Origin of the sequence: Mesorhizobium sp. M6A.T.Ce.TU.016.01.1.1, assembly GCF_003997065.1 — a bacterium.
GTDB lineage: Bacteria > Pseudomonadota > Alphaproteobacteria > Rhizobiales > Rhizobiaceae > Mesorhizobium > Mesorhizobium mediterraneum.
Map to the genome: position 1 here is coordinate 1 of NZ_RZTJ01000027.1, position 54,367 is coordinate 54,367.

Genomic DNA, 54,367 nt, shown 5'->3' on the forward strand with positions numbered 1-54,367 from the left:
CTACTCCCCTACTCCCCTATTCCCCTATCGTACCACCCTCATCACCGTCCGGTCCGACAGCAGCGGCAACAGCCGGGCCATCGTGCGTGCTGTCACCGCGACGCAGCCTTGCGTCGGCGTGAAGCCGGGGCGCGCCAGGTGGAAGAAGATCGCGCTGCCGCGCCCGCGGCGGCGCGGCGCAATGTTCCAGTCCAGCACCAGGCAGGCGTCATAAAGCCGGTCGGCGCGCAGCATCCGCTCGTGGCTGGCGCCATAGGGAATCCTGACCGGGCGGTTATAGTTGCGGTCCTCAGGCACCTCGCACCAGCCGAGATCTGGGCCGATCGGCGCCATCGCCAGCCGGGTTTTGCGGCCCTCGGAAAAATGATCGTTACGGAAATATCCCGACAGGATCCGCATCGAGCCAAGTGGCGTGGCGCCGTCGCCTTCGCGCTTGCCGGCCGATATGCCGCCGCGTCCCAGCGCACATAAAAACACCAGTTTGCCAGCCTGCAGGAACCCCTGGCTGGCGTGGCCGGGCCTGGCGCGCACCGTGAGAACACGGAGCCCTTTTCGCAAAAATGCGCTCGCCTCATTGCACGCGCGTTTTTTCTTGTATGATCGTGCCACGGAACAAATCACTGTGATCGGCTGTTGTGCCGGTCAGCTTCCGCATAAACAGGCAGCGGTCAACTGAATTTTCTTTTCAAAACAACGGATTGATCCATGACTTCACGCACCATTCTGATCGTCGATGACGATGACGACCTGCGCGGCACGCTCGTCGAGCAATTGTCTCTCTATGAGGAATTCGACGTCCTGCAGGAATCAACCGCCGCCAAAGGCGTCGCCACGGCCCGCGGCGGCCTCATCGATCTGCTCATCATGGATGTCGGCCTGCCCGACATGGATGGCCGGGAGGCGGTGAAGATACTGCGCAAGGGCGGCTACAAGTCGCCCATCATCATGCTGACTGGACACGACACCGATTCCGACACGATTCTCGGCCTCGAAGCCGGCGCCAACGACTATGTGACCAAGCCGTTCCGCTTCGCGGTTCTCTTAGCCCGCATCCGTGCGCAACTTCGCCAGCATGAGCAGAGCGAAGACGCCACCTTTTCGGTCGGCCCGTACACGTTCAAGCCCAGCCAGAAGCTTTTGATCGACCAGCGCGGCGCCAAGGTGCGGCTGACCGAAAAGGAGGCCTCGATCATCAAGTATCTCTACCGCGCCGACCAGAAGGTGGTGACGCGCGACGTGCTGCTCGAGGAAGTGTGGGGCTACAATTCCGGCGTCACCACGCACACGCTGGAAACCCATGTCTATCGGCTGCGCCAGAAGATCGAGCGCGATCCTTCCAATGCGGAAATTCTTGTGACAGAAAGCGGCGGCTACAAGCTGGTTCCTTAAACATTTAATTATCCAATGAGCGGTCGGGGCGGGGCCGCTTTCGGGCACGATCCTGAGACTGGAGGTGGTTCTGGATCGGACTCGCTGATGCATCGGCCCAAAAATCGGAATCGATTTTTTGGAAAGCACGGTGCGTCGATTTCAAGCGTTTAGAGCGTCCTTTGCGCATCCAAAGGGACGCTCGGCGCTCTAAGGGAGGGATTGGACTGACCGTTCGGGGACATAGCTAGATGGCGTTGGATGACGACATCCGCATCCTGTCCACCGTGAGGCTCTTCGAGGGCTTCACGGACGAACAGTTGCGTCTGCTCGCCTTTGGCGCGGAAACCACAAGGCTGCAGGCCGACCACAAGCTTTACCGCGAGGACGACGAGGCCGATTGCGCGTATATCGTGGTCAGCGGGCGCATCGTGCTGTATCGCGAGCAGAATGGCGACCGCGTCCCGATAGGCACGGCCGGCCCCGGCACGACGCTCAGCGAACTGGCGCTGATCGCCGACACCAACCGGCTGACCAGCGCATCCGCCGAGATCGATTCGGAAGTGCTGCGGCTCAGCCGCAAGATGTTCCGCCGCATCCTGGAGGAATATCCCGATATCGCGGTCCATCTGCACCAGCGCATTTCCGAGGATTTTCAGGCAATGATCCGCCGCATCGAAGAGCTGGCGTCGCGCTTCGACAGTTGAGCGGGCAACGGTAGTGCGGAACTTCTGAAACGCCGGCGGGACAGAAGGGGACGCGCTACAGGCGGCAGTCCGCACTACTCTAAATCGAACCGGGCGATCACCGGCACATGGTCCGACGGCCGTTCCCAGCCGCGCGCCAGCCGCAGGATCTCATAGCCGGCAAAGCTCGGCACCAGATTAGGCGACGACCAGATATGGTCGAGCCGCCGGCCGCGATTCGACGCTTCCCAGTCCTGTGCGCGATAGCTCCACCAGGTGTAGAGCTTCTGCTCATAAGGCACGTTGAGCCGCATCAGGTCGACCCAGTCGCCGGCGAGCCGCATTGCCTCGAAATTTTCCGTCTCGACCGGCGTATGGCTGACCACTTTCAAGAGCTGCTTGTGCGACCAGACATCGTGCTCAAGCGGCGCGATGTTGAGGTCGCCGACCAGGATCGAGCCGGAGACCTCGTCATGCTCAGCGCGGATAGCGTTCATTTCGGCGACGAAATCCAGCTTGTGCCTGAATTTGCGGTTGATCTCCGGGTCGGGCTCGTCGCCGCCTGCCGGAACGTAGAAATTGTGCAGCAGGATCGCCTTGCCGCCGGCCCGCACGGTGACCGACAGATGCCGGCAATCCTCGATCTCGCAGAACCGACGCTTTTCGACGATCTCGATCGGCCGCCGGGCCACCGTCGCCACGCCGTGATAGCCCTTCTGGCCGTGGAAGGCGATATGCTCGTAGCCGAGCTTGCGGAACGCCTTCTCGGGAAACAGCTCGTCCGGAACTTTGGTTTCCTGCAGGCAGAGCACATCCGGCGCCTGTTCCCTAAGCAGGCGTTCGACGATCGGCATGCGCAGGCGGACGGAATTGATGTTCCAGGTGGCGATGGAAAAGGACATGCACAGGATCCGGGGACAGCGCATGGCCGCCAGAGGCAAACGCCTTTGGCGAGTCATGCGCCCATGAGAGAGTCGGGCCAGAACCTGCCAGCCGCGAGCCTCAAAAACAAGCCGGGCCGCGCTCGAAGCGCTGCCCGGGCTGGCACCAGGGTTTGCTGAGATTCAGGTCAGGCCGAGTCGAGAATGGCGGATTCCGAGAACCGGAGCGGAGCGTACTTAAAGTACGTGAGCACCGGAAGCGCAGGAAACCGCCGTTCGCAGGCCGGCCTCACCTGAATAAAAGCGGACCCTACCGCGACTTGGTGTTCAGTTCCCGGTTAGCCGTATAGTCGATGGCAAAAGTGTCGGGGGCAAAACTTACGCCTTCCCTGACGTTGAAGATCATCACCGTCGTGTCCTTGCCTTGCGCGTCGGTGATCGTCCACTGGCGCAATTCGTAGGATTTCGGATCGAACATCATGGTGATCTTCGAGCTGCCGAACACGGATTTGTCGGCAAGCTGGATGGTGGTGACGTCGTTCTCTTCCTTGACGCTTTTGACGCGGCCGCCGGAGAGGTCGATCTTGGTGTCGAGGAGCAGCTTGAGCGGCGTCTTCGACAACGGGTAGAGATCGGACGTTTTCAGCCGCTTGTTGAGGATGACCACCGACCTGCCGTCGGAAATCACCCTGAAATTCGACGTCCCGTCATAGTTGAAGCGGATCTTGCCCGGCCGTTCCAGAAAGAACTTGCCGCCGGTCTGCTCGCCCTTGGGTCCGAACTGCACGAACTCGCCGGCCATCGATTTGACCGAGGAAAAATGGTCGGCGATCTTCTGCGCGGTGGGTGGCACCGCCGCTTGCGCCGACGCCAGCAACTGGACCCCGGGCACGACATTGATGGCCGCAGCACCTGCCAGGACCAGGCCGAGGCCAAGCAACTGGCGGCGGGTCGGGGCAAAATCGCTGATCGTGGCGAAAGAAGAGTTTTTCATGCCGGTCACTCTCGTCTGGTTTATCTGTTGTCGCAGTGTTTGGCCCCCCAGTTGGGCTTAAGTTTGGCGGGCGAACAGCGCTTGGTCGTTGCAACGCGCCAAAAGGTTCAAGGTTGCTGCCCGTCAAGGTTGTGGCGGGCAGGTCTGCCGGTTGTCGCCGGCCTGATCAGAACTTGTCGTCCTCCGTCGGCACCAGAATCTCGCGTTTTCCGGCATGGTTGGCCGGGCCGACAATGCCTTCCTTCTCCATCTTCTCGATGATCGAGGCGGCGCGGTTGTAGCCGATGCCGAGCCTGCGCTGGATGTAGCTGGTCGAGGCCTTGCCGTCGCGCAGCACCACCGAAACCGCCTGATCGTAGGGATCGTCGGAATCCTCGAAATTGCCGCTGCCACCGCCGCCGGAGCTACCTTTGCCCGACGGCTCGTCTTCCTCGTCGTCATCCTCGGTGATGGCGTCGAGATATTCCGGCACGCCCTGCAGCTTCAGATGCGCGACGATCTTCTCGACCTCGTCATCGGAAACGAAGGGACCGTGGACGCGCTGGATGCGGCCGCCGCCGGCCATGTAAAGCATGTCGCCCATGCCAAGCAGCTGTTCGGCGCCTTGCTCGCCCAGGATGGTGCGGCTGTCGATCTTCGACGTCACCTGGAAGGAAATGCGGGTCGGGAAGTTGGCTTTGATCGTGCCGGTGATGACGTCGACCGACGGCCGCTGTGTCGCCATGATGACGTGGATGCCGGCGGCACGCGCCATCTGCGCCAGGCGCTGCACTGCGCCTTCGATGTCCTTGCCGGCGACCATCATCAGGTCGGCCATCTCATCGATGATGACGACGATGTAGGGCATCGGCTCGAGATCGAGGTTTTCCGTCTCATAAATGGCTTCGCCGGTCTGCCGGTCGAAACCGGTCTGCACGGTGCGCGAGATCTTCTCGCCTTTCTTCTCCGCCTGCTGCACCCGCGCATTGAAACCGTCGATGTTGCGGACGCCGACCTTCGACATCTTGCGGTAGCGGTCCTCCATCTCGCGCACGGTCCATTTCAGCGCCACCACCGCCTTCTTCGGGTCGGTGACGACAGGCGTCAAAAGATGCGGGATGCCGTCATAGACCGAGAGCTCCAGCATTTTCGGATCGATCATGATCAGTCGGCAGTCCTGAGGCGTCAGCCGGTAGAGCAGCGACAGGATCATGGTGTTGATGGCGACCGACTTGCCCGAACCGGTGGTGCCGGCGACCAGCACGTGCGGCATCTTGGCGATGTCGACGATGACCGCTTCGCCATTGATGGTCTTGCCGAGCGCCAGTGCCAGCTTGGCTTTGGTGGTCTCGAAATCGCGGCTGGCCATGATCTCCCTGAGATAGACGGTCTCGCGCTTGGCGTTCGGCAACTCGATGCCGATGGCGTTGCGGCCGGGCACCACGGCGACGCGGCAGGCGATCGCGCTCATCGAGCGGGCGATATCGTCGGACAGGCCGATGACCCGCGACGATTTGATGCCGGGCGCCGGCTCCAGCTCATAAAGCGTGACGACCGGGCCGGGACGGACATGGATGATCTCGCCCTTGACGCCGAAATCCTCCAGCACGCCCTCGAGCAGGCGGGCATTCTGCTCCAGCGCGTCCTTGGACAGGCTGGCGTCGCGCACGACGTTCTTCGGCTCGGACAGGAAATGCAGCGACGGCATTTCGAATGTTTCGGAGCCGATCAGCGACGTCTGCGCTTCGCGCTGGACACGAGCGCCCGGAACGGGCCGGGGCGCCGGCGCCTCGACCCGTGTGGCCGCATCGGAGCGGAACGGCTGCACCTTCACATTGGGCGCGGCGCGGCGCTGGCCCGCGGGCTCCGGCGCAAAATCCATGTCGTCGTCCTCATCGAAGACATCGGCGTCGTCGGGATCGAGCGAGGCACTGCGGTCGTTGACCAGGGCGGCGAAGAATTCCGGCTCGACGCGGGCGCGGCCATCCGGGCTCATCCGCGCTTCGGCGAACTCGGCCGATTCGACCCTCTCGGCAGCGCGGCGCCAGGCGCTTGCACGCGGTTCCATCTCCGGTTCGAAATCGTCGCGTTCCCGGCGGCGAGCGGCGCGGCGGCGGAGATAGGCGCGCAACGACAGCCACCAATGGGTGATCGCGCCAAGCGCCAGAATGCCCTCGTCGCCTTCATCCTCGTCATTGTCGAAAAGCAGGTCGTCCTGATCCCGGGAATCAGGTGCGGCCTGTTGCTCGAGGACGGCGAAACCGTTCTTGCGTGCAATCAGCGCCGAGCCATAGGCAAACAGCCACAGTGCCGGCGCCGCCAGAAGCACCGCGAGCACGCTGGCGATGAGACCGGTCGGGTAGCCGCCGACGAAGAAACCGGGAATGTTGAGCACCATGTCGCCGAACACGCCGCCGAGACCGGTCGGCAGCGGCCAGGTCTTGGGCGGCACCACGCAGCCGGCCATGGCCGCGGCAAGCACCGCGTAGCCGAACCAGGCGAGCCCGCGCTTCGGCAGCCTGTCGACGCCGCGCGCCGAAAACAGCAGAAATCCCCAGACCACCGCCGGCACCAGCGCCGCGACGGCGGCGAGGCCAAAGAACTGCATGGCGAGGTCGGAGAAGACAGCGCCCACATAGCCCATGGCGTTGGTGACGATGTTATCGGTGGCGTGGGAGAAGCTTGGGTCGGCGACGTTCCAGGTGGCGAGGCTGGCGATACCGAAGGCGACCAGCGCAAACAGGCCGGCGCCGACCAGCCGGCCGACCTGACGCCGTGCGAATGCCCCGATGCCGTGCCCCGTGTCGGCCAGCGCGAGCGGTGCTGAAGCCCCTGAACGCATGCTCTTCCCCGTCTGTAATTGCCCGGCCGGACGCGTGCGCGCAGCTCGGCAGATTCGGGCACCAGACTATCGGCGGGAAGGTTAAGGCAGCATTAACTATAAGGGATTGGGGGAAGTATCTTGCGGCGGGTATCTGGCACGGCATCTGCGCGCAAAAAAGAGGCCCGGAAACGTTCCGGGCCTCAATGCGTGAGCCCTTCTGGAGCGTCACGACGGGATGGGAGGATGCGGGGCGGCCAAGGCCGCCCTAGACAAGGCTTACGGGTGATAGGCCGCTTCGCCGTGCGAGGTGAGGTCGAGCCCTTCACGTTCTGCATCGGCTGTCGGACGCAGGCCCACGATCATATCGACGATCTTGTAGAGGATCGCGCTGCCGATGCCCGACCACAGGACGGTTACCAGGACACCCTTGAACTGCGACCACAGCTGGGTGGCCGTGCCGGCATAGCCGGCGGCGAAGTCGGCTGTCGAATAATCGACGACGCCGGCGCCGCCAAGGGCGGGATTGACCAGGATGCCGGTGCCGAGCGCGCCGATGATGCCGCCGATGCAGTGGATGCCGAAGACATCAAGGCTATCGTCGTAGCCGAACTTGTTCTTCACCACCGAGACGAAGAAGTAGCAGACGCAGGTGGCGACGATGCCGAGCACGATGACGCCCATAGGTCCGGCAAAGCCGGCAGCGGGCGTGACGGCGACAAGGCCGGTAACAGCGCCAGAAACCGCGCCGAGCATGGACGCTTTGCCGCGGAGCAGCGTTTCAAGCACGATCCAGGTCACTGCCGCCGCCGCTGTGGCGACGAAGGTGTTGACCATCGCCAGCACCGCGTAGGCGTTGGCTTCGAGGTTCGAACCGGCGTTGAAACCGAACCAGCCGACCCACAGCAGCGAAGCGCCGACCATGGTCAACGTCATCGAGTGCGGCGCCATGACGTCCTTGTTGTAGCCGATGCGCTTGCCGACCATCAGCGCGCCGACAAGGCCGGCGATGCCCGCATTGATGTGAACGACGGTGCCGCCGGCGAAGTCGATGGCGCCGAAGCTGAAGATGAGCCCTGACGGGTCGCTATACGCGCTCGGGCCACCCCAGAACCAGACCATATGCGCGATCGGGAAGTAGACGAACGTGACCCAGAGGATGGTGAAAAGGATCACGGCGGAGAACTTGATGCGTTCGGCGAAGGCGCCGACGATCAGGGCGGGGGTGATGCAGGCGAAGCTCATCTGGAAGATGACGAACACCAGCTCAGGAATGGCGACGCCCTTGGTGAAGGTTTCCGACAGCGTCGTCACGTCGACGCCGGCGAGAAACATCTTGGAAAGGCCGCCGATGAAGGCATTGCCGGGGGTGAAGGCAAGGCTGTAGCCGTAGAAAACCCAGACGATCATGACCACGCTGGTGATGGTGAAAACCTGCATCAGCACCGACAGCATATTCTTGGCGCGAACCAGGCCGCCGTAGAAAAGGGCAAGGCCGGGAATGGTCATCAACAGCACCAGAATGGTGGAAATCATCATCCAAGTCGTGTCGCCCTTGTCGACGGTAAAGGCCGGCACCGCTGGCGCTGCCGGTGCGGCCGGAGCTGCTTCCTGCGCAAATGCGGCAATCGTGCCTAAGGCTCCAAGTGTGAACGCGCCCAGCAGCGCGGTGCGCGCCGCGGACTTCAAAGTAGAAGGAATATTCATTGAACTCTCCATTGGAATACGTGTCCGCAGCTCAAAGCGCGTCGGTGTCTGTTTCGCCGGTGCGAATGCGCACCGCCTGGTCGATGCCGAAAACGAAGATCTTGCCGTCGCCGATCTGTCCGGTCTTGGCCGCCGCTGTGATGGCTTCGACGGCCTTGTCGACCATGTCCACGCCGACCGCGACTTCGATCTTGATCTTCGGCAGGAAGCTGACCGCGTATTCCGCCCCGCGATAGATTTCCGTATGTCCCTTCTGACGCCCGTAGCCTTTGACTTCGGTGACGGTCAGGCCCTGGATGCCGACTGCGGTGAGCGCTTCGCGCACCTCGTCGAGCTTGAACGGCTTGATGATTGCCATCACGATTTTCATAAGGTTTCACCCTTTGCTGTTGCGGGTCCCCCGCGTTTATACGACTTCGCCGATCCCCATGAGAGCCGGAGAGTGCCCGCTAGGATTCAAGCTCCGTGCCAATTGCCGAAGCAGGGTGTTAACCTGTTGTTAAATAAGGAATTGAGGAAGGTTTGTCGGCTGACTGTTCATAGTCGCGGCAGCGCAGCTGATTAAAAAGTAGGCAATTTTGGAAATTTGCCTATTCGGCAGGCGGCCGCTTCAGCCTGATGAGGCCTTCCTGCGCAACCGAGGCGATCAACGTGCCGTCGCGGGCAAACAGCGACCCGCGGGTGAATCCCCGCGACCCTTGCGTCGACGGGCTGTCCTGCGTGTAGAGCATCCAGTCGTCGAGCGGATGGCTGCGGTGGAACCACATGGCGTGATCGAGGCTCGCCGCCTGGATGTCGCTGTCGAAAATGGCGCGGCCATGCGCAAAGGTCGAGGTGTCGAGCAGCGTCATATCGGAAAGATAGGCAAGCACGGCCGCCTGCGTGGCGCGATCGGCCGGAACCGGACCGGTCGTGCGGATCCAGATGTTCTGCTTCGGCTCCAGCTTTTCCCGGCTGGTGTAATGCTCCAGCATCACCGGTTTCATCTCGATCGGCCGGTCACGCTCCCAGTAGCGCCTGATACCGTCTGGCACGGCCTCGCCGAACTTGCCGATCAATTCGCGCTGCGACAGCAATGTGTCGGGCGCCGGCACGTCCTGCGGCATCGGCACCTGATGCTCGAGCCCGACTTCGTCCTGCTGGAACGAGGCTTCCAGCGAAAAGATCGCCTGGCCGTGCTGGACCGCCACAACACGCCGCGTGGTGAAAGAGCCGCCATCGCGGATGCGGTCGACCTGGTAGATGATCGGCACCTTGGTGTCGCCGGGCCGCATGAAATAGCCATGCAGCGAATGCACGTGGCGTTCGGGCTCCACCGTTCGCTGGGCGGCGACCAGCGCCTGGGCGATGGTCTGGCCGCCGAAGATACGCTGCCAGTCGAGCTTGGGGCTGCGACCACGGTACAGGTTGTGTTCCAGCTGCTCGAGGTCGAGAATGCTGAGAAGCTCGTCCATGGCCGCCGTCATGTTTCGCGCCCTGTCGTTTTGATTTTCGAACTTCGCCTCACCGCAGAAGTGGTATTGCGGTTTCCGACAGGAATGACGGGCAGTCAAGGCCGGAAAAGAAATTTGGCCGGAAAGGAATTTGCCATGGTGGACCGCAAGGCGGATGCAAAAAACCGAACTTCGCTCGACATTCTGGTCGCCGGCGCCGGCTACGTCGGCCTTGCCGCCGCCGTGTCGTTGAAACAGGCGCGGCCGAGCCTCGCCGTCGCTGTCGTCGACGCCGCGCCCGCCGGCGTCTGGCAAAAGGACGGCCGCGCCTCGGCCATCGCCGCTGCCGCTTGCCGCATGCTCGACCAGCTCGGCGTCTGGGCCGAAATCGCGCCGGAGGCGCAGGCGATCACCGAAATGATCGTCACCGATTCGCGCACTTCCGATCCGGTGCGCCCGGTGTTTCTCACCTTCGATGGCGAAGTCGCACCCGGCGAAGCCTTTGCACATATGGTCGCCAATAGGGATTTGAACGGCGCCTTGCGCCGGCGCGCTGAAAAACTCGGCATCGACATCATCGAAGGCGTCGCAGTCAGTGCCTTCGACGTCAACGGCGCCGGCATCACCGTGCATCTTGCCGACGGTGCGACGCTGAAGGCGCGGCTGCTGATCGCTGCCGACGGCGTCAACTCGAAGCTGCGCGACATGGCCGGCATCAAGACGGTGAAATGGGAGTATGGCCAGTCCGGCATCGTCTGCACCGTCGCGCATGAACGGCCCCACAATGGCCGCGCCGAGGAGCACTTCTTGCCGGCCGGCCCCTTCGCCACGCTGCCGCTCAAGCCGGACAAGGACGGGACCAACCGCTCGTCGATCGTCTGGGTCGAGTGCTCGGAAGATGCCGAAAAACTGGTCGCCGGCGACGACCTCGTCTTCGAGCATGAGCTGGAACAGCGCTTTGGCCTGAAGCTCGGCGAAATCCATGTCGCCGACAAGCCACGCGCTTGGCCGCTCGGCCTGACGCTTGCCCGCGCCTTCGTCGCGCCGCGTATCGCGCTCGCCGGCGACGCCGCCCATGGCATCCATCCAATCGCCGGCCAGGGCCTCAATCTCGGCTTCAAGGACGTGGCGGCACTGGCTGAAGTGGTGGTCGAGGCCGACCGGCTCGGCCAGGATATTGGCGCGCTCGACGTTCTCGAACGCTACCAGCAGTGGCGGCGCTTCGACACGCTGCAAATGGGCATCACCACCGATGTCCTGAACCGGCTGTTTTCCAATGACATCGGCCCGCTGCGCGCCGTCCGCGACGTCGGCCTCGGCCTCGTCGAACGCATGCCGCGGCTGAAGGATTTCTTTATTCGCCAGGCGTCCGGACTGTCCGGCGACACACCGAAACTGCTCAAGGGCGAGGCGATCTAGCGCCCGGAAGGGGCGGCAAACCATATTGAGCATCAGGCAATTTCGTTCAGTTGACTTCGAAGCCCAGCTTCTGGCGCAGCCGCAGCATCCGCTGATCGGATATCTGCAGGGGCTGCTCACCAGCCTGCGCTGCGCGGTTCATCATCTGCAGCAAATCGTTTCGCTCAGTCACATCCAGGCGCTCGCGCAGAAATGGCGCCAGCTTGTCGATGACGATCGTGGCATCGTCGATCTGTGACGCCGCCCATTTGGCATAGACCACAGCCTCATCGGTCTTCTTCTCGTCCGCAATCTCCGAAATCACCGATCGAATGGCAGCTTCGCGCTGCGGCAGGACAGGGCCGTTCTCGGAGACGATGGCAGTGATCAGCGTCGCGGCGGCCACGACCGGATCGTCGATCGCCGTCAGCGGCGAGAGCGCCGCCTGGTTACGCAGTCTCTTGCGCCGAATGTTCCCTTGCACACGCCCGACGACGTCCGCGACCTCGCGCGCCGCATCGTTCATAGCCTTCATCCGGTACCACCAGAATGCTGCCGCGCCCAACACGCCAAGGATAGCAATCAAGAACGGCATGCAGAAATCCCCCAACCGCAGCGACGATAGGAGAAGTGCCGTCCCGCTTCAACACGCAAAAGTTGCGCCCGCAGAAGAATCCGGGTCAGGGCGGCACCGCCGGGAGCAGATGGTTGTCTAGGACCCCGGCACCTCGTAGATCGCCCTGACCTCGATCGTGCCGATTTCCGCCAGCGGAATGCCGCCGGCAATCTCCAGCGCCTCGTCGATGTCCCCGGCCTCGATCATGACGAAGCCGAGCAATTGCTCCTTGGTCTCGGCGAAAGGGCCATCGGTGATCAGCCGCTTGCCCTTGCGCCGGCGCACGGTCTTTGAGGTCTTCACCGATTGCAGCGCCTGCGCGATGATCAGCTTGCCTTGCTGATCCAATGACCTGTCATAGGCCAGCGAATCGGCGTCGAGCTTTGCCGATCCCTCCGGAGTGAGCGCGTAGAGGTCTTTTTCCTCACCGTAGACCAGCAGGACATATTTCATTTCCAGCTCCCTTGTGGTGACGAACCATAGGATGCGGCCACGGCGTCAGCGGCGCCTTTGCGTGCCGCCATGTGATCGAGAACGCTTGCCGCGACCCCGATGATGGCAACCGCCGCCAGAAGCCGGCCGAAACCGGAAGGCGGCGGATGTAGCCCGTAATCTTCCCGTCGTTTGGGCTTGCGGCCCGAGCCCTTCCACAGTGCAAAAAACAAGCCATCCATGTGAACCTCCATCCGGCCGCGAAATCCGTGACCGCCCGCAGGACGGTCGAGGCCGATGGAAGTCGACATTCTTGCACGTGTTTTTTTTCAAGAAAAATTCAGCCGCCGCCGCCAATTTTGCGCGACTGCGCAAAGAGCGCGGTGGTCTTCGCCCGCGCCCGCGCTATAGTCTTGAAGAACGCTGGCGCCGGGCCGGCGCAATCCGGACAATCAAGGAGAATTTCATGGACCGCACCGCAAACGCCGTCTGGAAAGGCAATCTGAAGGAGGGCAAGGGCACGCTCGACACCCAGAGCGGGACCCTGAAGGGCACGCCCTATTCGTTCAAGGCACGCTTCGAGGACGAGAGCGGCAAGTCCGGCACCAATCCGGAGGAGCTGATCGCGGCGGCGCATGCCGGCTGCTTCGCCATGCAGTTCTCTCACTTCCTGGCCGAGAACGGCACCCCCGCCGACGAACTCGACGCCAAGGCAGTGGTGACGCTGATTCCTGGCACGGGGATCACAGGCAGCGCTCTCACGGTGGTCGGCAAGGTGCCGGGCATCGATGCGGCGAAATTCCAAGAGCTGGCCGAACAGGCCAAGGCCGGGTGTCCGGTTTCGAAGGCGCTCGGCGCCATAAACGTGTCGCTCGACGCCAAGCTCGGCTGAGCGGCCGCTTCCCACATGTGACCGTCTCCTCCAGCTTGGGTTGGAGACCATCAATTGTTGACGTCGGCTCCGCCCCTCATTGTCCTACCGGGCATTCCTCCCGTTTAGTGACGGGGAGAAAGAGGCGGGCCGCAGCCGCGGCGCCCTTCTTGCAACGCTGACTATGTGGCGAAACCGTCGATCAGAGCGTCCCTCTCCCCGTCACTATACGAGGAGAGGTCGCCGGCAGGCGGGTGAGGGGCAGCGCCAACGCCTCGAAGGTAAGCGTGAGGGCAAATTCAATCTGGAAACACAATTGAGCCTACTGCGCTACTGTCCTTCGCCAGTCAGCGCGTCGATGCGTGCGCGCAGCGTCGCGACCTCCTCCTCGAGAGCTTGCACTCGCGCCTCGAGATCGGAGGCTGATGAGGTGGCTGATTGCGCCGGACGTGAGGCGACGGCTGCAATCTGCGGCACTCCGCTCAAGAGATGCACATAGCGGTCCTCACGCTGGCCGGGTCCACGATCGATCTGCTGAACGAGCGGCGGCTTGCGGCCGATCAACAGGTCGAGATTGCTGCGAAGCTCGTCGATGGAGGGTAACCGCACCATGCGCTCAGCTCGCGCCAGCAATTCATGAGCGGTCTGCGGACCGCGCAGCAACAGCAGGCCAAGCAGCGCGATCTGCGCCGAGGTCAGCGAAAAGCGCTGCGCGACGATATGTTCGTAGCGCTCGACGCGCGAGGCGAAGACCTGCCTGACCAGACCCTTCTGCTCAAGCTGGCTCAGCGCCCGCCTGACCTCGACCAGCTCGACCGACATCACCGGCTCGCGCGCCGTCTTCTGGTTGGCAGCGGCAAGTGCTGCATTGAGCGTCAGCGGGTAGATATCAGGTGTCAGCTCCTTCTTTTCGATCAGACAACCGAGCACGCGCGCTTCGACGGGAGAAAGGATGGGAAAGTCAGAGTCAGTCATAGATCGGCTATCCTTTTGAAGCTGGCGGGACAGCGCCCCCCTCTGTCCTGCCGGACATCTCCCCCACTTGCGGGGAGATTGACAGCTTCAGCGCTCTGCTCACTTCTGCAACGCTGATGCGTGACGGCCGATCTCCCCCCTCGTGGGGGAGATGTCCGGCAGGACAGAGGGGGGCGCGAAGGATCGCTACAGACGACACGATCTCGACGGCACCCGTCCGTCTACACCCTTCTCTCCACCATCATCTTCTTGATCTCGGCGATCGCCTTGGCCGGGTTGAGCCCCTTGGGGCAGGTCTGGGCGCAGTTCATGATGGTGTGGCAGCGATAGAGCCGGAACGGGTCTTCGAGATTGTCGAGCCGTTCGCCCGTGGCCTCGTCCCGGGAATCGATCAGCCAGCGATAGGCCTGAAGCAGTGTCGCCGGCCCGAGATAGCGGTCGCCGTTCCACCAGTAGCTCGGACAGGAGGTCGAGCAGCAGGCGCAAAGGATGCACTCGTAGAGCCCGTCGAGCTTTTCGCGGTCCTCATGGCTCTGCAGCCATTCCTTGGCCGGCTCGGGCGACACAGTTTTCAGCCACGGTTCGATCGAGGCGTGCTGGGCGTAGAAATTGGTGAGGTCGGGCACCAGATCCTTGACCACCTGCATATGCGGCAGCGGATAGACCTTGATCGCGCCGGAAATGTCGTCGCAGCCCTTGGTGCAGGCGAGCGTGTTGGAGCCGTCGATGTTCATGGCGCAGGAGCCGCAAATGCCTTCGCGGCAGGAGCGGCGCAAGGTCAGCGTCGGGTCGATCTTGTTCTTGATCCAGAGCAGCGCGTCGAGCACCATCGGACCGCAATCGTCCATATCGACGAAATAGGTGTCCATGCGCGGGTTTTCGTCATCGTCCGGCGACCAGCGGTAGATGCGGTATTCGCGCAGATTGGTGGCGCCCTCCGGCTTCGGCCAGGTTTTTCCAGCCTTGATCTTCGAGTTTTTCGGAAGCGTCAGTTCGACCATTACCGCAGGTCCTTTCGGATGACGAGCTTCAGCCCGGACCAGATATCGTTCACGACGGCGACCTTGACGTCGACAAGGTCGAGCTTCAGCGCAGCGGCGCGGATGACGTCCTCGGTGACGTCGGTCGGCACTTTCGACGCCTTCTTCGGCCAGGAGACCCAAACCATGCCGTCGCGCTTGATCGCCACCTCGACATCGCTCCGGCAACCCTCGATCTCGGCGCGCTGCCGGGTGAAGGCATGGATGGCATCGTATTTCTGGGCACCTGAAATCTTCGACCAGTCCGGCAGCCGGTCGACGTGGGCGAAGTCGACGGCTTCGGCCAGATCGTCGAGTTCCGCCGGCAGCGCGATAAAGGCGGCTGTCATCCCGTCCTTTAGGCCGAGCTTGGCCGGAAGGGGCGTGCCGGAATATCCTGAGACCGCCAGCGCCATCGTCAATACACCCTGGCCTTCGGCGCGATCTTGGCCGGGTTGATGCCGCCGTCTGCTTCCTTGAGCAGCGTATCAGTGTGCACCGGCCGGTAGGTGAGCGTCACCTTGCCGGCCTCGCTGAGCCGGGCCAGCGTATGCTTGCGCCAGTTCGCGTCGTCGCGCGCCGAAAAGTCCTCCCGCGCGTGCGCGCCACGGCTCTCCTTGCGCGCTTCGGCGCCGTAGACAGTGGTGATGGCGTTGGCCATCAGGTTTTCCAGCTCCAGCGTCTCGACCAGGTCCGAGTTCCAGATCATCGAGCGGTCGAATACTTTTACGTCCTTAAGCTCGCCCCAGATCTGCGAAATGCGCTTGCAGCCGCTTTCCAGCGATTCCTGCGTGCGGAACACCGCCGCGTCGTCCTGCATCGCCTTCTGCATTTTTTCGCGCAGGACCGCCGTCGGCGTCGAGCCGTCGGCATGACGCAGCCGGTCGAAGCGATCCATGATCTTTTCGACCGAGGCTTCGTTGGGCGACGGGATCGCCGCGTTGCGGTCGATAACCTGGCCGGCCCGGATCGCCGCCGCGCGGCCGAACACCACCAGATCGATCAGCGAGTTCGAGCCCAGCCGGTTGGCGCCATGGACGGAGGCGCAGCCGGCCTCGCCGACCGCCATCAGCCCGGGCGACACCTGGTCCGGGTTCAAGGCAGTGGGGTTGAGCACCTCGCCCCAGTAATTGGTCGGCACGCCGCCCATATTGTAGTGCACCGTCGGCAGCACCGGGATCGGCTCCTTGGTCAGGTCGACGCCGGCAAAGATTTTTGCCGATTCCGAAATACCCGGAAGTCTCTCATGCAAAACGGCCGGATCAAGGTGGTCGAGATGGAGAAAAATATGGTCCTTCTTCGGTCCAACGCCGCGGCCTTCGCGGATCTCCAGCGTCATGCAGCGCGAGACGACGTCGCGCGAGGCAAGGTCCTTGGCCGATGGCGCATAGCGCTCCATGAAGCGCTCACCCTCGGAGTTGACGAGATAGCCGCCCTCGCCGCGCGCGCCTTCGGTGATCAGGCAGCCGGCGCCGTAGATGCCGGTCGGATGGAACTGCACGAACTCCATGTCCTGCAGCGCCAGCCCGGCCCGCGCTGCCATGCCGCCGCCGTCGCCGGTGCAGGTATGCGCCGAGGTCGCCGAGAAATAGGCGCGGCCATAGCCGCCGGTCGCCAGCACCACCATTTTTGCCGAAAACCGATGGATGGTGCCGTCGTCGAGGTTCCAGGCAACGACGCCGGTGCAGGTGCCGTCCGGCTCCATGATCAGGTCGAGCGCGAAATACTCGATGAAGAACTGCGCGTTGTGCTTCAGCGACTGGCCGTAGAGCGTGTGCAGCATGGCGTGGCCGGTGCGGTCGGCGGCGGCACAGGTGCGCTGCACCGGCGGCCCCTCGCCGAAATTCATCATCATGCCGCCAAACGGCCGCTGGTAGATTTTCCCGTCCTCCGTGCGGCTGAAGGGGACGCCGTAATGCTCAAGCTCGTAGACCGCCGCCGGCGCCTCGCGCACCATGTATTCCTGTGCGTCGGTGTCACCGAGCCAATCCGAACCCTTGACCGTATCGAAGAGATGCCACTGCCAGTTGTCGGAGCCCATATTCGCGAGCGAGGCGGCGATGCCGCCCTGCGCTGCCACCGTATGCGATCGCGTCGGGAACACCTTGGTGATGCAGGCGGTGCGCAGGCCCTGTTCGGCCATGCCGAGCGTGGCGCGCAGGCCGGCGCCGCCGGCGCCGACGACCACCACGTCGAACTTGTGGTCGACATAGGTATAGGCGGACGCCGTGTTGGCGTTTTTCGCGTCCTTGGCCAAAATTTCAGCCTCCAAATGCCAGTTTGAGCAGGGCGAAGATCGAGGCGACGCCGACCACCACGGGAAAGAATGTGTTGAGCGCGAGCAGCGCCAGCCTCATGCCCTCGCCATGGACATAGTCCTCGATGATCGCCTGCATGCCGAGCCGCATATGATAAAGCCCGGACAAGAGCACCAGGGCCAGGACCAGCGCCACGAACGGGTTGGCAAGTGCGGCGCGCACCTCCACATAGCCGGCGCCATTCAACGCGATCAGGAAGCCTACGAAGAACAGGATCAGCGGGATGTTGGCGATCGCCGTCAGGCGCTGGCGCCAGAAATGCTCCGTGCCCTCGCGGGCGGAGCCGAGGCCGCGGACCTTCGCCAGCGGCGTGCGCATGTCGGTGTTGTGGTGGCTCACGATCAGGCTCCCCGCGCCATATAGCCGGCGACCCAGATCAGCAGCGTCAGCACGATCGAGCCGGCCAGCGTCGCCCAGGCGATCCTGGAGGCGGTGTCCTTTTCAAGACCTGCCCCGGTGTCCCAGATCAGATGGCGCACGCCGCCCAGCATGTGGTGCATCAGCGCCCAGGTATAGCCGAACAGCACCAGCCGCCCCAGCCACGAGCCGAAGGCCCAGTTGACGGCATCGAAGGTGGATTGCGAGCTCGCCGCCGCCATCAGCCACAGGGCGACCAGCAGCGTGCCGAAATAGAGCGCCCCGCCGGTGATGCGATGGATGATCGACATCGTCATCGTGATCGGCGGCCGATAGACGGTCAGATGCGGCGAAAGCGGCCGTTCACGTCTGGCAAATTCGCGGGTGGCTGGTGATTTGCTCATGGCTCCCCCAGTTCGGCGTCTCTGGAGCCCCAGGTGGAAATGCGGCGTTACCGCTTCCGGTTGCGACTTCGGACAGCCGGTTTCTAATGCTCTTTTTGCACCGCGTCAAAGCCAGAAAACCGTTTCGAAAACGTAATTTAGTCTGACAAAAGGGGCGGTCTTTGCTTCAATCGATTAGGGCGCGACCCAAAGCCGGCGCTATGTTCGCTGCAGTGCGGTAAACTGATTAACGCTTACAGGTCAGCGGCGTCTTACCGCCCTTCATCACCAGCGCATCGCGCCCGTCGATCACGATTGCGTCATGCGCCTCGCCGAAGCGGCTGCTTTGATTGGCCGGCGAGGCCGGCAGTTCCTCGCTGGCGCCGTCTGGGCCAAGCACGCGCACCGATGTGCCGAGGTTTTCGATAGTGATCCTGGTGCCATCGGCGCAATTGTAGGTCGCGGTGCGCGGCTGCGGCGCCGTCAAATCGGTCGTGCCGGCCCTCGGCGCATTGGTCTGCGACACGCAGGCAGCAGTGATCAGCAATGAAAAAAGGGCAAGCGTCACCCGAAACGTCCGGCGTAACGCCATATGCTGTCTCCCTACGCATCAAACCAGCCGCGATGCTTGCCAAGATCACCCGACACCGGGCGCGATGGTGCGGGCAAGCATGGCCGAAAGATGACCGCGGCCGCCCAGGCGCCGGATATTAACCATGTTTGCCGAGACCTGACGGCCAGCAGGGCTAGCCTCTTAACAAAGGTTAATAAAAGGTTAATTTCCGAGTCAGAGGAAGTTCGCCTCTGACAAATGGAGGACGCCATGCGTTCGAACTCAGGCAGATCGCGCCTTTCGGCGCTCATCTTGATGGCGGTGGCCATCGGCTTCGCAGCACCGGCACTCGCCGGGACGCGCGACCGCGTCTACGCCGATTCCTTCGGAAATCTGGTCATCGAGAGCGCCGCCGGCTACAAGCGCATCCTCGTTGGCGAGGGCAACCTGGCCAAGGAACTGTCGGACTACACCGGCGCCGGTCAGCCCAAAATCTATGAAAACGAAGCGGATGACGTCAGCAGTCGCGACTGCTACAGGCCCCCGGTTTTCGTGAAGGGCCGCAGTTACATGTACGGCCTTTCAGACGGCGAGATGCCCGAACTCAGCCCCTGCCGCTGATTCTGTCAGGCGTCGCCACTGGGGTCTGCAGGGCTGGCTCTAACGCAATACGCACGCGATCGCGCCCGCCGCGCTTGGCTTGGTAAAGCGCTTCGTCCGCGCGCCGCATGAGATCGGCGAAACCCTCGCCCGGTTGAAGCTCGGCAACGCCGAAGCTGGCGGTGCAGCGATGGTCCGCCGGCAGGCAGTCGATCGGCAAGGCACCGAAAGCGCTGCGTGTCCCTTCGGCAAGGAGCCGCGCCGCGGCGAGGTTGGTCCCCGGCAGTATGATCGCGAACTCTTCTCCGCCGATGCGGCCGGCGACGTGATGGTCGGCGGCGGCGTCACGCAGGAAGCCAGCAAAGGTCCCGATGACCCGGTCACCGGACGCATGGCCGAAACTATCGTTGACGCTCTTGAAATGATCGAGGTCGGCGATGACCAGGGCGACCGGAACGCCTTTGCGCACGGCATCGCGCATCGCGAGTTCCGCGTGACGTTCGAAGCCGCCCCGGTTGAACAACCTTGAAAGCGTGTCCGTCTCCGACTTCGACGTCGCCTCGGCGAGCACATCGCGGACCAGGATGATCAGAACAAGAAGCGCGATTGCCATGGCGAACACAGTGCCAAGCGATTGCGACACCAGAGCGTAGTCGCTCCGCATATAGGCCTGCGGATTGACGCCCCAGCCACCCAGAGCGTGGGCGATGAAAGGCTTGCTCACGAATTGCAGGGCACTGGCCGCCAGCACAGCCATGAGCACACGGTCGAGCCGGTCGCGTTTTTGCCTGGACGACCCGACGATGCCGAGGCCGACGAACTGCATGGCCGCATAGGGGAGCTGGTAGGCCATCATGCGGGCAAGCGACTGACGTGGCAGATCCTGCACGAAGTACACTGCGACGGTGGCCGCAACCAGAAAGACAAGCATCGGATGCCAGGGCGTCGCCACGCCGTATTTATGGGCGAGCCCAGCATTGAAGACGATGGTGGCGCCGAGGAAAACGGCGAAAGCCGTGACGACCGCAGGTCGCGCATTGTCGAAGACCGGAATGCTGAATTCGACGATGTAATAGCCCACGCCGAGCAGGTAGCCGAGGGCCAGCCAGCGTGCCGACACGCGCCCTACATCGTAGAACGCGATCGTCATGAAGGCTGCGGCCAGCAGGCCGGCAACGAACAGGTTGATTGCAAGGATGAAGCCTGCGCCGCCCATGTGATTTTCGCACTCCCTGCGAAAGCAAATCACGGACGGGCGAAAAAGACGTTAATGCGAACCCAAGCGCGTATGATCAGCCGGCTTTGAGCGGTTCCACGACGGATACCGATTCCGGCTGTTCATAGGCCGACCGTTCATAAGATAGCCGCACGCTGTCGCGACCATTCCCTTTGGCTTTGTAGAGCGCCTCGTCGGCGCGGCGCATCAGCGGCTCAAGTCCTTCGTCGCCGGTGCGGGCCGTCACGCCGAAGCTCGCGGTCACTCTTGTGCCGGGCGGAAGCCCGTCGACGCTGCCCGCCGAATAGAGCGTGCGAATGGCTTCGGCAAACAGCCTTGCCGCGCCGAGGTCGCTCAGCGGCAAAAGCACGGCGAACTCCTCGCCACCGATGCGGCCGGCGACGCCGCGCGTGCCGGCAGCCGATAGAAGCTTGGCGGCGAAGTCGGCGATCACGCGATCGCCCGCCGCATGCCCGTGAAGGTCGTTGAGCGCCTTGAAATGATCGAGGTCGGCGAGCACCAGCGCGACCGGCATTTTGGCGGTGGCGCAGTGAAGCAGGAGAAGCCTGGCGCGCTCCTCGAAGCCGCGGCGGTTGAGCAGGCCCGACAGCGGATCGGTATACGCCTCGGCCTTCAGCGCCTTCATCACATCGAGCGCCGCCGCGCAGAACAGGCAAAGCGCGATGAGCAGCGACAGCAGCGCATGCGACAGCAACGCCGTCGTCCAGTAGGACGAGGCGTAAAAGCCGTCATAGCTTGTGAAGGGTCCGTGCGCGATGATGACGGCCAGTGTCCGCACGAAGAAATTCAGGCCGGAAAGCAGCGACAGCACGAACAGGATCATTTCGGTCGGACCCCTGCCGCGCACCGGGCGCAGTTCGGCCGCCACAAGCAGGCTGAGGCCGCCGAAGCCGAAATTCATCGCCAGGATCCGCCAAGTGAGGTCTGGCTGAACGAACAGGAACCAGCAGAATGCGGTCAGGCCACCGCCCGCCAGAACGCCGATCCCGACATAGGGCACGCGCCGCCCATAGCGCGCCACGATCGCGCTGCAGAGGCAGCAGGCGGCAAAGGTGAAGCATGTATTGGAGAGCAGCTTGGTCGGCGCCATGCCGACGGGCAGGGTGAAGTGCTGCAACAGGAACCCGGCCGCCGAGAGCGAGTAGCTGGCGGCGAGCACGGCCAGATAGGGGCGGTGGCGCTGGTAGAACCACAGCACGAGAAACACCGCGCCGAGCGCAAGCGCGATCGTCGGATTGAGCAACGCTACCAGCAAACCGGTGTCCAAAGGACCGTGACCCCCACGCTTCCGTGAGGGAAGACCCTAGAGCGGAAGCCCCAACAAGCGGTTAAGCAGTCGAATATGCGCGGGGTCGTCCATGAAACTGCGCGGAACTTGAAACCGCGATCGGCGTTTTCCAGCAGCAATCGATGGAGACGCTTTCATGGCCGATACGATCATGCTGACCGATCACGAGGCAATTCGCTCATGGGTCGCGGCGCGCGCCGGATTTCCGGCAATTGTCGACGTGTCGCCCGAAACGGGAACGCAAGCCATGCTGAGGCTGGTCTTCGGCCAGCACGCTTATCAGGACCAGGATCAGGGCGAACGTCCGGTCAATGCGGGCGGCTACGAACTGGTCGAATGGGACGAATGGTTCAAGCTCTTCGACGAACGTCAGCTTGCGCTGGTGGTCGCCGCGGAAGAACCCGGCCGGCGTGAGCAATTCCATGAATTCGTGAGGCGCCCGGCGTGAAGAGAGCCCGAACCGTATCGGGTTCGGGCTCTGGCATGCACTCATACACGGACTGTGGCAGCCCTGCGTTATTTCCACTCACGCCTGAAATCTATTTCCACTCACGAATGTCGACGAAGTGGCCGGCGATCGCCGCCGCCGCCGCCATAGCCGGCGACACGAGATGGGTGCGGCCCTTGAAGCCCTGACGGCCCTCAAAATTGCGGTTCGAGGTCGAGGCGCAGCGCTCATGCGGCTTGAGGCGGTCGTCATTCATGGCAAGGCACATCGAGCAGCCCGGCTCGCGCCAATCGAAGCCGGCCGCGACAAAGATCTTGTCGAGACCCTCGGCCTCCGCCTGCTCCTTGACCAGGCCGGACCCCGGCACGATCATCGCATCGACATGCGGGCTGACTTTTTTGCCCTCGACCACCTTGGCGACGGCGCGCAGATCCTCGATGCGGCCGTTGGTGCAGGAGCCGATGAAGACGCGATCGAGCGCGATATCGGTGATCTTGGTGCCCGGCTTCAGGCCCATATAGTCGAGCGCGCGCTGCTTGGAGGTGCGCTTGTTCTCATCAGTGATATCGTCGGGGTTCGGCACGATGCCCTGGACCGAGACGACGTCCTCGGGCGAAGAGCCCCAGGAGACGATCGGCGGCAATTTCGCCGCGTCGAGCACGACCACCTTGTCGAAATGCGCGCCTTCGTCGGACTGCAGCGTCTTCCAGTAGGCAAGCGCGGCGTCCCACGCCTCGCCCTTGGGAGCGCGCGGCTTGTCTTTGACATAGGCGAAGGTCGTCTCGTCGGGCGCGATCAGGCCGGCCCGGGCGCCGCCCTCGATCGACATGTTGCAGATGGTCATGCGGCCTTCCATGGACAGCGCCCGGATCGCCTCGCCGGCATATTCGATGACATAGCCGGTGCCGCCGGCAGTGCCGATCTCGCCGATGATCGCCAAAATGATGTCCTTGGCGGTGACGCCTTCCGGCAGCACGCCGTCGACGCGCACCAGCATGTTCTTGGCCTTGCGCTGGATCAGCGTCTGCGTGGCCAGCACATGCTCGACTTCCGAGGTGCCGATGCCATGCGCCAAAGCACCGAAAGCGCCGTGCGTCGAGGTGTGGCTGTCGCCGCAGACGATGGTCATGCCGGGCAAAGTAAAGCCCTGCTCGGGGCCGATGATGTGGACGATGCCCTGGCGGATGTCCTTTTCGGAATAATATTCGACGCCAAAATCCTTGGCATTCTTGGCCAGCGCCTCGACCTGGATGCGGCTTTCCTCGTTCTTGATGCCGAACTTGCGCTCGGGCGAGGTCGACACATTGTGGTCGACCACGGCCAGCGTCTTTTCAGGATGGCGGACCTTTCTGCCGGTCATGCGCAGGCCTTCGAAGGCTTGCGGGCTGGTCACTTCATGGACGAGGTGGCGGTCGATATAGAGCAGGCAGGTGCCGTCGTCCTGGCGGTCGACGACATGGTCGTCGAATATCTTGTCGTAGAGGGTGCGCGGTGCGCTCATGTGCGTAAATCCGTCGATATGAAAATGGGAAGGACAAGCGCCGGCTAGCCGGCGAACACGGCCTAGCGAAGTCGGCTGGTCAGAGCGCCGGAAACGCGCGCGGAGAATCGCGACGGCAGGCGTTTTCTATCCTGCAGCACGAAGCCCTTGTAGGCCGGATCGCCAAAAAGCTGTTCCATGGCGTGGCTCATATCAATGTTTTGGCTTTTCGGCAATTGGTAGGGATGTGACGCGGCTTCCCCTTCTCCCCTTGTGGGAGAAGGTGGATCGGCGCGTAGCGCCGAGACGAGGGGTGCTGGCCGGAGCGCGGTTGGTGCCAGCCTGGAACACCCCTCATCCGACCGAGCTTCGCTCGGCCACCTTCTCCCACAGGGGAGAAGGGAAAGTGCCGCCCCTCAAAGCACCTCAAACACGAATGTCTTCACCAGCGCCTCGGGTTCGGCGATGGCATAGCAGCGGAACCATGGGCTTTCTTTGACCGGCCGCCATTTCTTCGCCTGCTCCAGCTCATTGAACACCGCCTGAAATCCGCCGCTCTCGAACACCTGGTCGCGAACGGTGAAGATGGCATGGCCGCCCTTCTTGGTGATGCGCACCAGTTCATGCAGGCCGGAAGCCGGCGCGTGGCTGATGGTGAACACGCCGGTCGAGAAGAAGGCGCGGAAATACCCGTCGGGCCAAGGCAGGGGACCGCCAAGCATCGCCTGTTTCAGCTCGCTGTAGGCCTGCCGACTGCCGGCGATTTTCAGCATGTCCTCCGACAGGTCGAGCCCGGCAATGTCCCGATAGCCGAGCGCCTTAAGCGACGGTCCCGACAGGCCGGTGCCGCATCCGGCGTCGAGCAGCGGGCCCTCGCCTGCCGGCACATGGCGCGCCACCCAGGCGGCGATCAGGAACGGCAGGAGATAGCCGAGCGAGGCGGTTTCGCTGTCATAGGTCGCAGCCCATGCGGCATAAGCTTGCGCCAGCGCTTCCGGTGTATCCGCCGTATAGACGGACTCCAGCGCCGCATTGGCTTTGTCGATGTTCATGGATCAATTCCTCCGCAACCGGGCAGGTCAATCGTAGCGCCGTCTTCGCCTGCCTTCTATTCCTCATGCTGGCGGCGCAACCGCTTCTCCAGCGCCCGCAAGGCCAGCGACAGGCCAACCGTCAGGATGAGATAGATATAGGCGACGATCGAATAGGTTTCGAAGAAGCGAAACGAGCCGGCGGCGTAGATCTTGCCCATCTGGGTGATGTCGGCGACGCCGAGCACCGAGACCAGCGACGAATCCTTGACCATGGCGACGAAATCATTGCCGAGCGGCGGCAAGATGGTGCGGATCGCCTGCGGAAAGACGATCAGCCGGAAACGCTGCGTGCGCGTCAGCCCCAGCGCCTTCGCCGCCTCGATTTGGCCCTTCTCGACCGCCTGGATGCCGGCGCGGAAGACCTCCGAGATGAAGGCCGAGTAGCCGATGGTCAGCGCCATGATGGCGCGCCACAGCAGCGACACGTCTCGCACCAGCAGCTCGCCGAAGACGCCGGCGCTTTGCAGCGGCGCGGTCAGCGCGTTCCATGCCGCGACGAAAGCTGGCGCGCCGGCAAACGCGATCCAGAACAACAGCACCAGGATTGGCACGCCGCGGATGATCTCGACATAGAAGCGGGCGATCTGACGCAACCAGCGCGACCCTGACAGCCCCATCAGCGCGATGCCGAGCCCGATGGCGGAAGCCAGGGCAAAGGCGACAATTGTGACGAAGACAGTGATGCCGATGCCCTTGGCGACGGTCGCGAAAACCTGGGCGTAGAGGTCGCTTGCGGCGATGAAGATGGCGGCGGCCACGGCGAGCGCGATCGCCGCGGCAAGCCACCAGGGAAAGTCGGTTTTGGAGGTGGAAGACGCGGGCGTTGCCATCAGGCGACGCCGGTGAAGCAGACATCGCGAAGGCATGGTGCCAAGGCACCCCCCTCTGTCCTGCCGGACATCTCCCCCTCAAGGGGGGAGATTGGCTGTTCATTCTGCTTTCGCCAATCTCCAACGTTAGAGAAAAAGCGCGGCCAGCGAAGCTGCCAATCTCCCCCCTTGAGGGGGAGATGTCCGGCAGGACAGAGGGGGGTGGACGAGCGCGGAGTCAGCGCGAGTTCCTGCGCATCACCCAACGTGCGCAACAATGGAAGCTACTGCCCCATCTTGTAATCAAGGAACCATTTCTTGTTGAGCGCATCGAGCGTGCCGTCGGCCTTGAGCGCGGCGATCGCCGCATTGACTGGCTTCACCAGATCCGAGCCTTTCGGGAAAATAAAGCCGAAATCCTCGGTGCCGAGCGGTCCGCCGATCAGCTTCAGCCCGCCATTGGACGCCTCGACGTAGCCCTTGCCGGCAGTGCCGTCGGTCAAAACGACATCGACGTCGCCGGTCTTCAGCGCCTGCACCGTCGCGCCGAACGTCTCGAACAGTTTGATGCGCGGGTTCTGCTCATTGCCGTCGAGCACGCTGTAGACGGCGGTGTAGAAGGGCGTGGTGCCGGCCTGCGCGCCGATCAGCCCGTCCTTGAAGGCGCCGAACGTCTTGGCGTCGGTGAAGCGCTTCTCGTCGCCGCGCACCAGCATGAACTGTTCCGAGCGCATATAGGGGTCGGAGAAATCGACCTTCTGCTTGCGGTCGTCTTTGATGGTGATGCCGGTCATGCCGATGTTGTACTGGTTGTCGGAAACCGCCTGGATCATCGCGTCCCAGGAAGTGTTCTGGTACTCGACCTCGAAATTCAGCCGCTTGGCGATCTCGTTCATCGCGTCATATTCCCAACCGATCTGCTTGCCTGTCTTGGCGTCGATGAACTGCAGCGGCGGATAGGCGTTCTCCGTCACCACCACCACCTTCTTGCCGCCGAGATCGGGCAGCGCCTGCGCCAGGGCGACGACGGGCGCGAGAATCAGAGCCAACAGGCCGGCCAACAGCAGTTTCGATTTGGTCATGACACACACCCCAAGAACTTGAACAGCCTCGACATTGTCGAGGCTTGCAGGAAAACCCGGCGCCGACTTTAGCTTTCCGTTAGCGCCTTGCAAGCCGGTCCGATGCGCCGCTTTGCGCTAAAACGGATTCTAATGCTTCCAACCGAGCGCTGCTCAACGATTCGTGCCTTGCGGATCAAACCCCGTCCGGCGCGTCACCTCAGGGACAAAAAAGGCGGCCGAAGCCGCCTTTCCGAAGCACGGTGTTGAAAAAACTTATTCGGCGACAGCCGCTTCCGCAGCCTTGGCGGCCTCGTCGGCGGCCTTCTTCTCAGCGGCGTCCTGTGCGGCCTTCTCGGCGGCCAGCGCCTGCGCGGCGGCCACCTTCTCGGCCTCGATGCGGGCCTTTTCGGCGTTCAGCGCATCGCGCTCCTCATCGTTCAGCTTGCGGGCGCGCACGCCGGTGTTTTCCGAAATACGGGCCGATTTGCCGCGGCGATCGCGCAAGTAGTAGAGCTTGGCGCGACGCACCTTGCCACGGCGCACGATCTCGACGCCCTCGACCATCGGCGAATAGACCGGGAACACGCGCTCCACGCCTTCGCCGTAGGAAATCTTGCGAACGGTGAAGCTCTCCTGGAAACCGGCGCCGGCGCGGGCGATGACGACGCCCTCATAGGCCTGGACACGGGTACGGGTGCCTTCGGTCACGCGGACCTGGACGCGCACGGTATCGCCGGGCTGGAATTCGGGAAGCTTGCGCTTGGCTTCGATCTTGGCGGCCTGTTCGGCCTCGAGCTGACGGAGGATGTCCATCGTAAAAATCCACTTCTTGTTCTTCCGACAGTCAGAGCGTCCGACACTCGCTTTGCAGTTCCATTGACCGCTCGGCTATGCCCTTCGTTCGCGAGAACATCGGGCAGGGGCGACTACACCGCCATTGTTGACGGGTCCGGCAGATTTTTCTTCCGGTTCGGGCGGGCACATACAGCTATTTCGACGCTTTGTCACGCCTTTGCCGTGTTCTTTTTTGGTCGTTGGCCGACATTGCAATCTTTCAGCAGGGGTTGCGCCGAAGGCCCAAGCTTTTTAAGCCGGGTAAAACGTGACTTTCCTCCGGCGGCAATACCCCCCATGCCAGTTCTCGATGCGGCCCTGCTCTTTTTCGCGGGCTTTCTCTCAGGTGCCGTCAACGCGATAGCTGGCGGCGGGACGTTCGTAACCTTCGGCGCCATGACGCTGGTCGGCTTGCCGCCGATCGTCGCTAACGCGACCTCGTCGGTGACACAGTTTCCCGGCTACATCACCTCGACGCTCGCCTACTGGTCCGACATCAAGCATTTCTGGCGCACGGCGTTGCTGCTCGGCCTCATATCGGCTTTCGGCGCGCTGGCCGGTGCACTCATCCTTCTGGCGCTCGACAATCCGTCGTTCCGCGTCCTGGTGCCATGGCTGCTGCTGGCGGCGACTGCGCTATTCGCCGCTGGGCCGTGGCTGAAGCCGGCACCCAAGCCGGGGCATGAGGCCGCGGTGGGTTCGCTGGTCGGCTCCCTGGCGCAATTCGCCACCGCAGTCTATGGCGGTTTCTTCGGCGCCGGCATGGGCGTCATGATGCTGGCAACGCTCGGCCTCACCCAGCCCGGCGACTATCACCGCCTGAACGCGCTGAAGAACATGCTGGCCGTGGTCATCGCGGCGATAGCCATCCTGGTCTTCGTCTCCGGCGGCGTGATCGCCTGGCCGCAAGCGATCATCATGATACCGGGCGGCGCGCTGGGCGGCTATGCCGGCGTCTGGATCGCCAAGCGCGTGCCGCAAATTGCCGTGCGCGGCTTCGTGGTTGGGATCGGCGTGTTCCTGGCCTTTTACTATTTTGCCAAGGGCTGAGCGGCTAACAGGTCAGGCCGCCTTTCCCTGGTCAGCTTTTCCGACTCAGCGCGCCGCCATGCGGCGATCTTCTTGTGATTGCCCGAGGTGAGAACCTCGGGGATTTGCCGGCCTTCGAATTCCTGCGGGCGCGTGTAGTGCGGATGTTCGAGCAGGCCGTTTTCAAAACTCTCTTCATCGCCTGATACCGCATTGCCCATCACGCCGGGCAACAGCCGCACCACGGCGTCGAGCAGCACGAGCGCTGCCGGCTCGCCGCCGGACAGGATGAAGTCGCCGACCGAGACCTCCTCGAGCCCACGCGCGTCGATCACCCGCTGGTCGACGCCTTCGAAGCGTCCGCAGACGATGACGACGCCCGGCCCGGCGGCCAGTTCGCGCACGCGGGACTGCGTCAGCGGTTTTCCACGCGGACTCATCAGCAGCCGTGGCCGTGGATCACCCGGTGGCGAGGCATGGTCGATCGCCTTGGCCAAAACGTCGGCGCGCATCACCATGCCGGCGCCGCCACCGGCCGGTGTGTCGTCGACGGTGCGGTGGCGGTCGCTGGCGAAATCGCGGATCTGGATTGCTTCCAGCTCCCACGTGCCAGCCTCCAGCGCTCTGCCGGCCAGCGACAGGCCGAGCGCGCCGGGAACCATCTCCGGATAGAGCGTCAGCACCGAGGCGGAAAAGCTCACCGGTTGCCCCCGGCGTCCTTCGGCCCGCGCGGCCTGCCCTTCGGGTCGAAACCGTCGCCACCGGGAGGCTCGCCGTCTTCGTCCTCGACCAGTCCCGCCGCCGCCGGATCGATTCGGACGAAACCCTCTTTGATAGACACGTCAGGCACGGCGGCCTGCGTGAACGGGATCAGCACGCCTTTGCGCTCGCCAAGCATCACATCGAGAATGTCGCCGCCACCGAAATTATGCACGGCCACGACCTTGCCGATGTCAGCACCGGTATCGTCCCGGACCGCCAGCCCGACGAGATCAGCATGATAGAATTCGTCCTCTTCGCCATCGTCCGGCAGCATCGAGCGGTCGACGAACAATTCCGTGCCGGCAAGCGCCTCGGCGGCGTTGCGGTCGCTGATGCCCTTGAAGCGCACCACGACGACCGTGTTGGCCGGCCTGATGTCGACGATCTGGAAGGCGCGGCCGTCCCTGGCGTAGAGCGGCCCATAGTCGGCTAGCGCCAACGGATCGCCGGTAAAGGTTTTCACGCGCAATTCGCCCTTGATGCCGTGGGCGGCGCCGATCACGGCCATCTGGACGGGGTTTTGTGGTTTGGTCATCGGTGGAAAAATCCTTTGGCCTTGCTCTAGCTCCAGCCTCTTGTCATTTCAATGACGCGGCTCTTCACCGCTTCCTAACCCGGCTGCCGGAAGATGGCCCAGAATTGGAAGAACGAATTGGAAGAACGGAATATCGAAAGAGCCAATGCAGGAATTTCTTATTCCAGCCAAACCAGACCTTCAGGCGGCCCGCGAAACCTGGCTGAAGATGCTGGCGCGCGAACGCCGGCTATCGCCGGAAACCGTGGAGGCCTATGAGCGCGACACGCGCCAGTTCCTGCACTTCCTGACCGGCCATTGCGGCGGTTCGCCCGGCATTTCGGATATCGCCGATCTGCGCCCGGCCGATCTCCGCGGTTTTCTCGCCGCTCGCCGCGCCGGGGGCGCCGGCGCCCGCACGCTCGGGCGGGGGCTCGCCGGCATCCGTTCGTTGCTGCGCTTTCTGGAGCGGCGCGGCCTCGTCAATGCGGCGGGTGCTGCAGCACTGCGCGCGCCACGGCAGCCGAAGTCGCTGCCCAAGCCGCTGACGGCCAGCGATGCCAAACACGTCGTTTCGGTGGAAGGCCAGTTGGCGGAGGAGCCGTGGATCGCCGCCCGCAACGCCGCCGTGCTGACGCTGCTCTACGGCTCGGGCCTGCGCATTTCCGAGGCGCTCGGATTGTCGGGCGCCGATCTGTCGTCGGCTGGCGATAGCGTGCTGCGCGTCACCGGCAAGGGCGGCAAGACCCGGCTGGTTCCGGTGCTGCCGGTGGCGCTGAGGGCGATCGCCGAATACCGCCGGCTCTGCCCCTATCATCTCGATCCGAAGGGCCTGCTGTTTCGCGGCGCCCGCGGCGGCCCGCTCAATCCGGCCATCGTCCAGCGCGACATGGCGAAGCTGCGCTCGGCGCTCAATCTGCCCGATACCGCCACGCCGCACGCCTTGCGCCATTCCTTCGCCACGCATCTGCTTGGGCGCGGCGGCGACCTACGCACCATCCAGGAACTTTTGGGCCATGCCAGCCTGTCGACGACGCAGATCTACACCGGCGTCGACACCGCCAGGCTGCTCGAAATCTACGAAGCCGCCCATCCGCGGGCGTGAGCGACGTGCAGGCCTGCAAAGTCCGGACAGCGCACGCGCAATGAGCCCCGTTCAAGACAATTTGGATAAGCCGGTTAACCGTTTCGCCGCTTTTTTAGGCCTAGAAAGAGCCATGAAACGCGTCATCGCCATTACCGACCGCGCGGCTTTTGTGTCGCTGAAGCTGCTTGTGGTACTCAACGCCCTGTTTCTTGTCTCTTTTCTCGTCGTCGCGTTGCTCGCGGCCGGCAAGGCGCACGCCGGGAGCCCGGCTTGCGGCGGCGCCGACATGCCGTCGAGTCCGGTGGGCTGCGCCGCATCGAGAAAATGACTTTTCGCCGGCCCCAACAAGTGATCGATCATGCCGGGCCGACCCCTCGCCGCCTTCATGACGCCCTGCATCCTCCCGACGCGGAGGTCTGGTCGAGGATTTCCGCAAGGCCGCCTGAACCTGACCGTCGTTTACTGAGTTGCACGGTTGAGTTGCGGACCAGGAAGACATGATTCCGATCGATGCCTTCCCGAATCAGGACGCGAGGGCGGCGGTCCGGTCTTGGTGCAAGATGGCTGAAAAGGCTCGTTTTGGCTCGATCTCCGCCAATTTTGCGAGGGAAATGCGTGCGGACCAACGATTCCAGGCGCAGATTGCCCTGTTTTCGGCGTTTTCGATACCTAGCGTGAAACCTGTTCAACGATTGCGCGTTGATTTGTGTTGATTGATACTTTTCATCCACGGAGGACACTTTTATGGCGAATCCAAACGACCCGTACACCACTCCGACCCCCCCTCCCAAGTCGGGTGGCGGCGGCAGCGGCTGGCTGATTGCCCTGGTTGTCGTTATCCTGGCTATTGTCGCTTACTATATTTTTGGAAGAAGCGGTGAAACGCCCGCGCCTGCTGAGCCGCCGGCCGCCAGCACGCCAGCCCCAGCGCCGGCGCCCGCAGAACCGGCACCTGCCCCGGCCCCGGCAGAGCCTGCGCCAGCCCCGGCACCCGCAGAGCCTGCGCCCGCACCAGCACCCGCAGAGCCTGCTCCGGCGCCTGCACCGGCTCCGGCGCCTGCAGAGCCAGCGCCTGCTCCGGCGCCCGCACCAGCCCCGGCGCAGTGATCGGCTGCTGACTTCAAATACGAACGGCCCGCTGAAAAGCGGGCCGTTTTGCTTTGAGCCATCAGGTGGCTGCCGGAGTAGCTTAGAGCAATTCCAGGAAAAGTGTGAAGCGGTTTTCCGTCCGGAATTGCGCAAAAACAAAGAGATAGAGCGGTTCGGCGTTTCCGTGAAACGATGAACCGCTCTAGGACGGCCTACATATGGATCGGCTTGAAGAAGGTCGCCAGTGCCGCTTCCTTCACCGCCTCCGACATCGTCGGATGGGCGTGGCAGGTGCGGGCAAGATCTTCCGACGAGCCGCCGAACTCCATCAGCACCGCCGCCTCGTGGATCATCTCGCCGGCGCCGAAGCCGACGATGTGGACGCCGAGCACGCGATCGCTCTGCTTGTCCGCCAGGATCTTCACGAAGCCGTCGGTATGCAGCATGGCGCGCGCCCGGCCATTGGCGCTGAACGGAAACTTGCCGGCCTTATAGTCGATGCCGGCCGCCTTCAGCTCTTCCTCGGTCTTGCCGACCGAGGCGATTTCCGGACTGGTGTAGACGACGTTCGGGATCACCTCGTAATTCACATGCCCGGCCTGGCCGGCGATGGTCTCGGCCACCGCCACCCCCTCGTCCTCGGCCTTGTGGGCAAGCATCGGCCCGGCGATGACGTCGCCGATGGCGTAGATGCCGGGTACATTGGTCTTGAGATGGCCGTCCGTCTTGACCCGGCCGCGCTCGTCGACATCGACGCCGGCTTCCTTCAGCCCGAGACTGTCCGAATAGGCCCGACGTCCCGTCGCGATCAGCACCGCATCCGCCTCGATGGTCTCGGCAGCACCCCCCTTGACCGGCTCGAAGATGACGGTGACACCCTTCTTGGCCTTGGCGACACCGGTCACCTTGGCGCCGAGCCTGAATTCGATGCCTTGCTTGGACAGCATGCGCTGGAACTGTTTGGCGACCTCGCCATCCATGCCGCCCAGTATGGTGTCGAGGAACTCGACGACGGTGACCTTCGCGCCGAGCCGCGCCCATACCGAGCCGAGTTCCAGCCCGATGACGCCGCCGCCTACCACCACCAGATGGCCCGGCACCTTGTCTAGCGACAACGCGCCGGTCGAGGACATGATCACCTTCTCGTCGATGTCGACCTTGACGCCGGGAATGCCGGCGACGTCGGAACCGGTGGCGATGACGATGTTCCTGGTCTCGATCTCCTCGACCTTGCCGTCCTCGCCGGTCACCGACACCTTGCCGGCGGACAAGACCTTGCCGGTGCCGCGAAACGAGTCGATCTTGTTCTTCTTGAACAGGAAGGCGACGCCGTTGACGTTGGACGCCACGGTCGCGTCCTTGTGCGCCATCATCTTCCCGAGATTGAGCTTCGGCGCGCCGATCTCGACGCCCAGCGTGTCGAAGGAATGGCCGGCCTCGGCGAACATCTCGGAGGCATGCAGCAGCGCCTTGGACGGAATGCAGCCGATGTTGAGGCAGGTGCCGCCGAAGGTCGGGTTCTTCTCGACCACCGCCGTCTTGAGGCCGAGCTGTGCCGCCTTGATGGCGCAGACATAGCCGCCCGGTCCCGATCCGATGATAACGATGTCATAAGCCATGATACTATCCTTCTGGTCTGGCACTCAGCCTTGGCTGGGATTAGCGGCCGCCGCCCACTTCCAAATTCGCGCCTGTCGTAAAGGACGCCCAGTCCGACAGGAGCCAAAGAATTGCCGCGGCGACCTCTTCGGCGGTTCCCGCCCTCTGCATGGGCACGAGGTGACGCATCCTCTCGACGCGATCCGGCTGCCCGCCCGAGGCGTGAATTTCGGTGTCGACAATCCCTGGACTGACCGCGTTGACGCGAATGCCTTCGCTGGCCACTTCGCGCGCCAGGCCAATAGTGAAGGAATCGATCGCACCCTTCGAGGCGGCGTAGTCGACATATTCGCCCGGTCCGCCAATTCTTGCAGCAATCGACGAAACATTCACGATAGCGCCGCCCTTGCCGCCATGGCTGGTCGACATGCGCTTCACCGCTTCACGGGCACAGAGCATGGCGCCAATGACGTTGATGCGCATCATGCGCTCCAGCCTTGCTCCGCTCATTTCGTCGACACGCGCCTTCCGGTCGACCACGCCGGCATTGTTGACGAGCGCATCGAGCGGACCGAAGGCATGATCGATCCTCTCGAACATCGCCTGAATATCGGCCTCGCTGCCCACGTCGCCCTTGATGGCCAGCGCTTCGCCGCCATCCTGCGCGATCGCCGCGACAAGCGCCGTGGCTGCAGCCTCGTTCGAGGCATAGTTGACCGCAACACGATATCCGGCCTTGGCGGCAAGCCTGGATGTGGCCGCGCCGATGCCGCGGCCGCCACCGGTCACCAGCAGCACTTTTTTGCTCGCGCTCATTCCTGACAACCCTTCAACGAAAACACATCCCACGGCACTTTCGAAAACCCGTTGGTGCCAGAGGCGGCCAACATCTGCAGCGACGGTCCGAGGTCGGGAAAGATCAGGGTCTTCGGCGCGTCCACGCCTTCGGCCGGCAGCAGAGCGATGTTGCCCTTGTCGTCACCACTGTAGACGACCCCCTCCCACACCGTGCAGGCGGCGAGCTCGTCGCCGGTGACGTCGCCCGTCGGGCATTTGTACATCAGCGAACCATGCGGCCGCGCCACGCCTTCCGTCCACATGACGATGCCGTCGAGCACGACGCTGTTGTCGAGCACCATCTTGAACGTGTTGGTGACAACAGCCGATTCCATGGTCGGCCTGAAATCGATCTCGGCGGCACTTTCGGCATCGCCATAGACGGCGAGCTCGATCGGGCAGGCGGCAAAGGCCGTCGATGCGACCATGACCAGCCCGGTCGAGAACGATGCGGCCAACAAACGCGCAGACTGGGAACGGATCGTCATTTGTCAGTTCTATTCGCCTTGAACATCCCGATCGACGATGAAGATCGTGGCCAGGAAATAATCTATCTCGAAGGCAACGTTTGCGCGCGCGTAGACTGGTAGGGTGTTCACCTCATATTTGAGGGTCAAGAAGCGGGAGCCTTCCGCCACCTCGACATAAATGTCGCGCTCATCGCCGCCGCCAATTGTCCACTTGAATTCGAGTTCGGGCTTGTTCAGGAGCTGCAATGCCTTGGGCAGGCTGTGGATCGCTATCGGTTTGCTGCCCGCAAAAGTTACTGGATGTCGCCCCAGATCTATGTCCAGATCGCCTTGCCAGGTCGCCATCATCCCGCCCACCTGCAATCTTCCAAAGACGGGCTCGACCCTGATTGACCTCAGGCAAAAATCGGGACTGAAAAAGAACTCGCAATTCGCACCGTAGATGCACCACGCTGACGCAGTATCTCCGTGGCGATAGTGATTATCCGCGCGCAGATCCTCCGGATCTATCAAGCCGCGAATCGTTTCGCGGTTGCTTTTGCCGAGTTCGATCGGTCCCGCGCGGCCCGTCGTCAGAAGTTCGAGCAGATCGATTGGCTCGACAGGCTCAGCCATCCTGGCCACTCACAGATCCAGCACCAGCCGCTCCGGATCCTCCAGGCTTTCCTTGACGCGGACCAGGAAGGTCACCGCTTCCTTGCCGTCGACGATGCGGTGATCGTAGGAGAGCGCCAGATACATCATCGGCCGGATCACGATCTGGCCGCCGACCACCACCGGCCGCTCCTGGATCTTGTGCATGCCCAGAATGCCGGACTGCGGCGCGTTGAGGATCGGCGTCGACATCAGCGACCCGTAAACGCCGCCGTTGGAAATCGTAAACGTGCCTCCTTGCATATCCGCCACGGAAAGCTTGCCGTCACGCGCGGCGATGCCCAGCCTGCCGATATCCTTCTCGATCTCGGCGATCGACATCTGGTCGGCATCGCGCACCACTGGCACGACGAGGCCCTTTTCGGTGCCGACGGCGACGCCGATATGGGCGTAGTTCTTGAAGATGATGTCGGTGCCGTCGATCTCGGCATTGACCGAAGGGATCTCCTTCAGCGCATGGGTGACGGCCTTGGTGAAGAAGCCCATGAAGCCCAGCTTCACGCCGTGCTTCTTCTCGAACACATCCTTGTATTTGGTCCTGAGCGCCATCACCGCACTCATGTCCACCTCGTTGAAGGTGGTCAGCATGGCGGCGGTCGACTGCGCTTCCTTGAGGCGGCGCGCGATGGTCTGCCGCAGCTTGGTCATGCGCACGCGCTCTTCGCGCGACGCGTCATCGGCCGAGGACGGCGCACGGGCAGCGACCGGTGCAGGAGCCTTCGGCGTCTCGGCCGGCTGCGACGGCGCGCCCCTGGCGATTGCGTCGAGCACGTCGCCCTTCAGCACCTGGCCGCGCTTGCCGGAACCCGAGACCTGGTCGACCGCGAGATTGCTCTCGGCCAGCAGCTTCGCCGCCGCTGGCGCCGGCGGCATCGTGCGCGCCTCGATCGGCCCGGCATCGCCAGCGATCTTGGCGGTCTCGGCCGCGGCTTGCTTGACGGTTGATGCGGCGGTCGGTGCCGAGGCTTGCGATACCGCGTCCTGCCTCGGTTCGGAAGTTGACGCCTTCGCGGGTGCTGCCGCTTTTGCCCCGTCGCCTGCCGAAATCATGCCGAGCAAAGCGCCGACCTCGACCGTCTCGCCTTCCTTGACGGCGATCTCGCTGAGCGTTCCTGCGGCCGCGGCCGGCACTTCCACCGTTACCTTGTCGGTTTCGAGCTCGACCAGCGGCTCGTCGGTGGCGATCGCGTCGCCCACCTTCTTGAACCATTTGCCGATGGTCGCCTCGGTGACGGATTCGCCAAGTGTGGGGACGCGGATTTCGGTAGCCATTGTGCCTGTCCGTTTTTCTGTCGGTTCTGTTCTATTCGCCGAGCGCGTCTTCGAGCAAGGCGGCAAGCTGGGCGAGATGCTTCGACATCAATCCGGTCGCCGGCGACGCGGCTGCCGGCCGACCGGTATAGCGCACCCGCTGATGCTTGGCGTCGATATGCGCCAGCACCCATTCCAGATAGGGATCGATGAACGACCAGGCGCCCATGTTCTTGGGCTCCTCCTGGCACCACACCATCTCGGCGTTGCGGAAGCGTGACAGTTCGGTGATCAGCGCCTTGGCCGGGAACGGATAGAGCTGTTCGACGCGCAGCAGGTAGATGTCGTTGATGCCGCGCTTCTCGCGCTCCTCGTAGAGGTCGTAATAAACCTTGCCCGAGCACAGCACGACGCGGCGGATCTTCGAATCCTTGGTGAGCTTGATCGCCTGGCCGGGGAGCTGCTGGGCATCGTCCCACAACAGCCGGTGGAACGCGCTTTCGCCCGACATCTCCGGCAGCGTCGACACCGCCCGCTTGTGGCGCAGCAGCGACTTCGGCGTCATCAGGATCAGCGGCTTGCGGAAATCCCGCTTCAACTGCCGGCGCAGGATGTGGAAGTAGTTGGCCGGCGTCGTGCAGTAAGCCACTTGCATGTTGTCTTCGGCGCAAAGCTGCAGGAAGCGCTCGAGCCTGGCCGACGAATGTTCCGGCCCCTGGCCTTCATAGCCATGCGGCAGCAGGCAGACGAGGCCCGACATTCTGAGCCACTTGCGCTCGCCCGACGAGATGAACTGGTCGAACACCACCTGGGCGCCGTTGGCGAAATCGCCGAACTGTGCTTCCCAAAGCGTCAGCGCCTTCGGCTCGGCCAGACTGTAGCCATATTCGAAGCCGAGCACGGCCTCTTCCGACAGCATCGAGTTGATGACCTCGAAGCCGGCCTGCGCCGCCGACAGATTGTTGAGCGGAATGTAGCGTGTCTCGTCGCGCTGGTCGTAGAGCACGGAGTGGCGTTGCGAAAACGTGCCACGCTCCGAATCCTGTCCCGACAGCCGGACCGGATTGCCGTCGAGCAGAATGGCGCCGAAGGCCAGCGCCTCGGCCGTCGACCAGTCGATGCCTTCGCCCGACTCGATCGCCTGGCGGCGGTTCTCGAGAAACCGCATGATCGTCTTGTGGGCCGCGAAATCCTTCGGCACCTCGGTCAGCTTCTTGCCGATCTCCTTCAGCGTCTTGACCGGCACGGCGGTCTTGCCGCGCCGCTGTTCGTCCTGGTTGTCGGCCGTGCGCAGGCCAGACCAGGCGCCATCCAGCCAGTCGGCCTTGTTGGGCTTGTAATGCTGGCCGACCTCGAATTCCTGCTCGAGATGTGCCCGCCAGTCGGCCTTGAGCTTGTCGAATTCGGCCTGGGTAAGGTGGCCTTCGGCGATCAGCCGGTCGGCATAGATCTGCACCGTCGTCTTGTGGCTGCGGATGCTGCTGTACATGATCGGCTGGGTGAAGGCCGGCTCGTCGCCTTCATTGTGGCCGAAGCGGCGATAGCAGAACATGTCGACCACGACAGGCTTGTGGAACTTCATGCGGAATTCGATCGCCACCTTGGTGGCATGGACCACGGCTTCCGGATCGTCGCCGTTGACGTGGAAGATCGGCGCCTCGATCATCTTGGCCACATCCGACGGATAGGGCGACGAGCGCGAGAAGCGCGGATTGGTGGTGAAGCCGATCTGGTTGTTGATGATGAAATGCAGCGTGCCGGCGACGCGGTGGCCGCGTAGCCCCGACAGGCCAAGGATTTCGGCAATCACGCCCTGGCCGGCAAAGGCGGCGTCGCCGTGCAGGAGCAGCGGCAGCACCTTGGCGCGCTCTTCCAGCGGCACGATCTCCTCGCGACTGCGGCCGAACAGGGAGTCCTGCTTGGCCCGCGCCTTGCCCATCACCACCGGATCGACGATTTCCAGGTGCGAAGGATTGGCGGTCAGCGACAGGTGCACCTTGTTGCCGTCGAACTCGCGGTCCGACGAAGCGCCGAGATGGTACTTCACGTCGCCCGAGCCCTCGACCTCGTCGGGTGCGGCCGAGCCGCCCTTGAATTCGTGGAAGATGGCGCGGTGCGGCTTTGCCATCACCTGGGAGAGCACGTTCAGCCGGCCGCGATGCGCCATGCCGAGCACGATCTCCTTCATGCCGAGCTGGCCGCCGCGCTTGACGATCTGCTCCAGTGCCGGGATCAGCGCCTCTGCGCCGTCGAGGCCGAAGCGCTTGGTGCCCTTGTACTTGACGTCGATGAATTGCTCGAAGCCTTCGGCCTCGACCAGCTTCTGCAGGATCGCCTTCTTGCCGGTGGCGGTGAAGGAAATCTCCTTGTCGGTGCCCTCGATGCGCGCCTGGATCCAGGCCTTCTCCTCGGGATCGGAAATATGCATGAACTCGACGCCGAGCGTCGAGCAATAGGTGCGGGTCAGGATGTCGAGCATCTGCCGGATGGTGCCGAATTCGAGCCCGAGCACGTTGTCGAGGAAAATCGGGCGATCGTAATCGGCTGATGTGAAGCCGTAATTTTCCGGCGACAGCTCGTTATAGTCCTCGAGCGGCTTGGCGATACCGAGCGGATCGAGATTGGCGTGCAAATGGCCCCGCATGCGGTAGGCGCGGATCATCATGATGGCGCGCACGGAATCGCGCGTCGCCTGGTGCACGTCGGCGTCGGAAAGGGCGACGCCGTTCATCACCGCCTTGTCCTGGACCTTCTTCTCGATGTGCTTTTCGACGATGCCCCAATTGCCGTCGAGCGCCGACACCAGCTCGCCATTGGCCTGCAACGGCCACGAGGGCTTAGCCCATGAGGCGCCCTTGGCATTCTTGCGGACATCGCCGGCGTCGTCCTTCAGCGCCGCGAAGAAATCCTGCCATTCGGGGTCGACCGAAGAGGGATCGTCCTCATAGGCGGCGTAGAGCGCGTCGATATAATCGGCATTGCCGCCATAGAGGAAAGAGGTAAGCGAAAATTGGTCGTTGGCCTGATCTTGTCTTGCCATTTTTTCAGCGGAGCCTGGCTCCGTCTCCTTTTGTAGGGCAGTAAGGGAGTAGGGCAGTAAGGGAGTAGGGGAATAGGGCATTTTCTTGCCGCTGGCGTTCCCTACTCCCCCATTCCCTTACTCCCCTACTCCCTTAACCTTTAATTGCCTCGACCAGCGTCGTGCCGAGCCGGGCCGGCGAGGGCGAAACTTTTATCCCAGCTGACTCCATCGCTGCAATCTTGTCCTCGGCACCGCCCTTGCCGCCGGAGATGACAGCGCCCGCATGGCCCATGGTGCGGCCGGCCGGCGCCGTGCGCCCGGCGATGAAACCGGCCATCGGCTTCTTGCGGCCACGCTTGGCTTCGTCCTTGAGGAACTGCGCGGCGTCTTCCTCGGCCGAGCCGCCGATCTCGCCGATCATGATGATCGATTGGGTCTCGTCGTCGGCGAGGAACATCTCCAGCACGTCGATGAACTCCGTGCCTTTGACGGGGTCGCCACCGATGCCGACAGCGGTGGTCTGGCCGAGGCCGACATTGGTGGTCTGGAACACTGCCTCGTAGGTAAGCGTTCCCGAGCGGGAAACAACGCCGACCGAGCCCTTGCGGAAGATGTTGCCGGGCATGATGCCGATCTTGCATTCGTTGGGGGTCAGCACGCCCGGACAGTTGGGGCCGATGAGCCGCGATGTCGAGCGGTCGAGCCGCGCCTTGACCTTGATCATGTCGATCACCGGGATGCCCTCGGTGATGCAGATGATCAGCGGGATCTCGGCTTCGATCGCTTCCAGGATCGCCTCCGCGGCGCCCGCCGGCGGCACATAGACGACGGACGCATTGGCGCCGGTCGTTGCCTTGCCTTCAGCGACGGTGGAAAAGATCGGCAGGCTCTCGCCCTTGGCGCCGGTCCACGTTTCGCCGCCCTTTTTGGGGTGGATGCCGCCAACCATCTTTGTCCCGTGATAGGCCAGCGCCTGCTCCGTATGGAACGTGCCGGTCTTGCCGGTCAGGCCCTGCACGAGCACCTTGGTGTTCTTGTCGACGAGAATGGACATGGTGGTCCTTTTACAAACCGTTGATCGAGGAAGGCTGCGTGGTCATCGTCAGAGATGCCATGGTCAGAGCCGCTTGAGATCGGCGACGGTGAGGTCGCTCTTGGCGTTGCCGGTGTTGAGTGTCGTCGCCGGCTCGAACATCAGCACTACCGGCTCCTCGCTCAGCGAGCGCGGCCGGTGCTCGACGGACCGCGGCACGACGATGAACTCGCCGCTGCCAAGCTCCACCGTGCCGTCGCGGAAATCGATGGCGATGCGGCCGCGCAGCACCAGGAACGCCTCGTCCTCATTGTCATGCGCGTGCCAGTCGAAGACATCGCCGAACTTGGCGATCTTGACCTGGGCGTCGTTGACGTCGCCGGCGATATGCGGATCAAAGACCTTTTTGATCTTCGCATCCGCCGCCTCGACCAGGTTTATCTTGTGCGGAAGCATCCTATGACCTCCGCCCTTGAAGTTCTGGCTTCAGTTCGCGCAGCACGGCTACAATTTCTCGATTTGTCTCGCAGAGCTCACGAATAGCGGCCGCGTTGTCGTGGCCGGCGAGTTCCCGGGCCCGCACATATTGTTTAAGTGTAACGAGGCCCCAGATCCAGATCACCAGAAAAGCTGCCAGCGGCAACCAGGCGATGATGTATCCAAGCAAGCTCTGCGTGACGTCCTGTTCCACACGTATTCTCCAGCTCAGTCCACGCCGAAAGCCATGATCGTCTGTCTGCGCCGCACTATCCCTTAACCGCCGCCACGATTTTCTTCGCAGCGTCATCAAGATCATCGGCCGAGACGACGTTGAGGCCACTGTCGTTGATGATCTTCTTGCCGAGCTCGGCATTGGTGCCTTCGAGCCGCACCACCAGCGGCACTTGCAGGCCGACCTCCTTGACCGCCGCGATGACGCCCTCGGCGATGATGTCGCACTTCATGATGCCGCCAAAAATGTTGATCAGGATGCCTTTGACCGCCGGATCCTTGGTGATGATCTTGAACGCCGCCGTCACCTTCTCCTTCGACGCGCCGCCGCCGACATCGAGAAAGTTGGCGGGTTCGGCGCCATAGAGCTTGATGATGTCCATCGTCGCCATGGCGAGGCCGGCACCGTTGACCATGCAGCCGATATTGCCGTCGAGCGCGACATAGGCGAGGTCGTATTTCGACGCCTCGATCTCCTTCTCGTCCTCTTCGGTGATGTCGCGCAGCTCCATCACGTCGGGATGGCGAAACAGCGCGTTGTTGTCGAACGACACTTTTGCGTCGAGCACGCGCAGCCGGCCGTTCTTCATGACGATCAGCGGGTTGACCTCGAGCAGGCTCATGTCCTTCTCCAGGAAGGCCTTGTAGAGTATCGGGAACAGCGTCTCGCCGTCCTTGGCGGCGTCGCCGTCAAGCTTCAGCGCGCCGTTGAGTTCTTTCAAATCATCCGCCGTCACGCCCTTTTCCGGGTCGATGGCGACGGTGATGATCTTTTCCGGCGTGTCATGGGCGACCGCCTCGATGTCCATGCCGCCTTCGGTCGAAACGACGAAAGCGATGCGGCCGACCGAGCGGTCGACCAGCAACGACAGATAAAGCTCGCGCTCGATATCGGCGCCGTCCTCGATATAGAGGCGGTTAACCTGCTTGCCCGCCGGGCCGGTCTGTTTGGTGACCAGCGTGTGGCCGAGCATCTCGTTGGCATTGGCAACGACGTCGGCCACCGACTTCGCCAGCCTGACGCCGCCCTTGGCGTCGGGGCCGAGCTCCTTGAACTTGCCCTTGCCGCGACCGCCGGCATGGATCTGGCTCTTCACCACATAGAGCGGGCCGGGCAACGCCTTGGCGGCGGCTTCCGCCTCGCTTGCCTCGAACACCGGCACGCCTTCGGCCACCGGTGCGCCAAAGCCCTTCAGCAGCGCCTTGCCCTGATATTCATGGATGTTCATGCGCGTTGTCTCCGGTTCACTTGGCGGCAGGTCACTTGGCGGCGAGATGCGGAGCGATCTTGACGCAGGCCTCGCACAGGCCCTGCACCGCCGCCACCGAACTGTCGAACATCTTCTGCTCGGGCTTGCTGAGCTCGATCTCGATGATGCGCTCGACGCCGCCGGCGCCTATCACCACCGGCACACCGACATAGGTGTTCTTGACACCATACTGGCCGGAGAGATGCGCAGCACAGGGCAGCACGCGCTTCTTGTCCTTGAGATAGGCTTCGGCCATGGCGATCGCCGAGGCGGCCGGTGCGTAGAAGGCCGAGCCGGTCTTAAGCAGGCCGACGATCTCGGCGCCGCCGTCGCGGGTGCGCTGCACGATCTGGTCGAGCTTTTCCTTCGAGGTCCAGCCCATCTTGATGAGGTCGGGCAGCGGGATGCCGGCGACCGTCGAATAGCGGATCATCGGCACCATGGAATCGCCATGGCCGCCGAGCACGAAGGCGGTGACATCCTCGACCGACACCTTGAATTCCTCGGCCAGGAAATAGCGGAAGCGCGAGCTGTCCAGCACGCCGGCCATGCCGACGACATGGCTCTTCGGCAGTCCGGAAAACTTCTGCAGCGCCCAGACCATCGCGTCGAGCGGGTTGGTGATGCAGATGACGAAGGCTTTCGGCGCGTATTTCTTGAGACCCGCGCCAACCTGCTCCATGACCTTCAGGTTGATGCCGAGAAGGTCGTCGCGGCTCATGCCGGGCTTGCGCGGCACGCCGGCGGTGACGATGCAGACGTCGGCGCCCTCGATGCCGGCGTAATCGTTGACACCGGTCAGCCTGGAGTCGAACCCATCGACCGGCGATGACTGCGCGATATCCAGCCCCTTGCCTTGCGGGATGCCCTCGGCGATATCAAACAGCACAACATCGCCGAGATCCTTGAGGCCGATCATGTGGGCGAGCGTGCCGCCGATCATGCCCGAGCCGATGAGCGCTATCTTGTTGCGTGCCATGTCAGGATGTTTTCCCTTTAGACTGTGACGGCGCCCAAATCCTTAACGAATTGGATGACGGCGTCGAGGAAGGAGGCCGGAATGCTGCGAGGAAGCCGCGGGATTTCGCCGCACCCAATAGCCCCGGCGCAAAATAAATTCAAACGATTATTTCGGAGTGAATAATTTCAATCGGTTAGAAACAATGGGAGTTACGTAAGCGTCAAAAAATGTAAGCCGACTTTGGGATCTCTACACAATGAAGATGGAAATAAGAAGGCTGTTTCCCGGCGATGACGCCCTTGTGATGCGGGTCGCCGAGGACGTGTTCGACGAGCCGGTGAGGCCTGATCGCCTTGCCGCCTACCTCGCCTCACCAGGACATTTCATGATCGTGGCGCTCGCCGACGGCGTGGTCGTCGGCCAGTGCGCTGCCGTCATCCACCACCATCCGGACAAGGTGAGCGAACTCTACATCGACGAAGTCGGCGTGGCGCCGGCCTTCCAGCGCCAGGGCACAGCGACAAGAATGCTCGACGCCATGTTTGCGCTCGGCCGCGAGCATGGCTGCGAGGAGGCCTGGGTCGGCACCGAGCCGGACAATGTTGCCGCTCGCGCACTGTATGAGGCGCGAAGGGAGCCGCACGGCGAGGCGGAAGGCTTTGTCATGTATGTTTATCGACTCTAGGCCTGAGCCTGCTGCGCTTCAGGCGGCGCCATCCGCGCACTCTGCCGTTTCGCCCAGTCTTCCAGCCATTCGTGGCTCTGCATCTCGATCAGCCGCGACGCCGTGCGCTCGAATTCGAAGACCTCGATGCCGCGCTTCGCCGCATAAAGTTCAGCCGGCGCCGCCGCCGCGCTGACAACCAGCCGCACATGATGATCGTAGAGCGTGTCGATCAGCAGGATGAAGCGCTTGGCCTCGTTGCGGCTGCCTTCGCCGAGCACCGGCACATGATCGATGAAGATGGTCGAGAAGCGGCTGGCAATCGCCAGGAAATCGCGGGCGCCGTGCGGTTTCTCGCAGAGATCGGCAAAAGAAAACCGCGCCGCATCGCCGGCAGCACGCGGCACCACGATCTGCCTGCCCTTTACCGTCAGCGCCGCCGCCTCCGTCGGCCTGCCATGCGTCATCACCTCCCAGGCCTCGTCGAGGACAGCATCGGCGGCGGCATCGGCGGGGGTGACATAGACCGGCAGGCGGCTGAGCTTGTCCAGCCGATAATCCTTGTCGGCGTCTAGCGCCAGCACCTGCGCATTCCGCTCCAGGGTGCCGATGAAGGGTAGGAAAAGCTTGCGGTTCAAACCGTCGCGGTAGAGATCCTCCGGCGCGACATTGGACGTGGCGACCAGCACGACGCCGTTGGCAAACAGCGCCGAGAACAGTCGGGACAGGATCATCGCATCGGCGATGTCGGTGACGGAAAACTCGTCGAAGCACAGCACCCAGGCTTCCTCGGCCAGCGAGCGGGCCACCGGCGCGATTGGGTCGTCTTCCCTGACGGTGCCATTCTTGCGCTCCAGCCGATGCTTCTGGATGCGGTCCTGCACATCGGCCATGAAGTCGTTGAAGTGCACACGGCGCTTGCGCCTGACCGGCACCAGCTCGAAGAACATGTCCATCAGCATGGTCTTGCCGCGGCCGACGCCGCCATGGATGTAGAGGCCCTTGACGGCCTCGCGCGTCTCGCGCTTGCGCGCGAACAGCCAGCCCAGCGCGCTCGACTTGTGCGCCAGCCGCTTTGCCGAAATCTCGTCGATCAGCCGGTCGAGTGCCGCGACGATCCGCTCCTGTGCCGGATCGCGGTCGATCAGGCCCGTATCGACCAAATGGTCGTAGCGCTGCCGGACGGTCGCATGGGTCTGAAGGCCGTCACGCAGATGCATCGGTCACGTCGTTCTGAAGTATGATCCCGAAAAGTTGCAGACTTTTCGGACAAGATCATACGCAAAAAAAGACTTAGAGCAGGATGACCGACTCAATTTGAATCCATCCTGCTCTAGAGCAATCCCAGGAAAAGTGTGTAGCGGTTTTCCCTAGGAATTGCGTAAAAACAAATAGGAGGCGGGTCAGCCTCTTGTAAGCGAGATCGGCAGGCCGTTGGAAGTCTGGCCGTCGAATTTCTCTCCGCCCGAGGAATAGAGCCGTGCCAGCGTGCCGCCATTCTCATCATACAGCGTCAGCTGCTTGCCGGCGACGTTCCAGGATTTGATGCCGTCGATCGGCGCCGGGCAATGCAGCGGTCCGGCCCGGTAGCCGGCGCCGAATTTGGTCTGCGGCGTTGCCACCTGGCAGCTCTGGCCGGACACGCTGGCCTTCCACACGCCGGCGACGCTGCCTGCGGTAAGATCCGGGGCTCCGGCCGGTGCCGTTCCGTCCGGCGGCAACGAGGCGACCTGGGGGTTTAGCGTGCCTTGCGGCGCCGTCGGAAATTTCGACGGGTCGGCCGTGCCGGGCGACGCCGGCGGCGGCAGCTGATTTGCCGTCACCTTGCCGGAGGGCGCGGCTTGCAGCGGCGCCGGCTGCTCCTGGTCCATCGACGAGAACCGTGACGTTGAACAGCCGCTCGCAACGAGCGCGGCAAGCGATAGGGCCAGCAGACCGGTTTTCGAAAAATCCATTTCAAACCTCCGTCGATCCGGCTGGGGCTGCCGTCCGCACAATGTCTTCCCCCCACCAAGATGGAGAAGGTGGCAGAATTTCAACCCGATATGGTTAAAATACCATTTGCGGCAGCATCTGTTGCAATTTTACCACAAAATGCATGCCGCCTAAAAGCCTGTCCTTGGAGGTCTGACCCGACGGTGCGCAGCGGTTTGCCTGGACAGGCGTGCCCTTGGCATTCGGCCCCAGATGCTTGCGCAAGCCGGCTTTGGTCCTATCTCTGATGAAACCGAACCCTGCCGGAGGCGAAACCTTGGCTGCAAGAAAAAGAGCCGCCAATCGCTACTACAGCGGCCCGCCCAGCGATCATTTCGACGGCACCTTGTTCTTCAATCCCAACGGCAAGCTGCCTGCGCGTTTTTCCGATCTTTTGAAGTGGCAGCTGGGCGGCGAGCGCTCGAAATGGCCAGCGGCGAATCCGAGCCCGTTTCATCAGGCCACGCCGGCCGAGCGGATCGAAGGCCCCGGGCTGAGGCTGACCATGGTCGGCCATTCCACGCTGCTTATCCAGACAGCCGGCCTGAATATCCTCACCGACCCGGTCTGGTCGCGGCGCGTCTCGCCGCTCTCCTTTGCCGGGCCGAAACGGGTCAACCTGCCGGGCATCGCCTTTTCCAACCTGCCGCCGATCGACCTCGTATTGGTCAGCCACAACCACTACGACCATCTCGATCTCGCCACGCTGAAGCGGCTGAAGGCAAAGCACGACCCGCTGGTGCTGACGCCGCTCGGCAACGACGCCATCATCGAAGACGGCGTTCCGGGCATGCGGCTCTCCGCGCATGACTGGGGCGAGCGGGTCGACATCGGCGAGGATGTCACCGTCCATGTCGAGCCGGTGCACCACTGGTCGGCGCGCGGCACCCGCGACCGGCGCATGGCACTGTGGGCGGGTTTTGTGGTCGAGACGCCGGGCGGAAAGATCTATTTCGCCGGCGACACCGGTTTCCACGAGGGCATCAACTATCGGCTGATGGCCGAAAGGCATAGCGGCTTCCGCCTCGCCATCCTGCCGATCGGCGCCTACGAGCCGCGCTGGTTCATGGCGCCACACCATCAGAACCCCGAGGAGGCGGTGCAAGGCCTGCTTCTTTGCAATGCCGCCTATGCTGCCGGCTGCCATTGGGGCACGTTCCGGCTCACCAACGAGCCGATCGACGAGCCGGCCAGAAAACTTGGCGAGGCCCTGGATGACCAGAGCGTCCCACGCGAACGCTTTCGCGCCTTGCGTCCCGGCGAGGTCTGGGACGTGCCCGCGGCCTAGGCAGGCGACCGGCTTCGCGGTGCAGGGAATTTCCAGGCAAATCCAAGGAATTGGAACCCAAGCCATCGCAGACGCGTTTGTAGTGGTTTCCACAACCGTCGGCTGCGAGGTTTTTTCTCATGATCAAATGGATCATCATTCTTCTGATCATCGCGGCCGCGGCAAGCCTGCTCGGCATGCCGGCATTGGCCGGAGCTGCCGCCACCGGTGCACTCATCGGCATCGTGCTGATCATCTTCCTGCTGGTCATGCTCGGCGTCTTCGCGGTGACGTAGCGCATCGGCCCGAAAATCGATTTTTGGAAAGCACGATGCGCGGATTCAAAATGTCCGCGCACTGGTAATTTCGGCCGGTATCCGCCATATAGGCGCCAAACCGGCATGAGACCTTTCGATCCATGGCAAGCACTGCCCCCTTCGCCAAGATGAACGGCATCGGCAACGAGATCATCGTTGCCGACATGCGCGGTCGCGTCGATCGGGTGACGCCGGCTGCCGCCCTTGCGCTCAACGCCGATGCCGCGACGAAATTCGATCAGATCATGGCGATCCACGATGCCAGGACGCCGGGCACCGCCTTTTTCATCGACATATTGAATTCCGACGGAACCGGCGCGCAGGCCTGCGGCAACGGCATGCGCTGTGTGGTGCAAGCGCTTGCTGCCGAGACCGGCCAGAAAACATTCGCCTTCGAGACTGTCGCCGGCATCCTCAACGCCGAGGAACATGCCGACGGGCTGATCTCGGTCGACATGGGCAGACCGCGTTTCGGTTGGCAGGATATTCCGCTGGCCGAGGAATTCCGCGACACCCGCATGATCGAGCTGCAGATCGGCCCGATCGACGCGCCTGTGCTTCACTCGCCCTCGGTCGTGTCGATGGGCAATCCGCACGCCATTTTCTGGGTCGACCGCGACGTCTGGTCCTACGAGCTCGACCGCTTCGGTCCGCTGCTCGAAAACCACCCGATCTTCCCCGAACGCGCCAACATCACAATCGCGCAGGTGACCTCGCCCGAGACGATGGTCATCCGCACCTGGGAGCGCGGCGCCGGCCTGACCAAGGCCTGCGGCACGGCGGCTTGTGCCGCCGTCGTCGCTGCCGCCCGCACCAAGCGGACCGGACGCAGCGTCTCCTTGGTGACGCCCGGCGGCGGCTCCTTGCATGTCGAATGGCGCGGCGACGACCACGTCGTCCTCACCGGTGCCGCCGAATGGGAATTTTCCGGCAGCTTCGACCCGTCGACCGGCGTGTGGGCCCGCGACACCGAAAGCGCCGCCTGATGCCCGCTCTTCCCAAGAAGGGCATTGACGTCGTTACCTTCGGCTGCCGGCTGAACACCTACGAATCCGAGGTGATGCGGCGCGAGGCGGAAAGCGCCGGCCTTGGCGCGCTGGCAGGCGGCGCCATCATCTTCAACACCTGCGCCGTCACCGGCGAGGCGGTGCGCCAGGCAAAGCAGTCGATCCGCAAGGCCCGCCGCGAGAACCCGGCCGCCCGCATCATCGTCACCGGCTGCGCCGCGCAGACCGAGCCGCAGAATTTCGTCGCCATGGACGAGGTCGATCTCGTCCTCGGCAATGCGGAGAAGCTGAAGGCGAATTCCTATCGCGCGCTGCCGGATTTCGGCGTCAACGATACCGAGAAGGCTCGCGTCAACGATATCTTTTCGGTACGCGAGACGGCCGCCCATATGGTCGACGCCATCGAAGGCCGGGCGCGAGCCTTCGTCCAGGTGCAGAACGGCTGCGACCACCGCTGCACCTTCTGCATCATCCCCTATGGCCGCGGCAATTCGCGCTCGGTGCCGATGGGCGCCGTAGTCGAGCAGGTCAAGCGGCTGAGCGGCAATGGCTATGCCGAGATCGTGCTGACCGGCGTCGACATGACCAGCTTCGGCGCCGACCTGCCGGGCAGCCCGAAACTCGGCAAATTGGTCAAGACAATCCTCAAGCAGGTGCCTGACGTGAAACGCCTGCGCCTCTCCTCGATCGATTCGATCGAGGCCGACGACGATCTGCTCGACGCGATCGCCACCGAGCCCCGACTGATGCCGCATCTGCATCTGTCGCTGCAGGCGGGCGACGACATGATCCTGAAACGGATGAAGCGCCGACACAACCGGGATCAGTCGATCCGTTTTTGCGAGGATTTGCGCAAATTGCGCCCCGGCATCGTCTTCGGCGCCGACATCATCGCCGGCTTCCCGACCGAGACGGACGCGATGTTCGAAAAATCACTGGAGATCGTCGAGGAATGCGGGCTGACGCATCTCCACGTTTTTCCATTTTCACCGCGCGAAGGCACCCCCGCGGCGCGCATGCCGCAGCTTCGCCGCGAGGTGGTCAAGCAGCGTGCTGCACGGCTGCGCGCCGCCGGTGGCGCCGCCTATGTCAGTCACCTCGCCGCACTCGCCGGAACGCGCCAGTCGATCCTGGTCGAGCGCGACGGGCTCGGCCGCACCGAAGGGTTTACGCTCGCCGCGGTCTCCGCCGGCGCGCCGGGCGAAATCGTCGACGCTGATATCGCCGGCCATGATGGTATCAGACTGATCGCGGCGCCGCTTGCCGCCAGCGTCGCCTGAGACGCAAAGACATGGCTGGTTTTTTCAAGAAGATATTTTCGTTCGGCAAGAAGGAAGTGGTCGAGGAGCGGATCGACGAGTCGGCACCTCTGCCGCCGATCAAATGGGATGCGCTGGAGGCGCTGAAACCGGCTTCTGAGCAGGCCGTTCCGGAATTTTTGAAACGGGAAGAGCCTCAGCCCGAAACAGAAGCTGCGCCTCCGCCGCCAGTCGAGGCGGAAGCACCGCCCGCGCCGCAACCGGCGCCTGTCGAAGAGCCGACGCCCGAACCTGCACCAACCATTCCGCCCGAGCCAGAGATCCAGCCGGAACTCGCTCCGTTCGAGGAGCCGGAGCCGGAGGCGCCTGCCGAACGGCCGGCGCCCGAGCCTGAAATGCAGCCGGAGCCTGCTCCGGTCGAGGAGTTGCAGCCGCCGAAACCGGAGCCGGAAACGCCTGCCGAACAGGCAGCGCCCGAGGAAATCCCGGCCGCTGCCGTCATCCCTGAGCCAGTTCCTGCACCAGAGCCGCAGGAAATTCCTGAGCCCGAGCCGCCGCAGCCGCCAGAAATCGCCCCGTCCGAGCCGGAACAACGGCCTGAGGCGCCGCCGGCCGAAATCCCGCCCCCCATTCGCCAGCCGGCGCCGGTCGAGGCAAAGCCAAACCTTGCTGAGATCGCACCGGAGCCGGAGGCCGTTCCGCAACCACCGCCGGAGCCAAAGCCAGCCCCCGGCAAGGTGACCGTAACCAAGAAGGTCGAGCAGAAAGCCCAGCCACAGAAGGCGCCGGAACCGGCACCGAAACGCTCGTGGTTCCAGCGTATGAAGGAGGGGCTTGCCCGCTCTTCCCGGGAACTGTCCGGCAACATCGCCGGCGTCTTCACCAAGCGCAAGCTGGACGAGGACACGCTGCAGGATCTCGAGGACGTGCTGATCCGCGCCGATCTCGGCATGGAGACGGCATTGCGCATCACCGATTCGCTGGCCGCCAGCCGCTACGGCAAGGACGTCTCCGAGACGGAAGTCCGCGCCATCATGGCGACGGAGGTGGAGAAGGTGCTGACCCACGTCGCCATGCCGCTGGAGCTTGATCTCAGTCACAAGCCGCATGTCATCCTTGTCGTCGGCGTCAACGGCACCGGCAAGACCACAACCATCGGCAAGCTGGCGGCAAAGCTGACCGATGGCGGCCTGTCGGTGATGCTCGCAGCCGGCGACACGTTCCGCGCCGCCGCGATTGAGCAGTTGAAGATCTGGGGCGAGCGCACCAAATCGCCGGTCATCGCCTCGAAGCTTGGCGCCGACGCCGCCGGCCTCGCTTACGACGCCTTCGAACAGGCCAAGCAAGCCGGCTCCGACGTGCTGATCATCGACACCGCCGGGCGGTTGCAGAACAAGACCGAGCTGATGGCGGAACTGGAAAAGATAGTTCGGGTGCTGGGCAAGCTCGATCCGGAGGCGCCGCACACCGTGCTGCAGACGGTCGACGCCACCACCGGCCAGAACGCGCTCAACCAGGTCGAGATCTTCCGCAATGTCGCCGGCGTCAATGGCCTGGTGATGACCAAGCTGGACGGCACGGCACGCGGCGGTATTCTGGTGGCGATCGCGGCAAAGCACAAATTGCCGGTTTATTTCATCGGCGTCGGCGAACAGGTCGACGACCTCGAACCTTTCTCCGCAAGCGAGTTCGCCAGGGCGATCGCTGGAGTGGCCTAACAAGCATGATCCCAAAAAGTTGCAGACTTTTTGGACAGGATCGTGCGTAAGAAGGAAGCCTATGAACCCGCCCATCCTCGAACGCGACCCGTCCGACCCGCAGAAACAGAAGAAGGAAGGCGTCAATCCGCTGCTCAAGCTGGTGCTGGAGCTCGGCCCGCTGATGGTGTTCTTCTTTGCCAACGCGCGTGGCGCATGGCTGACGCAGAAATTTCCGGCGCTGGCCGAATTCGGCGGGCCGATCTTCGTCGCTACCGGCCTGTTCATGGCGGCGACCGCGATCGCGCTGATCGCCTCCTGGCTGCTCACCCGCACCTTGCCGATCATGCCGATGGTGTCGGGCGTCGTGGTGTTCGTCTTCGGCGCGCTGACGCTCTATCTGCAGGACGACATCTTCATCAAGATGAAGCCGACCATCGTCAACATGCTGTTCGGCGGCGTGCTGCTCGGCGGCCTGTTCTTCGGCAAATCGCTGCTCGGCTACGTCTTCGATTCGGCCTTCAGCCTCGATGCCGAAGGCTGGAAGAAACTCACCTTCCGCTGGGGCCTGTTTTTCCTGTTCCTGGCCCTTGTCAATGAAGTGGTCTGGCGGAATTTTTCCACCGACGCATGGGTTACCTTCAAGGTTTGGGGCATCATGCCGATCACGCTTCTTTTCACCTTCAGCCAAATGCCGCTGATCATGCGCCATTCGCTTGAAGGCAAGCCCGGAAAAGAAGAGAAGGCAGGCAAGTAACAGTTGGGGAGAGGGCATGGAATTCGTCACCACGCGCGAAGAGCTGAGAACGATCTACAAGACGCCTCGGCCGACCGACGGCTCTATCCGCAAGGAATTGAAGGCGCTGGATGGTCACAGCCGTTCTTTCATCGGCAAAAGCCCCTTCGTGCTGATCGGCTCCTCCGACGGCGCCGGCAATGCCGATGTGACGCCGAAGGGCGACAAGCCCGGCTTTGCCGTCGTGCTCGACGAGAGGACCATCGCCATCCCCGACCGGCCCGGCAACAACCGTCTCGACACGCTTGAGAACATTCTTATCAACCCCTCGGTCGGGCTGCTCTTTCTCATTCCAGGCATGAACGAGACGCTGCGCGTCAACGGCGATGCTCGCATCACCGTCGATGCGGGCTTGCGCGAGCGGCTCGCGGTCGACGGCAAGGAACCGCAAAGCGTCGTCCTGGTGACGGTCAAGGCCGCCTACATGCACTGCGCCAAGGCTTTCATGCGCTCCGATTTGTGGAAGCCCGAAACCTGGCACGACCGCGCGACGCTGCCGACGCTCGGCCAGATCCTGCGCGACCAGTTGGCGCTCGCCGATTCGGCCGAGGCGACCGACCGCTGGCTGGATGACGAATACAAACACACCATGTGGTAGAATGTTTCGGACATGATCCGTCCGAAACACCTCGCGGCCTTCGACGCCTGCTGACCGGCCGCGCTGCAACCATCAAAGGTCGCGGCGAAATTCCTTCAGCGTTTGCTGGGCATCGTCTCGACATCGGTCTCGCCAACGAACCCGTCCCGCGCAGCGACCTCCTCGAAAACCACCCAGACGTCGTTGCTGGTCAGGCCGGTGGCGCCGGTGATGGCCGCCGTCACCTGGGCGGCGATTACGGCCTTCTTGCCGGCCGGGTCATCGGCAATCACCTCCTTGACCAGGCGGATGTTCACGAATGGCATGGCTCCCTCCCCTGGGATATTGCTTGGCGGCCGCTCAAAATGTCTTTGCGCCGTTGACCATCAGCCGGACCATGTAGAGTGAGGTCGTGCCGGCGATGTAGAGGCAGTTCAGCTTGTTGCCACCGAACACGCAATTGGCGACGACTTCCGGCACCTTGATCCTGCCGATCAGCGTCCCGTCCGGATCGTAGCAATGGATGCCGTCGGCGGCACTGGTCCAGATGCGCCCTTGGTCGTCGAGCCTGAAGCCATCGAACAGGCCGGCCGCGCAGTCGGCGAAGACCTTTCCGCCGGAGACCGTCTTGCCGCCCCCGTCGACATTGAACACCCGCATATGCGCCGGATTCTGCGCGCTGTGCGTGCGGCCGGTATCGACGACATAGAGCTTGCTTTCGTCGAGCGAGAAGGCAAGCCCGTTGGGCCTGACCATGTCGGTGATCACCGCATCGATCTCACCGGTGCCGGGATCGGCCCGATAGACATGGCAGGCGCCGATCTCGCTCTCGGCCTTGTCGCCCTCATAATCCGTGTCGATGCCGTAGGTTGGGTCGGTGAACCAGATCGACCCG

General features: G+C 63.1%; 59 protein-coding genes (1 of these 59 cut by a window edge). 18 read left to right on the forward strand and 41 right to left on the reverse strand.

Features of this window, described 5'->3' with window-relative positions; genetic code table 11:
* Positions 1-24: 24 nt before the first annotated feature.
* Positions 25-558, reverse strand: a complete 534-nt coding sequence (locus EOC94_RS29505) for a L,D-transpeptidase (protein WP_245465682.1) — start codon at positions 556-558, stop codon at positions 25-27.
* A gap of 147 nt (positions 559-705) precedes the next feature.
* Here EOC94_RS29505 and EOC94_RS29510 point away from each other — a divergent pair, with 147 nt between their 5' ends.
* Positions 706-1,389, forward strand: coding sequence for a response regulator transcription factor (locus EOC94_RS29510; RefSeq protein ID WP_029349304.1), 684 nt, complete (start codon positions 706-708; stop codon positions 1,387-1,389).
* 230 nt (positions 1,390-1,619) lie between these two features.
* Entirely contained in the window at positions 1,620-2,075 is a 456-nt protein-coding gene (locus EOC94_RS29515) for a cyclic nucleotide-binding domain-containing protein (protein ID WP_127295016.1), read from the forward strand.
* A 74-nt stretch (positions 2,076-2,149) separates the two neighbouring features.
* Here the strand turns inward: EOC94_RS29515 and EOC94_RS29520 are convergent, their stop codons facing one another.
* The 6 genes from EOC94_RS29520 to tesB all read right to left on the reverse strand — a co-directional run bounded on the left by EOC94_RS29520 (position 2,150) and on the right by tesB (position 9,902).
* On the reverse strand, positions 2,150-2,956 hold the full coding sequence (locus EOC94_RS29520; RefSeq protein WP_127295018.1) for an exodeoxyribonuclease III: 807 nt from the start codon (positions 2,954-2,956) through the stop codon (positions 2,150-2,152).
* Between the two features lie 289 nt (positions 2,957-3,245).
* Positions 3,246-3,929, reverse strand: coding sequence for an outer membrane lipoprotein carrier protein LolA (locus EOC94_RS29525; protein ID WP_095484923.1), 684 nt, complete (start codon positions 3,927-3,929; stop codon positions 3,246-3,248).
* 166 nt (positions 3,930-4,095) lie between these two features.
* On the reverse strand, positions 4,096-6,750 hold the full coding sequence (locus EOC94_RS29530) for a DNA translocase FtsK (protein ID WP_127295020.1): 2,655 nt from the start codon (positions 6,748-6,750) through the stop codon (positions 4,096-4,098).
* A gap of 258 nt (positions 6,751-7,008) precedes the next feature.
* Positions 7,009-8,436, reverse strand: coding sequence for an ammonium transporter (locus EOC94_RS29535; RefSeq protein ID WP_095484921.1), 1,428 nt, complete (start codon positions 8,434-8,436; stop codon positions 7,009-7,011).
* 31 nt (positions 8,437-8,467) lie between these two features.
* Positions 8,468-8,806 (reverse strand): P-II family nitrogen regulator, encoded by a 339-nt coding sequence (locus tag EOC94_RS29540; RefSeq protein WP_073985197.1) that lies wholly within the window; start codon positions 8,804-8,806, stop codon positions 8,468-8,470.
* 220 nt (positions 8,807-9,026) lie between these two features.
* The gene (gene tesB, locus EOC94_RS29545) at positions 9,027-9,902 is read right to left on the reverse strand and encodes an acyl-CoA thioesterase II (RefSeq protein ID WP_127295022.1); all 876 of its coding nucleotides are present in this window, start codon (positions 9,900-9,902) and stop codon (positions 9,027-9,029) included.
* Positions 9,903-10,025: 123 nt separating this feature from the next.
* On the opposite strand from tesB, the gene EOC94_RS29550 reads away from it, so the two are divergent.
* Positions 10,026-11,288, forward strand: coding sequence for a ubiquinone biosynthesis hydroxylase (locus EOC94_RS29550; RefSeq protein WP_127295024.1), 1,263 nt, complete (start codon positions 10,026-10,028; stop codon positions 11,286-11,288).
* Positions 11,289-11,334: 46 nt separating this feature from the next.
* Here EOC94_RS29550 and EOC94_RS29555 read toward each other — a convergent pair whose 3' ends face one another.
* From EOC94_RS29555 to EOC94_RS29565, 3 genes are all read right to left on the reverse strand, one after another.
* On the reverse strand, positions 11,335-11,862 hold the full coding sequence (locus EOC94_RS29555; protein ID WP_095484919.1) for a hypothetical protein: 528 nt from the start codon (positions 11,860-11,862) through the stop codon (positions 11,335-11,337).
* 117 nt (positions 11,863-11,979) lie between these two features.
* Positions 11,980-12,336, reverse strand: a complete 357-nt coding sequence (locus EOC94_RS29560; RefSeq protein WP_095484918.1) for a YciI family protein — start codon at positions 12,334-12,336, stop codon at positions 11,980-11,982.
* Complete coding sequence (locus tag EOC94_RS29565; RefSeq protein WP_095485119.1) at positions 12,333-12,557, reverse strand: hypothetical protein; 225 nt, start codon at positions 12,555-12,557, stop codon at positions 12,333-12,335. The genes EOC94_RS29560 and EOC94_RS29565 overlap by 4 nt, the downstream gene beginning before the upstream one ends.
* Before the next feature lie 224 nt (positions 12,558-12,781).
* Here EOC94_RS29565 and EOC94_RS29570 point away from each other — a divergent pair, with 224 nt between their 5' ends.
* The gene (locus tag EOC94_RS29570) at positions 12,782-13,207 is read left to right on the forward strand and encodes an OsmC family protein (protein ID WP_126104357.1); all 426 of its coding nucleotides are present in this window, start codon (positions 12,782-12,784) and stop codon (positions 13,205-13,207) included.
* A gap of 309 nt (positions 13,208-13,516) precedes the next feature.
* Here EOC94_RS29570 and EOC94_RS29575 read toward each other — a convergent pair whose 3' ends face one another.
* The 7 genes from EOC94_RS29575 to EOC94_RS29605 all read right to left on the reverse strand — a co-directional run bounded on the left by EOC94_RS29575 (position 13,517) and on the right by EOC94_RS29605 (position 18,830).
* On the reverse strand, positions 13,517-14,161 hold the full coding sequence (locus tag EOC94_RS29575) for a DUF480 domain-containing protein (RefSeq protein WP_127295026.1): 645 nt from the start codon (positions 14,159-14,161) through the stop codon (positions 13,517-13,519).
* Positions 14,162-14,382: 221 nt separating this feature from the next.
* Positions 14,383-15,162 (reverse strand): succinate dehydrogenase iron-sulfur subunit, encoded by a 780-nt coding sequence (locus EOC94_RS29580; RefSeq protein WP_126104356.1) that lies wholly within the window; start codon positions 15,160-15,162, stop codon positions 14,383-14,385.
* Positions 15,162-15,596 carry a DUF3052 domain-containing protein gene (locus EOC94_RS29585; protein WP_127295028.1) on the reverse strand — a complete coding sequence of 145 codons (435 nt, stop codon included), beginning with the start codon at positions 15,594-15,596 and terminating at the stop codon, positions 15,162-15,164. Before EOC94_RS29585 ends, EOC94_RS29580 begins: the two co-directional genes overlap by 1 nt.
* Positions 15,597-15,598: 2 nt before the next feature.
* The gene (gene sdhA / locus EOC94_RS29590; protein WP_127295030.1) at positions 15,599-17,437 is read right to left on the reverse strand and encodes a succinate dehydrogenase flavoprotein subunit; all 1,839 of its coding nucleotides are present in this window, start codon (positions 17,435-17,437) and stop codon (positions 15,599-15,601) included.
* 4 nt (positions 17,438-17,441) lie between these two features.
* Complete coding sequence (gene sdhD / locus EOC94_RS29595; RefSeq protein WP_095484915.1) at positions 17,442-17,837, reverse strand: succinate dehydrogenase, hydrophobic membrane anchor protein; 396 nt, start codon at positions 17,835-17,837, stop codon at positions 17,442-17,444.
* 2 nt (positions 17,838-17,839) lie between these two features.
* Positions 17,840-18,259 carry a succinate dehydrogenase, cytochrome b556 subunit gene (gene sdhC, locus EOC94_RS29600; protein WP_126104353.1) on the reverse strand — a complete coding sequence of 140 codons (420 nt, stop codon included), beginning with the start codon at positions 18,257-18,259 and terminating at the stop codon, positions 17,840-17,842.
* A 226-nt stretch (positions 18,260-18,485) separates the two neighbouring features.
* Positions 18,486-18,830, reverse strand: a complete 345-nt coding sequence (locus EOC94_RS29605) for a hypothetical protein (RefSeq protein WP_126104352.1) — start codon at positions 18,828-18,830, stop codon at positions 18,486-18,488.
* A 231-nt stretch (positions 18,831-19,061) separates the two neighbouring features.
* On the opposite strand from EOC94_RS29605, the gene EOC94_RS29610 reads away from it, so the two are divergent.
* Positions 19,062-19,412 carry a hypothetical protein gene (locus EOC94_RS29610; RefSeq protein WP_095485116.1) on the forward strand — a complete coding sequence of 117 codons (351 nt, stop codon included), beginning with the start codon at positions 19,062-19,064 and terminating at the stop codon, positions 19,410-19,412.
* Here EOC94_RS29610 and EOC94_RS29615 read toward each other — a convergent pair.
* Positions 19,396-20,607 carry a GGDEF domain-containing protein gene (locus tag EOC94_RS29615; RefSeq protein ID WP_126104351.1) on the reverse strand — a complete coding sequence of 404 codons (1,212 nt, stop codon included), beginning with the start codon at positions 20,605-20,607 and terminating at the stop codon, positions 19,396-19,398. The genes EOC94_RS29610 and EOC94_RS29615 overlap by 17 nt on opposite strands.
* A 76-nt stretch (positions 20,608-20,683) precedes the next feature.
* Positions 20,684-21,895: a GGDEF domain-containing protein gene (locus EOC94_RS29620; RefSeq protein ID WP_127295032.1), complete on the reverse strand. Its 1,212-nt coding sequence runs from the start codon at positions 21,893-21,895 to the stop codon at positions 20,684-20,686.
* Positions 21,896-22,052: 157 nt separating this feature from the next.
* Here EOC94_RS29620 and EOC94_RS29625 point away from each other — a divergent pair, with 157 nt between their 5' ends.
* Positions 22,053-22,364 carry a hypothetical protein gene (locus EOC94_RS29625; protein ID WP_127295034.1) on the forward strand — a complete coding sequence of 104 codons (312 nt, stop codon included), beginning with the start codon at positions 22,053-22,055 and terminating at the stop codon, positions 22,362-22,364.
* A gap of 91 nt (positions 22,365-22,455) precedes the next feature.
* On the opposite strand, the gene leuC is transcribed toward EOC94_RS29625, so the two are convergent.
* The 5 genes from leuC to rplS form a co-directional block, all read right to left on the reverse strand.
* Positions 22,456-23,865 (reverse strand): 3-isopropylmalate dehydratase large subunit, encoded by a 1,410-nt coding sequence (leuC, locus tag EOC94_RS29630; RefSeq protein ID WP_127295036.1) that lies wholly within the window; start codon positions 23,863-23,865, stop codon positions 22,456-22,458.
* A 395-nt stretch (positions 23,866-24,260) separates the two neighbouring features.
* Positions 24,261-24,896: a class I SAM-dependent methyltransferase gene (locus EOC94_RS29640; RefSeq protein WP_127295038.1), complete on the reverse strand. Its 636-nt coding sequence runs from the start codon at positions 24,894-24,896 to the stop codon at positions 24,261-24,263.
* A 56-nt stretch (positions 24,897-24,952) separates the two neighbouring features.
* Entirely contained in the window at positions 24,953-25,768 is an 816-nt protein-coding gene (locus EOC94_RS29645) for an amino acid ABC transporter permease (protein ID WP_127295040.1), read from the reverse strand.
* 263 nt (positions 25,769-26,031) lie between these two features.
* The gene (locus EOC94_RS29655; protein WP_127295042.1) at positions 26,032-26,829 is read right to left on the reverse strand and encodes a transporter substrate-binding domain-containing protein; all 798 of its coding nucleotides are present in this window, start codon (positions 26,827-26,829) and stop codon (positions 26,032-26,034) included.
* A 255-nt stretch (positions 26,830-27,084) separates the two neighbouring features.
* A complete protein-coding gene (rplS, locus tag EOC94_RS29660) occupies positions 27,085-27,624 on the reverse strand; it encodes a 50S ribosomal protein L19 (RefSeq protein WP_095484904.1) in 540 nt (179 codons plus the stop codon).
* Positions 27,625-27,942: 318 nt separating this feature from the next.
* Between rplS and EOC94_RS29665 the strand changes: the two genes are divergently transcribed.
* Positions 27,943-28,695 carry a sulfite exporter TauE/SafE family protein gene (locus EOC94_RS29665; protein ID WP_095484903.1) on the forward strand — a complete coding sequence of 251 codons (753 nt, stop codon included), beginning with the start codon at positions 27,943-27,945 and terminating at the stop codon, positions 28,693-28,695.
* On the opposite strand, the gene trmD is transcribed toward EOC94_RS29665, so the two are convergent.
* Both trmD and rimM read right to left on the reverse strand, forming a co-directional pair.
* On the reverse strand, positions 28,677-29,375 hold the full coding sequence (gene trmD, locus EOC94_RS29670; RefSeq protein WP_127295044.1) for a tRNA (guanosine(37)-N1)-methyltransferase TrmD: 699 nt from the start codon (positions 29,373-29,375) through the stop codon (positions 28,677-28,679). The genes EOC94_RS29665 and trmD overlap by 19 nt on opposite strands.
* The gene (gene rimM, locus EOC94_RS29675) at positions 29,372-29,971 is read right to left on the reverse strand and encodes a ribosome maturation factor RimM (RefSeq protein WP_095484901.1); all 600 of its coding nucleotides are present in this window, start codon (positions 29,969-29,971) and stop codon (positions 29,372-29,374) included. Before rimM ends, trmD begins: the two co-directional genes overlap by 4 nt.
* A 145-nt stretch (positions 29,972-30,116) precedes the next feature.
* Between rimM and EOC94_RS29680 the strand changes: the two genes are divergently transcribed.
* The 3 genes from EOC94_RS29680 (at position 30,117) to EOC94_RS29690 (ending at position 31,750) form a co-directional block, all read left to right on the forward strand.
* Positions 30,117-31,055 carry a tyrosine recombinase XerC gene (locus tag EOC94_RS29680; protein WP_095484900.1) on the forward strand — a complete coding sequence of 313 codons (939 nt, stop codon included), beginning with the start codon at positions 30,117-30,119 and terminating at the stop codon, positions 31,053-31,055.
* A 112-nt stretch (positions 31,056-31,167) separates the two neighbouring features.
* The gene (locus tag EOC94_RS29685; protein ID WP_245465683.1) at positions 31,168-31,365 is read left to right on the forward strand and encodes a hypothetical protein; all 198 of its coding nucleotides are present in this window, start codon (positions 31,168-31,170) and stop codon (positions 31,363-31,365) included.
* 169 nt (positions 31,366-31,534) lie between these two features.
* Entirely contained in the window at positions 31,535-31,750 is a 216-nt protein-coding gene (locus EOC94_RS29690) for a hypothetical protein (protein WP_127295046.1), read from the forward strand.
* A 588-nt stretch (positions 31,751-32,338) separates the two neighbouring features.
* Here the strand turns inward: EOC94_RS29690 and lpdA are convergent.
* The 11 genes from lpdA to mdh form a co-directional block, all read right to left on the reverse strand.
* Positions 32,339-33,745: a dihydrolipoyl dehydrogenase gene (gene lpdA / locus EOC94_RS29700; protein ID WP_127295050.1), complete on the reverse strand. Its 1,407-nt coding sequence runs from the start codon at positions 33,743-33,745 to the stop codon at positions 32,339-32,341.
* Positions 33,746-33,785: 40 nt separating this feature from the next.
* The gene (locus EOC94_RS29705; protein WP_127295052.1) at positions 33,786-34,541 is read right to left on the reverse strand and encodes an SDR family oxidoreductase; all 756 of its coding nucleotides are present in this window, start codon (positions 34,539-34,541) and stop codon (positions 33,786-33,788) included.
* Positions 34,538-35,050: a hypothetical protein gene (locus EOC94_RS29710; RefSeq protein WP_127295054.1), complete on the reverse strand. Its 513-nt coding sequence runs from the start codon at positions 35,048-35,050 to the stop codon at positions 34,538-34,540. The genes EOC94_RS29705 and EOC94_RS29710 overlap by 4 nt, the downstream gene beginning before the upstream one ends.
* Before the next feature lie 9 nt (positions 35,051-35,059).
* Entirely contained in the window at positions 35,060-35,647 is a 588-nt protein-coding gene (locus EOC94_RS29715) for a hypothetical protein (RefSeq protein WP_127295056.1), read from the reverse strand.
* Positions 35,648-35,656: 9 nt separating this feature from the next.
* Positions 35,657-36,958 (reverse strand): 2-oxoglutarate dehydrogenase complex dihydrolipoyllysine-residue succinyltransferase, encoded by a 1,302-nt coding sequence (gene odhB, locus EOC94_RS29720; RefSeq protein ID WP_095484894.1) that lies wholly within the window; start codon positions 36,956-36,958, stop codon positions 35,657-35,659.
* Between the two features lie 31 nt (positions 36,959-36,989).
* Positions 36,990-39,977 carry a 2-oxoglutarate dehydrogenase E1 component gene (locus EOC94_RS29725; protein WP_095484893.1) on the reverse strand — a complete coding sequence of 996 codons (2,988 nt, stop codon included), beginning with the start codon at positions 39,975-39,977 and terminating at the stop codon, positions 36,990-36,992.
* Positions 39,978-40,110: 133 nt separating this feature from the next.
* Entirely contained in the window at positions 40,111-41,013 is a 903-nt protein-coding gene (gene sucD, locus EOC94_RS29730; protein ID WP_123148796.1) for a succinate--CoA ligase subunit alpha, read from the reverse strand.
* Positions 41,014-41,076: 63 nt separating this feature from the next.
* Positions 41,077-41,448: a cupin domain-containing protein gene (locus tag EOC94_RS29735; protein WP_127295058.1), complete on the reverse strand. Its 372-nt coding sequence runs from the start codon at positions 41,446-41,448 to the stop codon at positions 41,077-41,079.
* Position 41,449: 1 nt separating this feature from the next.
* On the reverse strand, positions 41,450-41,683 hold the full coding sequence (locus EOC94_RS29740) for a hypothetical protein (RefSeq protein WP_127295060.1): 234 nt from the start codon (positions 41,681-41,683) through the stop codon (positions 41,450-41,452).
* Positions 41,684-41,738: 55 nt separating this feature from the next.
* Positions 41,739-42,932, reverse strand: a complete 1,194-nt coding sequence (sucC, locus tag EOC94_RS29745) for an ADP-forming succinate--CoA ligase subunit beta (protein ID WP_127295062.1) — start codon at positions 42,930-42,932, stop codon at positions 41,739-41,741.
* A gap of 31 nt (positions 42,933-42,963) precedes the next feature.
* The gene (gene mdh, locus EOC94_RS29750) at positions 42,964-43,932 is read right to left on the reverse strand and encodes a malate dehydrogenase (protein WP_095484889.1); all 969 of its coding nucleotides are present in this window, start codon (positions 43,930-43,932) and stop codon (positions 42,964-42,966) included.
* Positions 43,933-44,170: 238 nt separating this feature from the next.
* Between mdh and EOC94_RS29755 the strand changes: the two genes are divergently transcribed.
* Complete coding sequence (locus EOC94_RS29755) at positions 44,171-44,599, forward strand: GNAT family N-acetyltransferase (protein ID WP_127295064.1); 429 nt, start codon at positions 44,171-44,173, stop codon at positions 44,597-44,599.
* Here EOC94_RS29755 and zapE read toward each other — a convergent pair.
* Complete coding sequence (gene zapE / locus EOC94_RS29760; protein WP_127206021.1) at positions 44,596-45,798, reverse strand: cell division protein ZapE; 1,203 nt, start codon at positions 45,796-45,798, stop codon at positions 44,596-44,598. The two genes, EOC94_RS29755 and zapE, sit on opposite strands and share 4 nt — an antisense overlap.
* Before the next feature lie 183 nt (positions 45,799-45,981).
* Positions 45,982-46,533 (reverse strand): AprI/Inh family metalloprotease inhibitor, encoded by a 552-nt coding sequence (locus tag EOC94_RS29765; RefSeq protein ID WP_127295066.1) that lies wholly within the window; start codon positions 46,531-46,533, stop codon positions 45,982-45,984.
* A gap of 266 nt (positions 46,534-46,799) precedes the next feature.
* On the opposite strand from EOC94_RS29765, the gene EOC94_RS29770 reads away from it, so the two are divergent.
* From EOC94_RS29770 to EOC94_RS29800, 7 genes are all read left to right on the forward strand, one after another.
* Positions 46,800-47,840, forward strand: coding sequence for an MBL fold metallo-hydrolase (locus EOC94_RS29770; RefSeq protein ID WP_185928354.1), 1,041 nt, complete (start codon positions 46,800-46,802; stop codon positions 47,838-47,840).
* A 119-nt stretch (positions 47,841-47,959) separates the two neighbouring features.
* Complete coding sequence (locus tag EOC94_RS29775) at positions 47,960-48,115, forward strand: DUF1328 domain-containing protein (RefSeq protein ID WP_127295070.1); 156 nt, start codon at positions 47,960-47,962, stop codon at positions 48,113-48,115.
* A 122-nt stretch (positions 48,116-48,237) separates the two neighbouring features.
* Entirely contained in the window at positions 48,238-49,122 is an 885-nt protein-coding gene (gene dapF, locus EOC94_RS29780; RefSeq protein ID WP_127295072.1) for a diaminopimelate epimerase, read from the forward strand.
* On the forward strand, positions 49,122-50,423 hold the full coding sequence (mtaB, locus tag EOC94_RS29785; protein ID WP_127295074.1) for a tRNA (N(6)-L-threonylcarbamoyladenosine(37)-C(2))-methylthiotransferase MtaB: 1,302 nt from the start codon (positions 49,122-49,124) through the stop codon (positions 50,421-50,423). The genes dapF and mtaB overlap by 1 nt, the downstream gene beginning before the upstream one ends.
* An 11-nt stretch (positions 50,424-50,434) precedes the next feature.
* On the forward strand, positions 50,435-52,120 hold the full coding sequence (gene ftsY / locus EOC94_RS29790) for a signal recognition particle-docking protein FtsY (protein ID WP_127295076.1): 1,686 nt from the start codon (positions 50,435-50,437) through the stop codon (positions 52,118-52,120).
* 61 nt (positions 52,121-52,181) lie between these two features.
* A complete protein-coding gene (locus EOC94_RS29795) occupies positions 52,182-52,856 on the forward strand; it encodes a septation protein A (protein ID WP_095484881.1) in 675 nt (224 codons plus the stop codon).
* A gap of 16 nt (positions 52,857-52,872) precedes the next feature.
* Positions 52,873-53,493 (forward strand): pyridoxamine 5'-phosphate oxidase family protein, encoded by a 621-nt coding sequence (locus EOC94_RS29800; RefSeq protein ID WP_127295078.1) that lies wholly within the window; start codon positions 52,873-52,875, stop codon positions 53,491-53,493.
* 95 nt (positions 53,494-53,588) lie between these two features.
* On the opposite strand, the gene EOC94_RS29805 is transcribed toward EOC94_RS29800, so the two are convergent.
* Positions 53,589-53,798: a tautomerase family protein gene (locus EOC94_RS29805; protein ID WP_127295080.1), complete on the reverse strand. Its 210-nt coding sequence runs from the start codon at positions 53,796-53,798 to the stop codon at positions 53,589-53,591.
* A gap of 34 nt (positions 53,799-53,832) precedes the next feature.
* Positions 53,833-54,367 carry the 3' portion of an SMP-30/gluconolactonase/LRE family protein gene (locus EOC94_RS29810; protein ID WP_127295094.1) on the reverse strand. The gene runs 386 nt beyond the window's last position, so 535 of the gene's 921 nt are visible here — the last part of the coding sequence; its start codon lies off the right edge, out of view — the gene reads right to left on this strand; its stop codon occupies positions 53,833-53,835.

Excerpts from the sequence above, each read along its gene's own strand:
- EOC94_RS29510 (WP_029349304.1), top strand. The coding sequence starts at position 706 with ATGACTTCACGCACCATTCTGATCGTCGATGACGATGACGACCTGCGC.
- EOC94_RS29515 (WP_127295016.1), top strand. The coding sequence starts at position 1,620 with ATGGCGTTGGATGACGACATCCGCATCCTGTCCACCGTGAGGCTCTTC.
- EOC94_RS29520 (WP_127295018.1), bottom strand. The coding sequence starts at position 2,956 with ATGTCCTTTTCCATCGCCACCTGGAACATCAATTCCGTCCGCCTGCGC.
- EOC94_RS29525 (WP_095484923.1), bottom strand. The coding sequence starts at position 3,929 with ATGAAAAACTCTTCTTTCGCCACGATCAGCGATTTTGCCCCGACCCGC.
- EOC94_RS29530 (WP_127295020.1), bottom strand. The coding sequence starts at position 6,750 with ATGCGTTCAGGGGCTTCAGCACCGCTCGCGCTGGCCGACACGGGGCAC.
- EOC94_RS29535 (WP_095484921.1), bottom strand. The coding sequence starts at position 8,436 with ATGAATATTCCTTCTACTTTGAAGTCCGCGGCGCGCACCGCGCTGCTG.
- EOC94_RS29540 (WP_073985197.1), bottom strand. The coding sequence starts at position 8,806 with ATGAAAATCGTGATGGCAATCATCAAGCCGTTCAAGCTCGACGAGGTG.
- tesB (WP_127295022.1), bottom strand. The coding sequence starts at position 9,902 with ATGACGGCGGCCATGGACGAGCTTCTCAGCATTCTCGACCTCGAGCAG.
- EOC94_RS29550 (WP_127295024.1), top strand. The coding sequence starts at position 10,026 with ATGGTGGACCGCAAGGCGGATGCAAAAAACCGAACTTCGCTCGACATT.
- EOC94_RS29555 (WP_095484919.1), bottom strand. The coding sequence starts at position 11,862 with ATGCCGTTCTTGATTGCTATCCTTGGCGTGTTGGGCGCGGCAGCATTC.
- EOC94_RS29560 (WP_095484918.1), bottom strand. The coding sequence starts at position 12,336 with ATGAAATATGTCCTGCTGGTCTACGGTGAGGAAAAAGACCTCTACGCG.
- EOC94_RS29565 (WP_095485119.1), bottom strand. The coding sequence starts at position 12,557 with ATGGATGGCTTGTTTTTTGCACTGTGGAAGGGCTCGGGCCGCAAGCCC.
- EOC94_RS29570 (WP_126104357.1), top strand. The coding sequence starts at position 12,782 with ATGGACCGCACCGCAAACGCCGTCTGGAAAGGCAATCTGAAGGAGGGC.
- EOC94_RS29575 (WP_127295026.1), bottom strand. The coding sequence starts at position 14,161 with ATGACTGACTCTGACTTTCCCATCCTTTCTCCCGTCGAAGCGCGCGTG.
- EOC94_RS29580 (WP_126104356.1), bottom strand. The coding sequence starts at position 15,162 with ATGGTCGAACTGACGCTTCCGAAAAACTCGAAGATCAAGGCTGGAAAA.
- EOC94_RS29585 (WP_127295028.1), bottom strand. The coding sequence starts at position 15,596 with ATGGCGCTGGCGGTCTCAGGATATTCCGGCACGCCCCTTCCGGCCAAG.
- sdhC (WP_126104353.1), bottom strand. The coding sequence starts at position 18,259 with ATGAGCAAATCACCAGCCACCCGCGAATTTGCCAGACGTGAACGGCCG.
- EOC94_RS29605 (WP_126104352.1), bottom strand. The coding sequence starts at position 18,830 with ATGGCGTTACGCCGGACGTTTCGGGTGACGCTTGCCCTTTTTTCATTG.
- EOC94_RS29610 (WP_095485116.1), top strand. The coding sequence starts at position 19,062 with ATGCGTTCGAACTCAGGCAGATCGCGCCTTTCGGCGCTCATCTTGATG.
- EOC94_RS29615 (WP_126104351.1), bottom strand. The coding sequence starts at position 20,607 with ATGGGCGGCGCAGGCTTCATCCTTGCAATCAACCTGTTCGTTGCCGGC.
- EOC94_RS29625 (WP_127295034.1), top strand. The coding sequence starts at position 22,053 with ATGGCCGATACGATCATGCTGACCGATCACGAGGCAATTCGCTCATGG.
- leuC (WP_127295036.1), bottom strand. The coding sequence starts at position 23,865 with ATGAGCGCACCGCGCACCCTCTACGACAAGATATTCGACGACCATGTC.
- EOC94_RS29640 (WP_127295038.1), bottom strand. The coding sequence starts at position 24,896 with ATGAACATCGACAAAGCCAATGCGGCGCTGGAGTCCGTCTATACGGCG.
- EOC94_RS29645 (WP_127295040.1), bottom strand. The coding sequence starts at position 25,768 with ATGGCAACGCCCGCGTCTTCCACCTCCAAAACCGACTTTCCCTGGTGG.
- EOC94_RS29655 (WP_127295042.1), bottom strand. The coding sequence starts at position 26,829 with ATGACCAAATCGAAACTGCTGTTGGCCGGCCTGTTGGCTCTGATTCTC.
- rplS (WP_095484904.1), bottom strand. The coding sequence starts at position 27,624 with ATGGACATCCTCCGTCAGCTCGAGGCCGAACAGGCCGCCAAGATCGAA.
- EOC94_RS29665 (WP_095484903.1), top strand. The coding sequence starts at position 27,943 with ATGCCAGTTCTCGATGCGGCCCTGCTCTTTTTCGCGGGCTTTCTCTCA.
- rimM (WP_095484901.1), bottom strand. The coding sequence starts at position 29,971 with ATGACCAAACCACAAAACCCCGTCCAGATGGCCGTGATCGGCGCCGCC.
- EOC94_RS29680 (WP_095484900.1), top strand. The coding sequence starts at position 30,117 with ATGCAGGAATTTCTTATTCCAGCCAAACCAGACCTTCAGGCGGCCCGC.
- EOC94_RS29685 (WP_245465683.1), top strand. The coding sequence starts at position 31,168 with ATGAAACGCGTCATCGCCATTACCGACCGCGCGGCTTTTGTGTCGCTG.
- EOC94_RS29690 (WP_127295046.1), top strand. The coding sequence starts at position 31,535 with ATGATTCCGATCGATGCCTTCCCGAATCAGGACGCGAGGGCGGCGGTC.
- lpdA (WP_127295050.1), bottom strand. The coding sequence starts at position 33,745 with ATGGCTTATGACATCGTTATCATCGGATCGGGACCGGGCGGCTATGTC.
- EOC94_RS29705 (WP_127295052.1), bottom strand. The coding sequence starts at position 34,541 with ATGAGCGCGAGCAAAAAAGTGCTGCTGGTGACCGGTGGCGGCCGCGGC.
- EOC94_RS29710 (WP_127295054.1), bottom strand. The coding sequence starts at position 35,050 with ATGACGATCCGTTCCCAGTCTGCGCGTTTGTTGGCCGCATCGTTCTCG.
- EOC94_RS29715 (WP_127295056.1), bottom strand. The coding sequence starts at position 35,647 with ATGGCTGAGCCTGTCGAGCCAATCGATCTGCTCGAACTTCTGACGACG.
- odhB (WP_095484894.1), bottom strand. The coding sequence starts at position 36,958 with ATGGCTACCGAAATCCGCGTCCCCACACTTGGCGAATCCGTCACCGAG.
- EOC94_RS29725 (WP_095484893.1), bottom strand. The coding sequence starts at position 39,977 with ATGGCAAGACAAGATCAGGCCAACGACCAATTTTCGCTTACCTCTTTC.
- sucD (WP_123148796.1), bottom strand. The coding sequence starts at position 41,013 with ATGTCCATTCTCGTCGACAAGAACACCAAGGTGCTCGTGCAGGGCCTG.
- EOC94_RS29735 (WP_127295058.1), bottom strand. The coding sequence starts at position 41,448 with ATGCTTCCGCACAAGATAAACCTGGTCGAGGCGGCGGATGCGAAGATC.
- sucC (WP_127295062.1), bottom strand. The coding sequence starts at position 42,932 with ATGAACATCCATGAATATCAGGGCAAGGCGCTGCTGAAGGGCTTTGGC.
- mdh (WP_095484889.1), bottom strand. The coding sequence starts at position 43,932 with ATGGCACGCAACAAGATAGCGCTCATCGGCTCGGGCATGATCGGCGGC.
- EOC94_RS29755 (WP_127295064.1), top strand. The coding sequence starts at position 44,171 with ATGAAGATGGAAATAAGAAGGCTGTTTCCCGGCGATGACGCCCTTGTG.
- zapE (WP_127206021.1), bottom strand. The coding sequence starts at position 45,798 with ATGCATCTGCGTGACGGCCTTCAGACCCATGCGACCGTCCGGCAGCGC.
- EOC94_RS29765 (WP_127295066.1), bottom strand. The coding sequence starts at position 46,533 with ATGGATTTTTCGAAAACCGGTCTGCTGGCCCTATCGCTTGCCGCGCTC.
- EOC94_RS29770 (WP_185928354.1), top strand. The coding sequence starts at position 46,800 with ATGAAACCGAACCCTGCCGGAGGCGAAACCTTGGCTGCAAGAAAAAGA.
- EOC94_RS29775 (WP_127295070.1), top strand. The coding sequence starts at position 47,960 with ATGATCAAATGGATCATCATTCTTCTGATCATCGCGGCCGCGGCAAGC.
- dapF (WP_127295072.1), top strand. The coding sequence starts at position 48,238 with ATGGCAAGCACTGCCCCCTTCGCCAAGATGAACGGCATCGGCAACGAG.
- mtaB (WP_127295074.1), top strand. The coding sequence starts at position 49,122 with ATGCCCGCTCTTCCCAAGAAGGGCATTGACGTCGTTACCTTCGGCTGC.
- ftsY (WP_127295076.1), top strand. The coding sequence starts at position 50,435 with ATGGCTGGTTTTTTCAAGAAGATATTTTCGTTCGGCAAGAAGGAAGTG.
- EOC94_RS29795 (WP_095484881.1), top strand. The coding sequence starts at position 52,182 with ATGAACCCGCCCATCCTCGAACGCGACCCGTCCGACCCGCAGAAACAG.
- EOC94_RS29800 (WP_127295078.1), top strand. The coding sequence starts at position 52,873 with ATGGAATTCGTCACCACGCGCGAAGAGCTGAGAACGATCTACAAGACG.
- EOC94_RS29805 (WP_127295080.1), bottom strand. The coding sequence starts at position 53,798 with ATGCCATTCGTGAACATCCGCCTGGTCAAGGAGGTGATTGCCGATGAC.